We start from the raw sequence: 57159 nt of genomic DNA on the forward strand, positions 1-57159 counted from the left end.
TGCGAAACTCCGCTTTGCGGTAGTAATCTCGACGATCGGCGGTGAGGACGAAAGCGCTCGCCGCAAAGGTCCACTCGCCGTGGAATCGTCCCTGGCGGTCGAGTCAATTGCAACTCGCCAGCGGAGGTTTGACCGAGGCGACGCGGGCCTCGGCAAGGGCATAGGCTGCGCGCAGGCAGAGATCCTCGCGCCAGGGAGCGGCGATGAGCTGAACGCCGATCGGCAGGCCGCCTCCGAAGACGGGTACCGCCGCTACCGGCAGCCCGACGCAGGAGATCGGCTGGGTGAACAATCCGATATTGGGCCTCAGCGGCACGGTCTCGCCCTTCAGCATCATGGTCTTCTGGCCGAGTTCCGGCGCGACGCAGGGAGTCGCCGGCGCGACGATCAGGTCGACGGTCTCGAAAAGCCGTATCATCTCGTCGTGGAACCAACGCCGCGCCCGCTGCGCCTGGAGATACCAGGCGGTCGGCTGCAGGGCCCCGGCGAGAAAGCGGTCGCGGGTCTCGGGGTCGAAATCATCGGCGTGCTGCCGCAAGCGCTGAAGGTGAAAGGCGGAGCTCTCTCCATTGGTGATCAGGAAGGCGGCCGCGCGCGCTATGCCCGCCCCGGCGATATCGATCACTTGCGTCGCGCCGAGCGCCTCGGCGACCGCGGCAACGGCAGCTTGCGCCTCCGGCATCGAATCCGTCGCGAAATAGCCGCCCGCGATCGCGATACGCAGGCCGGACACGCCGTCCTTCAGCGTCGGCAAGGTCGGCTCTATCGCCCGGACCGCACAGGCTGGATCATGCGAGTCCCGGCCCTGCATCAGGTCATAGGCCATCGCGAGGTCTGTTACATCGCGGGCGAAGGGGCCGAGATGGTCGAGCGAATCGCAGAATGGAAAACTGCGCGTACGCGGCAGCCGGCCATAAGTCGGCTTCAGTCCAAAGACCCCGCAGAACGAACTCGGCACCCGGATCGAGCCGTTGGTGTCGGAGCCGAGCGAGATGGGCGCCAATCCCGCGGCGGTCGCGGCGCCCGAGCCCGACGACGAACCTCCAGCCATGCGGGCGAGATCATGCGGATTGCGGCAGGGTCCGTCATGGGCGTTCTCGCCGGTGAAGTCATAAGCGTATTCGCCCATGTTGAGACCGCCAAGCAGCACCGCGTCGGCCTGGCTCAGGCGCTCGATCAACAGGGCATCGCGTGCGGCCGGCGCGTGCGCGCGGTTGATCTTCGAGCCGGCGCGGGTCGGCAAGCCGCTGATGTCGAACAGGTTCTTAGCGGCGAAAGGCACGCCTGCAAGCGGCCCGAGGGCCATGCCCGCCGCGCGACGGGCGTCGATGGCCGCCGCTTGGGCCAGTGCGCGCTCGGCGGTGACATCGGTGAAGGCGTTGATAGTCGGGTTGAGCTCGTCGATGCGCTTGAGAAAGCCGCCCACGACGTCCTCGGCACTGATCGCGCCATCTCGGATATCGGCGGCGATCCGGTGGGCCGGTGCGAAGGCGTCGAAACTCACGCGAGCTCTCCGTTGCCGGATTTCCCGGCACGGAAAACGCCGGCCGGCTCGAAGGCGGCCTCGTCGAGCGGAGCCTCGAAGACGATCGTCGACATGGTCTCCGCGATCGCCAGGAACTGCAGGACCGCGGGGCGCTGATTCCCAGTGATCGTCAGACCGAGCGTGGACGCCATCGCATCGCAATGGCGCGCTGCGTCGAAGGCGGGCTTGGTGTCGCTCATTCGGCGGGCTCCAGCTTGCCAACCGGTACGGCGGCCATGATTCTGGGCGCCCTTGCACTCGCAGGTGCATGCGCGCGGCCAAGCCGGAAGCCGCCGATCCTCGCGATGAAACTCTGGACGAACATCCGGTTCACGCCGCCTTTTCCTTTGGGGCAAGCGCCTCCAGCACGCGTCCGTGGTCGATACCCAGCCGAAGATGCCGCCCTGGGCCGCGATCATACGCAAGCCAACCTCGTGGAATTCCGGGAAATACGAGGCGCAGGCATCACCAAGCACGAGGCAGCGATACCCTCTGTCGTTCGCTTCGCGCACGGTCGTATGGACGCAGACCTCGGTGGTGACGCCGCAGACCAGCAGCGTCTCGATACCGCGATTGCGGAGCATCAGGTCGAGATCGGTCTGGTAGAAGGCGCCCTTGCCGGGCTTGTCGAGCACGGGTTCGCCGGGCAGTGGCGCCAGCGCCGGCACGATCTCGTGACCCGCCTCACCACGGATCAGGATGCGGCCCATCGGCCCTTCCGCACCAATGCGCTTTTCCTTCGGCCCGCGCTGTAACTTGGCCGGCGGCGCGTCCGAGAGATCGGGCCTGTGCCCCTCGCGGGTGTGGATCACCAGCATGCCGGCGGTTCGCGCGCCCTCCAGCACGCGCCGGCAGGGCGCAACTGCCTTGACGAGCAGCGAGACATCGTTGCCAAGCGAGGCGCCGAATCCGCCCGGTTCGAGGAAGTCGCGCTGCATGTCAATGATGACCAGCGCCGTGCGGGCGAAGTCGACGGGCAGCGCGCCCGGCTTCGCGGCGATTTCGACGGCTGGCATCTGGCGCTCCTCCCGCAAAGAGAACGGAACGGGCTTTGCAAGGCCCGTGCCTATACCGGCAGGCAGCGTGCTGCCGTCGGGGTAGGAGTGGCACGTCTGCCGCGCAGCAGCTGACCTGGAAAGGAAAAACGCGGTCCCCAGCCATCCCCCTTCAGGACTCTGAAGATAGTCGCGCTACTCCTTTGCAGAACTCTCCCAGCAAAGCGCCTTGCATAATCTTTGCATGCAATCGCGCTGAGATTGCTCACTTAATAGCCAATTAGCCCATGCCACCGAAACGGAAGCCGGCCAGTGCAGACTCTGAGTGAAACCCTCTCTGCCCATCGCGACGGAAGCCGCACCCTCGCGCAGACCGTCGCCGGGAGCTATGCCCGGCTACGCGCGCTGGACGATCCGGCGATGTTCATTGCGCTCAAGCCCGAGTCCGAGGCGCTGGCCGAGGCGGAGCGGTTGCAGGCGGAGGGAGCGCGCGGCCGTGCGCTGTGGGGCGTTCCGGTCGCCATCAAGGACAATATCGATGTCGTCGGGCTGCCCACCACCGCGGCATGCCCGGCCTTCGCCTATGTGCCCGCGCAGGATGCCGCCGCCGTCGCCCGTTTGAGGGCCGCCGGCGCCATCGTGATCGGCAAGACGAATCTCGACCAGTTCGCCACCGGGCTTAACGGAACGCGCTCGCCCTATGGCACGCCACGCAACGCGCTGCGGGCGGATCTGGTGCCCGGCGGCTCCAGCTCCGGCTCGGCCAGTGCAGTCGCTTCCGGCGTCGTCCCCATTGCGCTGGGCACGGACACCGCCGGCTCCGGGCGTGTGCCGGCCGGCCTGCAGAACCTCGTCGGGCTCAAGCCGAGCCTCGGCCTGGTTCCGACAGCGGGCGTCGTGCCGGCGTGCCGCACGCTCGACTGCGTCTCGGTTTTTGCGTTGACGGTCGATGACGCGATGGCGGTGCTGGAAGAGATCTCGGGTGTCGATGCCGCCGACCCGTTCTCCCGGCCCGTAGCGCTCGGGCGGCTCGGCGCATTGCCGCCGCATCAGAGAATTGCCATCCCGCGACCCGCCGATCTCGACTTCGACGGCGATGCGGCGGCAGCCGCGAGCTTTGCGCTGGCGGTCGAGCGCGCGCGGGGGCTGGGCGCGACCATCGTCCCAATCGATATGACGCCATTCTACGAGACGGCCCGCCTGCTTTATGACGGCCCCTGGGTGGCCGAGCGCTTCCTTGCGGTCCGCGGACTGCTCGCACGCGACCCCGAAGCGATCCTGCCCGTCATCAGGCAGGTCATCGCCGGCAGGCCCTTGCCCGATGCGGCCGACACCTTCGCGGCGCAATACAGGCTGGCCGAGCTCGCTCTCGCCGCCAGTGCCTCGCTGAAAGGCATCGATGCGATGATGGTGCCGACTGCGCCGAGGCCGGTGACGCTGGCCGAGATGGCAGCCGACCCGGTCGGCAGGAACTCGCTGCTCGGCCGCTACACCAATTTCGTCAATCTGCTCGATATGTGCGCGCTCGCCGTGCCGGTGACCCTGGCCGGGGACGGCACGGCGGCGGGGGTCACCTTCATCGCGCCGTCCGGCCGCGATGCAGCGCTGGCCACGCTGGGCCGCGCCTTTCATCATGCCGCCGGCTTGAGGCTCGGCACTCTGGACGCGCCGATGCCGCCGCTCGCGGAGCTCCCGATCGTCGCCCCGCCCGGCGCGATCGAGATTGCGGTCGTCGGTGCCCATCTGTCGGGCATGCCGCTCAACGGCGAGCTGACCGCGCTGGGCGCTACGTTTCTGCGCGCGACAACCACGAGCGAGGACTACAGGCTCTTCGCTTTGCCCGGCGGCCCGCCCGCCCGGCCCGGCCTGATCCGCGTCCGCAACGGTGGAGCCGCCATCGCGCTCGAGGTCTGGGCGCTCCCTGCAGAAGGCTTCGGCCGCTTCGTCGCCGGAATCCCCACGCCACTCGGCATCGGCACGCTCGCGCTGGCCGACGGTACGCGGGTCAAGGGCTTCCTCTGCGAGCAGATCGCGACGGAGGACGCGCGCGACGTGACCGAATTCGGCGGCTGGCGGGCTTTCGCGGCAGCCCAGATCGAGCCTCAGGGCGCTCGCGCGTAACTCCTGAAGGCATCGCGCACGATGCCGATATGGGCGCGCATCGCCTCTGCCGCACCGGGCTGGTCGCCTCGCAGGATCGCCTGCACGATCAAGTCGTGCTCCTGGTAGGAGCCTCCCAGCCGACCGGTCGTCCGGAACTGCGCCCTGCGAAACGGCGCGACTCGCGCACGCGTCATCAAAGTCAGTTCGGCGAGGTAGCCATTATGCGTGCCCGCATATATGGCGGCGTGAAAAGCCTCGTTGGTCTCGTGATAGCGCAGGGGATCGCCCTCATGCACCAGCGCGCGCAGCGCCTGATGCAAACCCTCCAGGCCGCGCCGTTCGGGCACGGTCATGTTGCGGGCGGCGAGCCCCGCACAGAGAGCTTCGAGTTCGGCCATCGCCTCGAACATGTCGTCGAGCTGCGTCGGTGTCGGCAAGGCCACCACCGCGCCGCGATGCGGCCGCACGCTGACCAGGCCTGATGCTGCGAGCTGGCGGATCGCCTCGCGCACAGGTGTGCGCGAGACGCCGAATCGCGCCGCCAGCTCCTGCTCGTCGAGAGGCGTTCCCGGTTCGAGCACGCCCGATATGATCTCGTCGGCGATCTGCAGGCGAAGGGCTTCGGTCCGCGTCCGCGGTGGCGCTGCAGGCTTGGATATCGCTAAGGCGGCGGCGGGGTGGGGCGGCATGATCAGGTTCGGAGGGAAGGCGGAATTGCCGATGCCTGCATAGCAGCCAGAGCGATGGTGGTCATGCCGTCACGCAGCATGTGCTGCCGCCAGCTGCTCATTCGGGGATGACGCTGACATGAGCGCTGACGACGCGCCAGCCTTCCGCGAACTTGATCCAGGTCTGGCTCTGCCGACCGACCTTCCCGACCATGCTGTCGCGCCGGAACATGGTGTTCGCCGTCGCCGTGGTGTCGCCATACGTTGTGATGACGGTGCGCTCGATCGCGCGCATCACCCCAACCGGCGAGCGGGCCGAGCGGAAAGCGGCGATCTCGCTGTAGCCGTACAGGTTTTCGGCGACCCCGTAGCGCAGCGTATGCGGGCTGTCCTTGAACAGCTTGTCCAACGTCGCGACGTCGTTTGTGGTCAGCGCCTTCTCGTACTCAGCGAAGGCGGCCTCGACTTCGGCCAGCACCGTGGGGTCGTTGATCTTCATCGGCAGGCGTCTCCAGAGGCGTCGGGCAGGAACCGCTCATAACGGCGGGTGCGGAATCGCGGTCAGCAATTCCCTCGTATACTCCGCCTTGGGATCGCCGAGCACCTCCTCGGCTGTGCCTTCCTCGACGATCGAGCCCGTCTTCATCACGATCACCCGGTCGCAGAGCAGCCGCACCACGTTGAGATCGTGCGAGACGAAGAGGTAGCTCATGCCGAGCCGCCCCTTCAGCTCTTCCAGCAGGTTCAGCACCACCGCCTGGACGGAGACGTCCAGCGCAGCGGTGGGCTCGTCGAGAATGACCAGATCGGGGTCGAGCGCGATCGCACGCGCAATGCCCACACGTGCCTTCTGCCCGCCCGAGAGCTGATGGGGAAACCGGTCGATCAGCTCGACCGGCAGGCCGACGAGCCGCGCCAGCTCCTCGCAGCGTGCGCGCAAGGCATCGCGTCCCTTGATCGTACCCATCCGCATGATCGGGTCGGCAATGGCCCGCTCTGCGGTGAAGCGCGGATTGAGGCTGTCGGTCGGGTCCTGGAACACCATCTGGATGCGCCGGCGATGCGGCGACGCGGCGAATTGCTTGGCGGGAATCGCGCCGATATCGGTGCCGTCGAAGACGATCCTGCCGCCGCTGGGGTCGATCAGCCGCGTGAGCATCATCGAGGTCGTCGATTTGCCGCAGCCGGATTCGCCAACGAGCCCCAGCGTCTCGCCCCTGGCGACGCTGAAGCTGATGCCGTCGACGGCGCGGAAGGGCGCTGGCGGCTCAGCCGGACCCTTGCCGAGCAGCTTGGCGAAGAGGCTGCCGCTCGCCGGCCGCGGATATTCCTTGATCAGGTTCTCGACCTGCATCAGCGGGCCGGTCTTGGCCACCGGTTTCAGGGCAGCGGCGGCCGTTCTGGCCTCGCCGGGCACTGTTTTCGGCGCTTCGGGCAAGAGATCCGCGAGGCTGGTGTCCAGCCGCGGCGTCGCCTTCATCAGCTTGCGGGTATAGGGGTGCTGCGGGTTGCGGAAGATCTCGCCGGCCAGGGCGGTCTCGACGACCTTGCCCTTCTCCATCACGACGACCTTGTCGCAATAGGCGGCGGCGAGGCCGAGATCGTGCGTGATCAGGATCGTCGACATGCCACGCTCTCGGGTCAGTTCTACGATCAGGTCCATCACCGCCTTCTGGGTGGTGACGTCGAGGCCCGTCGTCGGCTCGTCGGCGATCAACAGCTGCGGCTGGCAGGCCAGCGCGAGCGCGATCACGACGCGCTGGCACATGCCGCCCGACAGCTCGAACGGATAGGCGTCGTAGCGCTCCTCGGGGCGGGCGATCTTGACCTTGGTCAGCGCCTCGACAGCCTTCTCCTTGGCCGTCGCACGCGTCGCCTGGACATGCTGCAACAGCACGTCCTCGATCTGCTTTCCGACCTTGCGGATCGGGTTGAGCGCCGCGCGCGGGTTCTGGAAGATCATCGAGATCTCCCGCCCGCGCAGATCGCGCATCTGGGTCTCGTCGGCTGCGACGAGATCGACGCCCGAGAACGAGATCTTGCCTTCGGCGACGCGGCCCGCGCGATCGAGAATCCGCACCACGGCATAGGACGTGACCGACTTGCCCGAGCCGGACTCGCCGACGATCGCCACCGTTTCGCCCTTGGCGACGCTGATATCGATCGATTTGACCGCCTGCACCGCGCCGCGCCGGGTGGCGAACTCGACGGTGAGGTTCTTTATCTCGAGCAGCGGCACCGCGGTCATGTCAGTTCCTCCGCTGCGGGTCGACGAGATCGCGCACGCCATCGCCGAGCAGGTTGAAGCAAAACACGGCGATCATCAGGGCGAGGCCCGGGAAGAAGGCAATCCACCACTCGCCGGAGACGATGAAGCTCGCACCCTCGGCCACCATGATCCCCCATTCCGGCGTCGGCGGGCGCACGCCCAGCCCGATGAAGGAGAGACCTGCCGCATTCAGGATCGCGTAGCCCATGGTCAGGGACATCTGCACCGCCATGATGGGCATGATGTTCGGCACGATCTGGGTCAGGAGCAGCCGCCAGTCGGAATTGCCCGAAAGCCGCGCCGCCTGCACGAAGCCGGAATCGCGGCGCACATTCGCCTCGGCGCGCGCGACGCGGGCATAAAGCGGGAAGTTGATGATCGCGGTCGCCAGCACGATGTTTCCGACCGAGTTGCCGAGCGCGGCCACGATCCCCATCGCCAGCACGAACAGCGGAAAGGCCATGATCGTATCGGCGATGCGGCCGACGACCTTGTCGACCCAGCCGCCATAGAATCCGGCCATGACGCCGGCCAGTCCGCCCATCAGGAAGACCAACGCCACCGAGAAGATCGCGATCGAGAAGTCCAGGCGCGTCGCCGCCACCACGCGGCTGAAGATGTCGCGGCCGAGCTGGTCCGTGCCGAACCAGTGCGCCCGGCTCGGCGCCTGCAGGGCGGCGTTGGTGTTGCTCGCCAGCGGGTCGTAGGGAACGATCGAAGGGCCGAAGATCGCCGCCAGCAGGATCAGCGCGAACAGTCCGAAGGCGAGCCCGGTGACCGGGTTCTCGGCCACGATGTGGCGCGCATGCGTCCACAAGCTGGTGGAAGGCGGCGCTTCGAAGCGCAGCGCCGGGGCGGGTTCGACTGTCGGGGCGGGCGCCGGCTCGACGTTGGCGATGTCGTTCACGGGCTTCACCCCTCCAGCCTTACGCGGGGATCGATGACCCCGTAGAGCACGTCGATCATCAGGTTCAGGGCGACGTAGAGGATCGCCATTGTCAGCACGAAGCCCTGGATCGGCGCGTAGTCCGACGCGATCAGCGCCTCGACCGCGTAGGAACCGACGCCGGGCCAGGCAAAGACCTTTTCGACCAGCACGTTGGCACCGAGCAGGAAGGAGAACACCATGCCCAGCGTTGTCACCACCGGCAGCATGGCGTTCCGGAAAGCATAAGTGCCGATGACCTTGCGGTTCGTCAGGCCGCTGGCGCGCGCCGTGCGCACGAAATCGGCGCCGAGCACGGCCAGCATCGATGCCCGCGTCATGCGGGTAATCGGGGCCAGCGAGAAGATGGCGAGCGTTACCGCCGGCAGGATCAACTGAGCGAAAGCCCCCCGGAAGGTCTCGAAATCCCGCGCTACCAGGGTGTCGATCAGGAGCAGGCCGGTAACGCGAGGCGGCTCGGAGGCGAAGACGTCGAGCCGCCCGAGCGGCGCCGGTGACCAGCCGAGCAGAAAATAGAAGACGTAGACGAGGAGAAGCCCGGTGAAGAACACCGGCAGCGAGACGCCCGCGGTCGCCACGACGCGGCAGAGATGGTCGATCCAGGAACCCTGCTTCACAGCCGCCAGCACGCCGAGCGGCAAGGCGACCGCCATGGCGAGCAGCAGCCCGGCCAGCGTCAGTTCGGCGGAGGCTGGCAGGCGCGCGGCGAGGTCGGCCGTCACAGGCTGGCCGGTGGTCAGCGAGGTCCCGAGATTACCCTTCACCAGCGCGGTGACGTAGGACACGAACTGCACGGGCAGCGGCTGGTCGAGCCCGAGCTTGGAGCGGATCTCGATGATCGCCTGCGGCGAGGCGGCAGGGCCAGCGAAATAGGCAGCCGTATCGCCCGGCAGCACCCGCGTCAGCAGGAAGGTGACGATGATCACGCCGATGACCGACGGGATCGTGGTCATCAGGCGCTGGCCGATCATGCGCAGCATAGCGTCTTTCCTTCATCCAAACGCGCGGTCATTCGGGCGGAGCGAAGCGGAGGCCGGAATCCATCGTAGAAAGTCGCGCCTTACGATGGATTCCGGATCGGCGCCGCTACGCGGCTTGCCCGGAATGCCGGTGAGGTTCCTCGGCCAGAACCGCTCACCCCTTGGTGAGGTAGCGGAAATCTGGCTCGCGGCAGGGCTGGAACTGGTAGCCGCCGATCGACTTCTGCAGCGCCACGTCATGGGTTGGCTGGTTGATCGGCACCATCGGCACCTCGTTTTCCACCAGCTTGATGAAGTCGATCACATTGGCGTCGTAGGCGGCCTTGTCGGGCGCGAAGCGGGCGGCATCGACGAGCTTGTCCAGCGCCGGGTTCTGGTACGCGGCGATGTTGAAGATCGAGTTGTTGCCGTGCATCGTCCAGAACAGATAGTAATCGGGATAGTCGAGCCAGCCAGCGAAACGGTTTAGCACCATCGGGTTGGTCTTCTTGGCGATTTCGGTGCGGAAGTTCGCGCCTGGAACCTTGTTGATCTCGACGGTTATGCCAATGCCGGCCAGCGCTTCCTTGATCAGCACAGCCATCGGCTCGGCGACAGTCGCATTGCCCGCGTCGAAATACAGCGTCGTCGAGAAGGGGCCGCCTGCGGCATCGACGAGGGCCTTGGCCTTGGCGACGTCGCTCTTATAGGGGAAGGGCTGCGGCCAGGCGACTTTCGGCTCGGTGCCGCCCGACATATCGACGCCGCGGCCGAAAAGCGAGGCCTGCAGAATCTTCTCATAAGGCATCACCCAGGCCACGGCCTGGCGCAGGCGGACATCCTTGAACGGGCCGACCTGCGTGTTGAGATAGCAGCCCCAGACGCCGTTGGGGATCGGCACGCCGACGACATTGACCTTGCCCGCGTCGAGCAGGTCCTTGAAGTCCTTCGGCGGCAGACCGTATGAGACGTCCGCATCGCCGCGCTCCATCAAAGCCCTGCGGGTCGAGGGCGAGGCGATGTCGCGCGCGATGATGCGGCGCAGCTGCGGCAGCTTTCCGCATTTCCAGTCGTCATTGCGGACATAGATCGTCTCGACGCCCGGCTTCCAGCTCTCGACCTTGTAGGCGCCGGAGCCGGCGACGTTGTTCTTCAGCCATTCCTTGGCATGGGGGTCGCCACCGCCATTCTTGATCGCGAGCTCGGAGTCGAAGACGAACGGGATCGTGACCGCGAGGTTCGGCAGCGTCATCTTGTCCTTGCGGACGAAGTCGACGCGAAAGGTCTTCTCGTCGACGACGACGAATTGCTCGGGCTTCTCCAGCGAGCCGGCATTCATCTGCGTCGTGGAGAAGCCGCCGATCGTGCAGGCGCGATCGAGCGACCATTTGACGTCGGTCGCAGTGACCTTGCGGCCCGAATGGAAGGTGGCGTCGCGGAGCTTGAAGGTGCAGCTCATGCCGTCCGACGCGACCTGCCAGCTCTCGGCCAGCTCCCCCTCGAGCTCGCCCATCGAGATGGTGTTGCCGCCGCCGCCGGAGATCGGCACCGGCTTGAAGCGCAGCAGGCGGTCATAGCAGTTTAGCGCGACGCCATTGACCGGCTGCGACGAGCCGATGCCCTGCATGTCGAGGCTGTTGGGCCCGTACTCCTGAACCAGCAGCAGGGTTTCAGCCCGGCCAACGGCCTGGGCTTGCGCCTGGCTACGCGCGACGAACGGCGCGGCAAGACCTGCGGCGATGGCGGTGCGGCGTGTGATCATCGGTTGGAGACCCCTCGTTTTGCCAGTCGGATGTCGCGGCGCGCCGGATGATGGGAAGCGCCCCCGCAGACCGCGCGTTCGGCCGCAGCGCGAGCGCTGTCTCGGCGCGCGGCGGCTCGGGCTGGACTCGGACGAAGATGCGGTTTGGCGTCGGCGCACATGGCGCTTTCAAAGCACGTAGCGTGCCAGCGGGTAGGGAACTGAAATGCTTTCAAAAAGGCGCGCGTCGCCGAATGCGTACGCCGCATTGTATGCAATGCGCAGAAAGATGCCTAAAAAATTGGCCGATATACTAGATGCCCTAGCCTGCGCCGCTTAGCGCGGCGCGGATCCCGATCTCAGCCGAATCGAGAATGCCGAAGTCGGCGGCGGGTTCGCTTAGCCGAGCAGCATAGCCCGACAGATTGGTGCTCCAGAACATGACGGTGTCGAGCGACGACCGGGCGGCCAGATCCCGGGCCTTCGCCAGCAACGTGTCGCTACCGACATAGGCTGCATCGAGATTGTCGACGATGCCGAGCCAGCTGTGGTCGATGATGTCCACGCCCTGTGAGCGGAACCTCTCGAGGATATCGAGGGATTCGATCTCGTCGCCCTGAGTGACGAACCCGATCCTTTTCTCAGCCGCCGCCGTCAGGAGCGCGACGGCCGCGAGCGACGTTGTGACCGCCGGGATTCCCGTCCGGTCCTCGATCCGCCGGCACAGCTCGCGATCGGCGTCGAAGCCCAGCGCTGCCCCGCGCGTCGCGTTCCAACAAATCACATCGACGCCAGCATCGGCCAGCAGCATGGCAGCGCCGTCGAACGGTTCGAGCCTGTAGCCGGGCGCTGTACCGGTCTCGACGATCCCGCCATAAGGCACGCGCGCGATGCAGCAGTCGATGTTCGGGTGGCCCGCAAGCATCTGGCCCGCCACGCGCTCGACGACCCTGTTGGACGACGGGACGATCAGGCCGATGGCGCGGCGCGAACAAGCTGTCTCGGACATGGCAGGCCGCGTGCTCCGGCTGATAGGGGCGCCGGATATGAATCCAGCTGGCATATCGCTTTGCGATCAATAGCCTTCATCTGTCGAGTGAATGCGCCCACGCATGCAGTGGACGACAGCATGTCCATCTGTCCGCCTATCGACCAGGCACCACGCCGCTCCGACCGAAATGTCAGATCCCGCGGTTTCTCGATGTACGGGATCGGCGCATTTGCCCATTGCCGCTTTGGCCCATGCCCAAGAGCGTTTTCAACCGGCCGTATGTTGCTCGTTGGCTTTGGCGCTTCTCAAGGAAGCGACAATGGTCCAGCCAACGATTGCGATGGTGATCGCGGCGAGGACGGCAGCGATCGGGCGGTCGACGAGGCCGATCAGCCTGCCGTCGGATTTGATCATCGAGTTGATGAAATACTCCTCCAGCAAGGGCCCGAGCACGACGCCGAGGATGACCGGCGCGACGGGGAAATCGTTTTCCTCCAGCACGAAGGCCAGCACGCCGAAGGCGAGCATCAATCCGACGTCGAACAGCGAGTTGTTGATCGCGTAAGAGCCGACAATGGCGAACAGGAGAATGATCGGCATCAGCATCCTGCGCGGCACGCTGGGTGACGTCTCAACGTCAGCTCCAAGCGAGACGCTGCCTATCAGCGCAAAACTCTCGCCATACGAGCTCACGACCAGATGCATTTGATGCCGGCTCGATTCTTAATCCCTCACGGGGTTCGGCTGCATCGTCTCGACGTTGTCGAGCACGCGGCGGAGCAGCCGAACCAGGGTCGTGACCTCGGCATCGGACAGCCCTTCGGTCATTTCGGTATTGGCTTGTCGCAGCGCTTGACGCCCTGCCGGCAATTTTTCAATGGCGGCGTCCGTGAGTGAAACGAGGCTGCTGCGGCGGTCTCGCGGATCGGGATCTCGGCGGACGAGCCCATCCCGCTCCATACGCCCGAGAAGCTGCGCCATCGTCGGCTGCTCGACCTTGGCGAGACGGGCGAGCTCGGACTGAGCCAATCGTTCTCCGTTCCGCAACATCGAGAGCACCGGCAACTGCGCGGTGGCGAGACCGAGCGGGCGCAGCCGCGCATCGCCGACGCGCGTCAAACCCCGCGCGATGCGGCTCAGATAATGTCCGGGGTGTTCGAGCGGTTGCCAGCCATCGTCGTCGAGCGCCATTGCATAGCATCCTATGTTTAGTTATATAGTATCCTATCTAACTAAAGGAACGGCTTATGACAATGATGGGAACGATCGGCATCGTTGGCGGTGGACCGGGCGGACTAATGCTCGCCAGACTGCTGCAACGGCGCGGGCGCAAGGTGGTCATTTTCGAACGCGACGCCAACATCGACGCGCGGCCACAGGGCGGCTCGCTCGACATGCATGCGGAAACCGGCCAGCGCGCGATGCGGCAGGCTGATCTCGAACACGCATTCGCAGCGGAGGCTCGCCCGGAAGACCAAGGCGACAGGTTGTATGACCAGCATGGCACGCTGCTGTTCGACCGCGATGGCTCGGGAGACGACCGACCCGAGATCGACCGCACGGCATTGCGTCGCATCCTCGTCGACTCGCTCGAACCCGGCACGATCCAGTGGAACGCGAAAGTGGCAACGGTCGAGTCTGTCGATGGCGGCGTGCAAGTCGTCCTCGACCGCGTCTCCCACCGCTTCGCTGCCGTGGTCGGTGCCGATGGGGCGTGGTCGCGGGTTCGCCCGTTGCTCACCGATGCACGACCCGCTTACGAAGGCGTGACACTCGTCGAGCTCGGGTTCGACGTCGCCCGCCACCCGCATGTCGACCGGCTCGTCGGGAGCGGCAAGATGTTCGCGGTGGGTGCCAATCGCGTGCTGATCGCGCAGCGAAACGGGGACGGTCATATCCGCGGTTACGCCGGGCTACGGATGAAGGAAGACGAAGCACGTCGCTGGGCGCAACTCCCTGGCGATGAGGTCCGGGCTCACGTGCTGGATGCCTTCGCGGAATTCGCCCCCGCCTTGACCAAGCTGATCATCGACGGCGATCTTCTCGCGGTACGGCCTCTATATGCGCTCCCCATCGGGCTGAGCTGGGCTCCGGTACGGGGGATCACAGTGATCGGCGACGCGGCGCATCTGATGTCGCCGTTCAGTGGCGAAGGCGTGAATCTCGCGCTCGCCGACGCAGTCGATCTGGCGGAGGCGCTGACTTCGGGTAAAGGCTGGGATGCGATTGCGGCGTTCGAGGCGATGATGGCCGGTCGCGCCGGGGAGGCTGCGAAAGGCGCGGCTGCCGGACTCGACAGCGCCGTCTCTTTGCAAGGGGTGGCGCCGGTGCTTGAACATTACAAGGAGCGTGTCATCGCTTCGAGCGACCGACTCTCGGTTTGACCTGCCTGTGGAAGACCCTTCCGGCAGGAGCGGCATCGGTCGATCCAGGCGCTCGGATCATCCTGGATCGCACCCCGGCGAAAGCGTCGCAAGGACGTCCGCTGTTCGGCGAGCGGTCAACGTCCGCGACCGACCCAGGACCAAGGCATCGCCCTTATGAGGGCCCCGCTCTTCAAGAAGATGCCTTATGCACGATCAGGCATAGCGTTGGACATTCGCCAATGAGGCCGAATGGATCAACGCTGGTCCAGCTCACATTCGAAGGGCGGACAACGACCAGGTCACCTTCCAGGACCAGTTCCACTGCCGCCATTCACGCCCCCGATTTGAAACTGGGTAAGCTTGACGCCTCCGCGCTCGGCCGTCGCGGCGATATGATCCATCATGGCCTGCGCACTCTTGACGAAGCAGCCGGTTTCCAGCGCCTCAACGATGAGCCGGTGCTCGGCGGCCGTAAATTCCAACGTTTCCATGCGACTCATGGGAATGCGCTGGGCCTCGAGGATGACCCTATGCGCGCTCATGAAGCTCCCGATAAGCACCGTATTTCCGGAGGCCTCGACGATAATGACATGAAATTTCCGGTCGTTTGATGCCAGAGAGACGAGGTCTTGCCGCGTCGCCGCCTCGACCATCGCGGCAAGGCACGCCTTGAGCTCCTCCATGATGGCTGACGTCATGCGTGTGGCCGCCAAGCCCGCAGCATACCCTTCCAGACTATAGCGAAATTCGTAGACTTCCTTTGGCGCAGCAAGCCCGAGGTGACGCCAGTGCGGCACCCTGGCTTCCGGGGCCACCACGAATACACCTTTCCCGACCTCGACTCGCAAAAGGCCGATCGTCTCGAGAATCGAGATCGCCTCGCGCAGGGACGATCGGCTGATTCCAAGCTGCTCCGACAAGATGCGCTGTGACGGCAGCTTTTGACCGGGTTCCACCTGCCCCCGCTCGATCATCTCCTGCAGTTTTCTAACCGTCTCGTGAGGCACCATGTGGCGCTCGGGAAGGTGTGACGATTGCATTTCGGCTCCGACGGCAAACGAAGAGCGCACTCCCTGAGAAGCCCGCGATTGACACAGCATTGCTCGGATGCTTGGTTCTCAGCAAGTGGTCAGACCGGTCGGATGTCTTGGAGGTTTAATGTCGTCGACGCAGCCTGCAAGGATCGTTCCGGCAACCTATTGGGGTCAGCGCTTTGCCGTGCTGCTGCTTTGCACCGTTGTCGGCTGGCTGCTCGTGCAGGTGGCGCGCACAGACAACGTGAATTGGTCGGTCATTCCGGAATATCTGTTCAACGCTTCGATCCTCTCCGGCATTCGCCTGACGCTTTTGATGACGTTCCTCGCCGTGGCGATCGGGGTCGCCGGCGGCATCGTCTTGGCCGCGATGAAGGAGTCGCGGAACGCCATGCTCTCGACCGCGGCGGGCATTTACATCTGGTTTTTCCGCGGCACGCCGCTGCTCGTTCAGCTGATCTTCTGGTTCAATATCCAGCTGTTCATTCCGTCGGTCGGCGTCGCGGGCTATTCGATCAATACCAACGCGCTTGTGTCGCCGTTTACGGCAGCCCTGCTCGCGCTCAGCCTGAATGAAGCAGCCTATATGGCCGAGATCGTGCGAGGCGGGCTTCTGGCGGTCGACAAAGGGCAGTCGGAAGCTGCAATGGCCTTAGGATATACGCCTGGGCAGACCTTTCGCAAGATCATCCTGCCTCAGGCAATGCGTGTCATCATTCCACCGATCGGAAATCAAACGATCTCGATGCTGAAGACGACGTCGCTGGTTTCTTTCGTGGCAGCCCAGGATTTGCTGACACGGGTTCAAAATATATATGCAAAGAACTTTCTGGTCATCGAGCTGCTGTTCGTTGCGGCTATCTGGTACTTGGTGATGACGAGCGTTGCCACGGTTATACAAGGTTGGATCGAGCGCAGGTTGAGCCGCGCTTCGACCAAACGGCCCGCGCGGTTGTCTCCGAGGCAGCTCGCAGCAAGCGCAGGGCAAGCATGATGACCGGGCAAGAATTCGTGGTTCAGGCCGAAGGGGTCCGCAAATCCTACGGCTCGATCGAGGTGCTAAGCGGGATCGACCTCAATCTCAAAGCCGGCGAAGTGGCCTGCATCATCGGGCCTTCCGGAAGCGGCAAGTCGACCTTTCTGCGTTGCATCAATCATCTCGAAAAAATCGATGCCGGACGGATTCTCGTGAACGGCAAGCTGGTGGGCTACCACCAGCGTGGCGACACGCTCTACGAGATGAAACATGCTGAACTGGCTCGGCAACGCCGGGACATCGGGATGGTTTTTCAGCGGTTCAATCTGTTCGCGCATCTCGATGTGATGACCAACATCACGCAAGGTCCCATGCTCTTGAAGGGCGAAGCGAGGGACGTGGCGGTCGAGAACGCGCGACGGCTTCTCGCTATGGTCGACCTTCGCGAGAAGGAGCATGCCATGCCGGCAGAGCTTTCCGGCGGGCAGCAGCAACGTGTTGCGATCGCACGCGCACTCGCCATGAAACCCAGCTTGATGCTGTTCGACGAGCCTACCTCCGCGCTTGATCCAGAACTGGTGGGCGAGGTGCTGGCGGTGATGAAGCGATTGGCACGGGAAGGCATGACCATGCTGATCGTCACACATGAGATCGGCTTCGCGAGGGAAGTCGCGGATCGCGTGGTCTTTATAGACGGGGGGGTGATCGTCGAGGAAGGCCCGGCTCGGGAAGTTCTGCAGAATCCGCAAAAAGATCGGACGAAGAGTTTCCTCAGCCGGATCAACAATCACAATTGACAGGGGAATTGTTCAAATGACGAGCAGGCTCAAAGCGGTCGTCCTGGCCGCCGCTATCGTATGGACGGGTTCGGCGGCTGCGGGAGAGCGCATTGCCGGCCTTTATGACATGTTGCCCGAGCGTATCCGCAACGCAGGTGCGATCATGGCCGCCAGCGATCCGCAGCAACCGCCCTACGATTTCTACGATGAGGACAACAAGACCCTCATCGGTGTCGAGCAGGAGCTTCTGGCCGAAGTAGCGTCGCGCATCGGAATTCCAATCAAGGTGTCAGCTGCTCCGTTTCCCAGTATCATTCCCGGCATCCAGTCTGGGCGCTTTGATCTCGGAGCGTCTGCGTTCGGGGACTTCGTCGAGCGCGAAAAGATCGTCGATATCATCGATGTGAACTATGAGGCCGCCGGTCTCGTGGTCGTTGCGGGCAATCCGCTTGGCATCAAGAAGCTCAGCGACATGTGCGGGCACCGCGGCGCCGCCCACCAAGGCTCGACCCCGCTCAAGCTCTTCGAACTGCAGGCTCAGAAATGTCCGAGTTCGAAGCCGCTTGAGATCATGGAGTTCCCAACCAGCGATCAGGCCCAGCTCGCGGTGAAGAGCGGGCGCGCAGATGCCTATATCGCCAATGTAGGCGTTTCAGCCTATTCGACTGCGAAGCAGCCCAAGGGCGGCATCCAGCTCGAACTCATCACCAGCGGCCGCTACGCGGTTGGTTATCAGGGGTGGATCGTCAACAAGAACAGTCCGGGCCTTCGCGATGCGGTGATCAAGGCTTTGCAGAGCATGGTCGACGATGGTTCTTACGCAGCGGTCTTCAAAAAATGGAACCTGTCGCAGAACGTTCTGCAAAAGGTGACGTATAACGATGCTGCTCGTTTTGGGGCAGATTACTTCAAGATCGAAGACTGAGAGTGCTTCATTCGTTCGGGCGGGGCGACGTTCCGAGCGGAGCGGCGCCTCGCCCTCTGCGCGACCATCAAAGAGCAGCCCTCGACGTGTATCCGAAACCGTCCGGCGCTTTCCTCCGCAATCCCATCTCTTGACAGGCAGGGCCGGCTTCACCAACGCCTGTGCCGTCATCCGGCCGGTTCAAACGGCACCGTATCCACCTGCGGTGGACCGGCATCTACAATGCGTGGAGGCCTCGATCCCGGCGGCCCCTTGAGGAACACCTATGCAAGACGATGAGCTCACGCTCGGGATTCCTTCCCCCCGGACTCTCCAAGTTCAACCGGTGACGAAGGCCTCGTTCGAGCCCTATGGATGGATCGTGGAAGCTGGCGAATCCGATCATGTTGTCAACAACGGTACGGCTCTGCGACACGACATCCACGCGCACGCAGCCTCCGATGTCCTGCCAGGAACCAGGCTGGTTACATCGATCTTCGAGGCGAAGGCGCAGCATCCGGACCAGCCGATCGAAATGCTGGAACGGCATCCAAACTCGATCCAGCTCATCGTTCCGCTTGGCGGTGCGGGCCATATCGTGGTCGTCAGTCAAAACAAGGCTGACGGCACCCCTGATTTTTCGACCTTCGCTGCCTTTTGGTTGTCCGCTGCGCAAGGATTGATCTACCGTCGGGGACTCTGGCACCACCCGATAATGGCCATTGGAGCGGATGCGCGTTTCCTCGTCCAATCCTGGCAGAACGGCACCGAGGCCGACTGCGAGACAATCGCTATAGAAGCCAGAGCGGTATCTCAGGGCGGCCCGGATTAGAGTTCCGCTGAGCAGCTCGGCTTCGGTCAGGAGGCTGCCAGCCCTCGACGCCCCGGCGATCCCGGTTGTGCGGCAGCTGATATACCTTTTTCCGGGAACGTCCGGTTCTCGGCAGTGGGTGAACGTCTGCAAATGGCGCGTCAGGACATGTCTGGTTGCAACTGCTACATCGCCCCTTCCACCACCTCGTCGGTCCAGACCTTGAACCCTGTCAGCGTGTTCGGCCCGAATGTGGTGGCGATGGCGACATCGGCCGCATCACGCCCGCGCGCGATCAGCACGCGGCCGATGCGCGGCACGTTGTTGCGCGGATCGAACATCTGCCAGCCGCCGTCGAGATAGGCTTCGAAAGACGCCGCGAAATCGCCTGGCGGATAAGGCGGCGGCGTGCCGACATCGCCGAGATAGCAGGTGCAATAGCGTGCCGGGATGTTCATCGCCCGGCAGAAGGCGATCGCGAGATGAGCGTAGTCGCGGCAGACGCCGCGGCCTTCACGATAGGCGTCGGACGCTGTGCGGGTCACGCTGGCATCGTTGTAGTTGAAGGCGATGCGCTGGTTGACGAAATCGCAGATTGCCTGAACACGTAGCGCGCCCGGCTGGGTATGGCCGAAGAGCTGCCAGGCGAGGTCGAGCAGGCGGTCACTGTCGCAGAAGCGGCTCGCCAGCAGGAAGACGAGACTCTCCTCCGGCAGCCGTTCGACCGGCACTTGGCCGGCACTGCGGTCATGGCTTTCGGGCAGGCCGCTATCGGAGATGATCGCGTCGGCGGTGATCCGCATCAACCCCTGTGGCGCCAGCAGCCGAGTGCACCAGTTTCCGAAGCCGTCCCGATAGGCACTGACGGGAACCGAAGGCTGGATGCGGATATGGTCGGGTTCGGCCAAGTCCGATACCCGGCTGAAATGCACGTTCAGCATCAGGATGACCGGTGTCGGTTGCGGAAAATCGTAGTCGAGCGCGTAGCCGATCCTGAGTTTCACGCGATGCCTTCTGCGCGATGATTGCGCGCGAACACTGGCTGGCCGGCGGCCAGTCAGACCATCATGCATGTTCCCGGCCAAGGCGATATAGGTTCCGGCCAGGGATCACTTGCTGCCGAATGGGAAGATCGTCTTCCAATCGTTCTTCATGTCGACGACTGTCCAGCCGTTCACGGCGGCGACGTCCAGCGCCTTGTCGAGCATCCCGATGGACGACGTGCGATCGTAGGCCCATTCCCGCACCGGGTCGGTGTGGTGCACGATCAGGCCGAAGCCCGGGCCCTGTCCCGAGGTGGTCCATTGCAGCATCTGGAGATCGCCGTCCGAGTTGCCGAAGGCAGCGATCGGGCGCCGCCCGATATGCTGCTGGATTCCCGACGGGTTTGCCCGCCTTGTCGTCGATGAAGCTGATTTCCGGTAACCGCATCAGCACGGCCTTGCCCTCCCGCATTTCGAACTGGGTCTTGCCGCTGCTGCCAACCACCTGTTCGGGCGGAATGCCATAGACCTTCTCGGCCCATGGCCGCATGAAATCGATCCCTCCGCCGGAGACGATGAAAGTCTTGAAGCCGTTCGCGCGCAGATAGATCATCAGCTCCAGCATCGGCTGATAAACCATCTCGGTGTAGGGGCGCTTGGTCACGGGATGCCTCGCCGTGGCGAGCCAGTCTGTCACCAGCTTGCTGAACTCGGTCGTCGTCATGCCGGAGTGCGTGGCCACGACGATCTCGCCTGCGGCCCGTTCTCCACCCGCCAGCGCAGCCTTGACGTCACCCTTGAGCAACGAGGCGAAGGGCTCCTGGCTCTGCCATTCGGGATGTTGAGGAGCGAGTTCCTTCACCCGGTCGAACGCGAACAGTAGCTGGAAATAGAGGGGCTGCTCCGCCCACAGGGTGCCGTCGTTGTCGAATGTTGCGATGCGCTCCGGGACCGGCACGAAATCCGGGGTTCCCTCCCTGGTCACCTTTCCGACAAATGCGACGATGGCTTGCTTCGCGGCAGTGTCGTTCCATGAAGGCAATGGATCGCTCTGGGCATAAACCGGCGTGATGCTCACGATCGCAACCCAGCAGCCAAATGCGAGACGCTGAAGCAGCCGATAGAAGGAACTGGCTAGCATAGAAGCCTCCATCGCGCTGGCGCGCAGGCTGCCGGGGATATCGTCAGCTTGGCGGAACCGATCAAAATCGCGCGGTCACACCGAGTAACGGGCCATGCTGAACCATGTCGTAGCTGAAGCGGGCGCTCTTATAGTCGACGCCGATCGCGCGATAGCCCAGCGACACCGACCAGGTCGGGCTGAACTGGTATCCGACCGCTCCGAGCAGATCCCAGTGATAATTCGATCCACCGGCGCCGGCCATGGCCCATCCTGTCAGGAACCAGTCCGGGCTGAGGTTGTAGCGAGCCTTCACACCGAATGTGGCGTCGACCCAGGACTGGGTTTCGCTACCAATCAGAACGGGCAGCGGCGCAGCGGCGCTCAGCACGACCCTGTTGGAGAAGCTGAAGAACTTCGCGCCGCCGATCAACTCGATGTTGCCCCAGTCGCCCTCGGCCACACGATAGGTGCCTGCAGCCAGGCCGAAGAACGAGGTCGAGCGAAGCTTCAGCCCGACAAATCCCGCCGGCCCCCTGTCCTTGTCCGAGATCTTGACGAAATTCGCCTCGCCGACGAACCCGTACGTGCCGTTACTGGCTTCCACGATACCCGACGCGGCGAAATCCAATGCCGGAAGGATATCCCGGAATTTCAGGTTCACATCGATGTCGGGCAAGCCGAACAAGCCCTGCTTGCCGTTCAGGCCCGACATCCAAGTATAGGCTGTCACGGAAACTGCCCAATCGCTGGCCGTAACCATCGTCATGCGGGGAGCGGGGGCAAGATCGGCAGCTTGCAGTACAGACGGCAGCAGAGCAGTCGAAGCAATGACGACGATGTGCTTGATCGACATGGTAGGGTCCAATCAGTAACGGCAGACTCGTCGACCATTGACGATGGCGCACCCGTCGCAGCCTGAGACAATCTTTCAGTTCAATTGCCCGTCGGTGCTCCAAGCCTGTAGTTTCGCTGTAGTCGTCGATCGGTCGATGGATAGAGCGACTGGCACTCTCCGTAGTAGAAGGAGCCAGTTGCTCGATTGACCGGGTTCGCGCAGATTTGCGCGAGTTCGGCCTGTCTGGACTGCGGGGTCTGGCAGGCCGACAGGATCAGTCCCAGCGAGAAGGTAAGTCCAACTGCGACATATGTGGTTTTCATGATGCCCTCCCAGATTGTCGTCTCGACTGCGGGAAAGGTCACGGCGGGCAGGTGTCGATGAGCCCGCCGTGATGTGGGCTCTTCATTAGCCCATAGCGGCTCGCGCGGCCTCGATCTTCGCCTTCACGGCGTCGAGGTTGAAGCTCGCGCCCTTCTGCATCGGCGGGAACTCGACGGCCGTCATCGCCAGCTTGGCAACTTGCTGCTGGACGAAGACGAAACGCCAGAACTCGTACTGGAACCATGAAAAGTAGTTTTGCGAGCCGGACTTCGTGCCGTTTTCGGGCCAACCGGTGCGCTCGAACGGGTCGAGACGCAGGTTGGTCAGGTAGGGCACGTCTGCCTTGGTCTTGTCGCCGAGCCAACCGCCGGGCTGGTCGATGAAGCGATACTTGTAGTCGCCGATGCGTACGGCGCCGAGCTCGCTTTCGCCGAAGTAGAAGATCTCCTCGCGGTTCGACGGGCCCTTGCCGGTGATCAGGTCCATCTGGTTGTAGCCGTCCAGGTAGACCTTGTAGCTGGTGCCGCCGATCTGCTTACCCTTCTTGAGCTCTTCGGCAATGTTGGGATTGCCCGCTGCGGCGAGGAAGGTGGGGAACCAGTCGAGCCCGGAGATCAGGCCGCTCTCGACCTTGCCTGCCGGCACCCGGCCCGGCCAGCGGATCATCGCCGGGGCCCGGAAGCCGCCTTCCATGATCGTGCCTTTGCTCTGCGCGAAGGGCGTCTGCCCGCCATCGGGCCAGGTGAAGACCTCGGTGCCATTATCGGTGGTGAAGACGACGATGGTGTTGTCGTCGACCCCCATCTCCTTGAGCTTGTTCATGACCAGGCCGACATCGTCGTCGAGCTGCGCCATGCCGGCTTCGTGGATGGTCCAGCCGTTCTTCGAATTGCGCATCGCCTCGTATTTCGGCGAGAGATGCGTGACGATGTGCATGCGGGTCGGATTGAGCCAGAGGAAGAACGGCTTGTTGTCGGCCTTGGCCTTGTCGAGGAACTTGAAGGACAGGTCGCGGATTTCGTCGTCGACGGTCTCCATCCGCTTCGGGCAGAGCTCACCCGCGTCACGGATCGTCTGCTTGCCGACCTTGCCCCAGCGCGGGTCGACGGTGGCGTCGTCGGCATCGGCTGCCAGCGAATGAACCATATTGCGCGGACCGACCTGCGACCTGAGGTCTTGCGGATAATTCGGATGGCAGGGGTCCTCCATCGCATCGAGGTGATAGAGATAGCCAAAGAACTCGTCGAACCCATGCACGGTTGGCAGGAACTCGTTCTTATCGCCAAGGTGGTTCTTGCCGAACTGGCCTGTGGCGTAGCCCATTCCTTTCAGTGCGGTGGCAATCGTCACGGCCTCCGCAGGCAGGCCGGTCGGTGCTCCCGCCTGGCCGACCGTCGTCATGCCGGTGCGGATCGGCAGTTCTCCCGTGATGAAGTTGGCGCGCCCGGCCGTGCAGCTCGCCTCGGCGTAATAGTCGGTGAACAGCATGCCCTCGGCAGCGATCTTATCGAGATTCGGCGTGCGGCCCGCCATCATGCCGCGGTGATAGGCACCGATGTTCCAGATGCCGATATCGTCACCCATGATGACGACGATGTTGGGCCGTTGCGGCTGCTGCGGTGTCGGTGCCTGCGCATGCGCCGGCGCGCACAGGGTCAGCGACATCAGCGCGGTCGCTCCGGCGAGGGCGGCGCGCGAGCGCCCCTGCCAGTCCGCGACCATCTCGCACAGGGCTGCGCCGCGAGGCCGCATTCGTCCCATTGGCATGACGTCAGACATCTCGTTTCCTCCCTTGGGATGCGTCGGAACCTCCGCGCGTGATGCTTCGGAGCCAGGCATGGCGGATCGGCACGGCAGATCGGTTGTCGGCCGGCATCGCATCGAGGCGCCGGACGGTAGCGGGCGCGGCTTGTGAGTTTGCCGCCGCTCATGGGGCTGGGGCCGGATACCGGCCCGGGAAGATTTCCCCGCCTACCGTCCCCTTTCCTGCTTGATGACGAAATCGATCGCCTTGATGACGGTCTTCCCCGGGTTCGCCTTGCAGTGGACGATCACCTCGTGGACCCCCTTCTTGGCGCGGGGCATGTTGATGGCGTGCTTCTTCGCCAAGCCGTTGTACCAGCCGCTGTACCAGACCCCCAGGAAGTCGGCGTCCTCCTGGAACGTCCCGGCGAGCTGGGCGCATGTCAGTTTCTGGACGTCGATATAGCCCTTGGAGTCGGCGTATGTATTCAGCTCGACCTGTGCCTGGGCGGCCGAGACCGTTCCGACGAGCGCTGTGATGAAGATGAGCAGACGGCGCATGCGGTATTCCCTTCGTTGCTGAAGTCGCGATCCGCTGATCTGCACGGCATCGCACGCGGGTTTCGGTCTCGTTATTTGGCGGCTTAATTGTCTCTCGCAGGCCGCTGTCGCAGCATGTCGAGGATGGCATTCTCCAGTTCTTTCAGGGTCGCCTTGTATTCACGCTGTCGGTCTGCATTTCCGTTAGCAGTCCAAATGACGAGGGCAGCGTTGGCGTCGTTGAAGTCGCGAACGAGATCGCGAAAGCTCTCGCTGGCCATGTAGAGGCGCCGAAGGTCGCTTCCCCGGTCGGGAAATTTCAGAAGCAGGCCGGCCGTTTCGTCGATGACGTGGCCCATGGGTGTTCCTAACCAGCCAGCAATGGCCGGGCTTTAGCCAAATAGCCAGCCCGTAAGGGTGTGTTACGGTATTAATGCCAATTAATTCAATAGCTTACGACGCTACCTCGTAATGGCCCGGAAATAGTTCGCCGGGGGCGAATTGTTCGACTAGGGTCGCGTTCCGAGTTGTGGCGGAAAGGCATGGGAAATGCCGAATGCCGTAGCGTCCACCTCTGCAAGAACTGTCGGATCTGCCGATATTAGAGAGCAGATCGAGCGGATTCTGGCCTCGCCGGAGTTCCGCGCCACGCCGCGGCGGCGTGAATTCCTGAAGTATATTGCCGAGGAACTAGCGGCCGGGCGCGTGGGCGGCCTGAAGGGCTATTCGATCGCGGTCGCCGTCTATGGCCGCGACCCGAGTTTCGATACGCGCATCGATCCCCTTGTCCGCATCGAGGCTGGTCGCCTGCGAGCCGATCTCGAGCATTATTACCTGACCGCGGGGATGAATGATCCGCTGTTGGTCGAGATCCCAAAAGGCGCGAATGCGCCCAAATACACCTGGCGCGATGACCAGGTACTCGCCGGGAAAGGCCGCCCGGAAAACTCGACGGTTGCCGACATCCCCCGGTCGGGGCCCATAATCGAAAGGTCGCGGTTTCCACGCACGAGTCTCTGGCTGATATGCGTGGCTGGCCTCTGTGTGATCGCGGTCGTGATCGCCCATGTGATGCAGAGCGGGCGGGGGCTGCCCGTCAATACCAAGATCGCGTCGATTGCCGTGCTTCCATTCACCGTGCAGGACGGAGACAGCCAGCAAGATTATTTCGCGCGCGGGATCAGTCAGGAGCTGGCCAAAAACCTGTTCCAATTTGCCGATCTGTCGGTGACCCCCCCCAAGCTCGATCAACCTCTCCCAGCAATCGGATCCCTACCTGTTCCGCCGATCCCTCGGGACAACGGCGTTCGTTGAAGGCTCGGTACAAAAGAGCGCGGCCAACATCAGGGTGTCGGTCCGCCTCATCGATACCCGGACCGGCGCCCTTCTCTGGAGTGAATCTTATCGGCGAACGCTTCAGGCGGATCAGATTCTGGAGATCGGAGACGAGATCGCGGAGAAAATTGCAGCCACGATCGCTGGCAATGCCGGCGTGCTCGCCCGGGCGGCCCTGAAAACCAGCCTCGCGAAAGAGCCGAATAGCTTGAGCGCCATCGACTGCGTCCTGCGGTTTTACCAGCACCAGATGAGCGGGACGCCCGAGAGCCATCGACTGGCGCGCGACTGTCTGGAGGCGACAGTCAGATCAGAACCAGGGTATGCGGAGGCTTGGGCCAGCCTGTCGCAGATCTATGCTCAAGAGTATCGTGTGGGCCTGAATCCGCGCGCCGACGGCGTGGCAGCGGTCATCAGGGCGCGTGAGGCAGCCGAACGGGCTCTCGAACTGGCGCCCGGCGACGCCAATACCATGATGGTTCGAGCCGCCACCATGTTCGATGTTGGCGACTTCAGCGGATTCCGGCAGCTCGCCGAAGCTGCAATCAAGACGCGCCCCGGCGATCCCGATCTGTTGGCTCATTATGGCCTTCGCATAGCCGCATCCGGAGATTGGCGGGCGGGTGCCGCCTTGGCACGACGCGCGATCGATATGAACAGCCTGCATCATCCGAGCTGGTACAGCATCCCCGTGATCCTGGAGCGCTACCTGGCGGGGGACGATCAAGGAGCTCTTGCCGCGACCAAGGGAATGACGCGCGTATTGTTCATGAGCGAAGATTTCTTCGCGGCGATGATCCTTGGGCAATCGGGACAGCTGGATCTCGCGCGCTTCGCTGGGGATAGGGTCAACCGGGAATCGCCTCACGTCGCGGAGCAATTCTGGCCGGTTTTCCGAGCATGGAAGATATCCGAAGACACCCTGGATCGGTTCGCCGACGGGCTACGGAAGGCCGGGATACATATCGATCCAGCGGCAGCGCCCCCTCGCTAGACACTGCGCGCCACGGCCCTTTTTGACAGTGCCACATTCGAAGTAGCCATGGCTCGGGCAGCGAGGCTCACCCACCCATCTGCGGTACATGCAGCGGCTTGGGCACCAGTTTGATGCCGTTCTCCGCCAGCGTGATCCGCACCTTGGAAAGGATCGCCTTGCGTATTTGGAATTGACGTCCAGCCCGGGCTTTGTATTTGCCGCGGATCACCAGAGTGCCCTCCTCGAGGGCGGCAATGCCCTGGCTCTTGAACGGCTCGAGGAGATCGGCGTTCAGTTCCGGATCCGCCTCGACCTCCTGCCCGATCTTCTTGAACAGTTTTCGCACGGCTTCGACATCGGTGTCCAAAGCAACCCGGAACAGCATCTTCTCTATGACCCATTCGCGGCTGAAGTTCTGGATCTTCCCGATCTGCCCGAAGGGGATTGTCGCAACCGGTCCACGCGGATGCCGCAGGGAGACCGATCGCAATGAGATTCGCTCGACGGTGCCCTTGGCTCCCGAGGTCTCGATGTATTCGCCGTGACGGAAGGCATCATCGACGAGGAAGAACAGGCCGGCCACCACATCCTTGACCAGTGTCTGGGAGCCGAGGCCGATCGCCAGGCCGAAGATCGAGAGGCCGGTGATCAGAGGCCAGACATTGATGCCCAGCATGACCAGGACGGTCAAAGCGCCCAGCGTCAGAAGCGCGGCCTTGGTGAGACCCACGAGCAGTGGGCCGACGGTGGTCAGCCGCGTACCGACCACAGCGGTGGCGACCTGCGGATCGCCCGGGGCACGAGGTCTGATGCGCGCGGCCATGATGGCCACCCAGTTCCAGCAGAAGGCAATGATCAGCACGAGCATCAGAATCTCGGCCGCTTTCAGCAAGACAGTGCCCCGCGAAATGCCGACGACATCCAGAATGGGCAGGAGCCAGAGGATCGCCAATACCGCGAGAATCGATGAGGCGATCACGATGCGGAAAGTGCGCCACAGTGCGCCTGTCAGTTCGCCTCCCTGCGATCGAACCGCCTGCCAGCTGCGTCTTTCGATGGCGACGTCGAGATGAGGCCCGGCGAGAACGAGAAGAAGCGACAGCAGCAACAGCCCGCCCCGCGTCGGCCGTCCGATCGTCAAGTCCAGTTGGATGAAGACGAAGGCGAAGGTGACAACCGCCACCACGAGCCACGGCCAGACTGCGGCCAGCTTCCGGCGGAGCGATCCTGCCTTGCTGCCGAAGGACAGAGCCCTCGTCACCAGCCGGCGATGACGAAGATATGCCGCTGCGACCAGAACGGTGAACGGCAAGGATACCGCGAATGTTGCGAAGAGATCGCGTAGCGGATCAGCCGCATTCCATACGCGCAGACAGGCAAGCACCACCAAGCCGCCGGCCGCGATGCCGATGGCGAGCGCGAGATCGCGTCGCCAACGCCGGAAGATGGACCTGCGACCTGCGGTCAATGGGAAACATATCATCGTCGCCACGGCCGAGATGACGACGCAGTTCAGCAAGGCGCGGCGGAGCACTGAATCGCCGATGAGACTCAGAAATAGAATCCAGGACGCCAGTATCACGAGCAAGGCAGCCGCGAACCAGGCGGCCGCAGACAGAAAGGGCTTAGCCTTCAATCTGCTAATGATTGAGCTGGCAACCGCTGCCGTTGCAACAATGGCAATCAGGCAAATCGCTGCAATGCCGAGAGCCAGTAGCGCGGGATTATAACCGGCGGTTTCGAGCCCTTTGATGAAATCGTGCCACGCGCCACCGGAAGAGAGCCAACCGGACAGCCTTGTCGTCAGCCCATCCTCGATCAACACTGAGAAACGATGGAGCATCGCGGAAGCAGCATCGAGCTCGTCGGTCCTTGAATCGGCAGCCATGGTCTCGGTCTCTTGTCGAAGTCAGCGACACTAATCTGTCCGCGCGAACCGGTTGTCCAGCATGGAGTAAAAGTGTTGGACCTCTGGCACAGGAGGCGCGGCCCGTTACTGCCCGGGGCAGAACGGCGCAAGCGGGCGGCCTTCTACGATGCGGGCTGCGCCTCCGGCAGCTTCCAACGGCCGTTCAGGAGCTCGGGACGGGGACGGTAAAGCCGGAATGTGTAGTTCCATCCCTGCGTGATCGGCAGGCAATTCGCGATCTTGCCGTCGCAGCCGCCGAACTGGATGTCGATCGCGCCGTCAGTGCTCTTCTTGCCGGTGATGCTGTTGACCGAATAGGCGTCGTATTCGTTCTTCTCGAAGAAGCCCTTGTCGTTATAGACGCTGATCGACCAGAACGCGTCGACGGGAACGTCCTTGACCCTGAGCTTGTAGACCGTGTTGCCGTCGTTCTTGGCCGGGGTCACCGAGCGGTAGGATGCGTCCTTGTCGGGGTTGCCGCCCCAGCCGGCGGCCGTGCCGATCAGGTGCATGACCGGATCGACCTTTCCCTTGGGGCCGAAAGCGTTTGTGAAGCTGCCGGACGCTGCAGACAGCGCTTCGAGCGCGTCACGGATCTTCTTCTGTTGAGCCAGGTCCCAATTCGGCGCCTCGAACCTGCCGACCGCCTTCTGCTCCACCTTCAGCGCATCTTGCAAAGCGTGAACCTGCGCGAGGTCCTTGGCGTCGTTGGGATCGACAAGGATACGGACCGCGACGAACACATAGCGGGTGCCGACCTTGTCCTTGGTGAGCGTCGTGCGACCGGGCTTGTAGACCACCATCGGGGTGTAATGATCTTCGCTGATGACCTGCATCGATACGAAGCGCTTGCCGGCATCGGGAAGGGTGATGGTCACCGGGCCGGCGTCTAGGTCGAAGAGCGCTTGGGAATAGAGCGTATCCCGGTTCATCCGGACCACGGGCTGCTTGTCGATCGGCGTCGGCGCCCTGTTGTGGACGAACTTGCCGAGGGCACCGTCGCTGGCCGTCTTGGCCATATAGAAATCGGACTCGGCTCGCTTGAAATTGCCGACATTGACCGGAACCGGCTGCGCGGATGCCACGCACGGCGCGAGAACCAGAAAGCTCAGGCTGCAGACCAACGTCATGCGCATCGAACGGTACCTCATTGGCGTGTTGGATCGATTTGTTCATCGGGCAGGACCGAATGGGTCCGCGCATCCGCCCAGCTAGGAATGTCCGGGTCCGGGGCCCGTTACTGCACCGACAGAGCCGCGGCCTCCGCGGCGCAATCGGGTGCCGGGTTTGCCCGCTTCGCCTTCGCGGCCTTTACCTCCGCCTTCGCGGCTCTGAGGTCGGCAAGAAAGGTCGCGTTGGTCTGCAGCCGCGCAACTGTCGCCGCGCCCATGATCCGCCCCGCATCGACATCGCTCTGCCAATGCGCGTCGCAGATCACGCGGCTTTGCCCGAATTCGATGCCGCGCTTGAGCAGCTCGTTCGAGCGCTCGGGATTGATCTGCGCGAAGACGAGCGCCCAACCCCAGCCTGCGGCCGTGTGGCCGGACGGATAGGAGCCGTCGCCCCGCAGAATGGCCTCCTGATCCGCCCGGCAGGTCGCCTCGTTGTGGACCACGAAGGGGCGAACCCGATTGTACTTGTTCTTCACGCCATAGGTGGAGAGTCCGAAATCGGACAGCATCTTCTGCATCATCGCATAGAGGCGCGGGGTCTGCTTGCTGTCGATCCTGACACCCATCGCGCAGGAGAAATTGTCGGCTGCCTGCGGAAAGGCGAGATCGGCGTCGGTATAGGCGAGCTTCCAGCGGCTGGTGTTTCGCAGGGGGAGCGTCGCCTTGCGCGCTTCCTCGTCCCGGGCGAGCGCAGCCGAGTCCGTCTCGGGCGGCGGGCCGAGCAGCATCAGGCTGTTCGGCAGGTCGGACTGCTTGAGATAGCCCGGTGCGATCTTGAAATGCGGGTCTGTGACCTTCGGCTGGGCTTCACCCGCCTGCGCCAGGGCCTGCCCGCAGAGCGCGAGCAGCGCAATCAGCGAAACATGCGCGGCCCGAACCGCATTCTCGGTCATCGACATTTCCTATTCCTTCGACATTGCTGCCGTCGCGAGCATTTCGTGCATGGGCTGCCTGCCCGTCTTGCCATTTCGCGCCAATCGGGAGCGGCTATTCTGCATCCTCGCCGATCGCGAATTCCCCGGGATTCGGCCTTGTAAAAGCGTCAACGCGGTGATCGCGGCGAGGTCTGATGGCTGATATCCCTTTGACGCGCGGCCAGTTCCTGCTGCCCTTCGTCAGCATTCTCGACGATATCGGCGCCCCGACGGAGATGCTCCTGGAGAGGTCACGGCTGCCATCGTCCCTGGCCGAAAAGACCGAGCTCTACCTTCCGCTTCTGCCGGCTCTGCGCTTTGTCGAGACCGCCCAGAGAACGCAGGGCATCGAGGATTTCGGCTTTCTCGCGGCCCAGCGCCTGCACTTCTCCCATATGAGGGAAAAGACCCGCGCCCTGATCGCTCATTCCCCGACCCTGCTCGTCGCGCTCCGGCATGCCTGCCACTGGGCGTCGCGGGAGGACACCATTCTGAGCATGTGGATCGAGCACGGCGCGGATCATGTGCGGGTTTGCAGCAGGCTCGCCGGGACAGGGCTCCTGCATCTGAAATACGCGCAATGGATCCAGAACATTTTCCCGGTATACATCATCAGGCAATTCGCCGGCCCGGACTGGATGCCGACGGTGATCGCTTTCGAATCGTCTTATGCGCCGTGCCCGGCGACGCGATCCTGCTGGCCGAATGTGCGGTTTCTGTCGGGCCAGCATGCTGCATGGATCAGCCTGCCGGTCACGCTGCTCGGCCTGCCCAACCGTTCGGCCGCCTCGTTTCCGCCGCCGCGCGACAACGAGGATGGGCCTTCCGCCTACGACATCGTCGAACTCCTCAAACTGATGCTGCCGGCCTATCTCGACGAGGGAACAACTGCGCTTGCCGACGTCGCCGAGATCGCGGGCGTCAGCACACGGACGCTTCAACGCAAGCTCGCCCACGTCGGCCTGTCCTATTCGGACCTACTCGACACGGTCAGGTACGAGAATGCGAGCCGGCTTCTCCGCGACACCGATTGCAGGATCATCGACGTCGCCTTTTCCTCCGGCTACACGGATCCGGCGCATTTCAGCCGCGCCTTCCGACGGATGACGGGCGTCACGCCGCGCCAGTTTCGTGAGCAGTCGCAGCTCGGCTGAATGCGTGTCGCCGCGCGCCACAAACCGCCCAACCAACTGCTTGAGCCAGGATGCAGCAACCTTTTGGCTGGAGTGGAAGCCGAGCTCGCGGCCGAAGCGGATGCTTCGCGAGCGCCTTGCGTTGCTGACCTCGCATGCGCCTGTCACGATGCCCGACGGAGGATATACCATGAGCCTTGACGTCGCCCAGATTGATCGGCGCATTCGGGAGAGCTTTGCCAGGCAGGGGTTGATGCAAAGCCTCGGCGCAATGCTCGGCGAGGTCTCGCCCGGACAGGTGGAGGTATCGCTGATCCCCAGGCCCGAGGTTTCGCAACAGCACGGCTTCGTGCATGCGGGAGCGGTGAGCGCCATAGCCGACAGTGCTGCCGGCTATGCTGCCCTGAGCATGATGCCGATGGATCGGGGCGTGCTTACCGCCGAATTCAAGATCAACCTGCTGGCCCCGGCGGCGGGGGAACGCATTGTCGCCCGAGGCAAAGTGGTCAAGTCCGGCCGGACGCTCACGCTTGCCCAAGCCGAAGTGTTCGCTGAGAGCGATGGCAAGGCGCGATTGATCGCACTCCTGACGGCGACACTGATGGCGATCGAAGGCCGGGACGGAATCGCTGACTGAGTTCGGCCTAATGACCTTTCCAGATGCAACGCTGCAGGCCCAAGGTCGCGAGCGGCCTTCGAATGAGGCGGGCCGCAGCCGGCCTCTTCACATTCACGGTCCGCTAGCATTGTCCCCGGAAGAGACGGCATAAATGCCAGGGCCCGGCTTGAGTCTGGTCGCGTTGCATATGGCCTTGTGAAGATCGGCCTGCCAGAATGGCTTGGCGAGGCGTTCCACTCCGGCCAATACCGTTTCAGGTATTTCAGCGTATCCGCTTGCGAGGATAATCGGAATATCCGGCCACCGGCTGGTTACCTCGGCGATCAGCTGGCCGCCGGTCATTTTAGGCATTGCATGGTCGGTAATAAGCAAATCGAAGCTTTCCTCGGACTCCAGTTTTTCCAGCGCTTCGGAACCGGAGTTGGCTTCAACCACCGTATGGCCGAGGTCTTCCAGGAGCGCGACGGTATTCATCAAGATGAGCGCGTCATCGTCGACGGCCAGTATTCTGAGAGAACTGCCCGGCTCTTCGACAGTTATCGTCTCCTCAGCCGTGACCGTCGAAGGGATTGCGGGTTCCGCCGCCGGGAGCCAAAGGATCGCGGTCGTCCCCTTTCCCAATTCGCTCTTGAGCTCCAGCCGCCCCCCCAGCTGCTGTGCAGTTCCAAGAATCATCGGCAATCCCAATCCAGTGCCTTTCCCAATTCCCTTGGTCGTGAAAAAGGGCTCCACCGCCTTCGCCAGAACGTCGGGGGCCATCCCGACGCCCTCGTCCACCACGATAATCTGGACGTAGCGTCCAGGTTTCAGCTCCGCGGGGCCGCTCATCTCCGCGTCGATATTCTTTGCGGAGATGGTGATTCTGCCGCCCTCAGGCATGGCGTCGCGCGCATTGACGGTAAGATTGAGAATGGCAAGCTCAAGCTGATTTCGATCTACGAGGATGTTGTCGAGGTCAGCCGGCAACGAAAAATCGAGATTTACGGAGGGGCCGAGCGACCGGCGGAGCAAGTCCGACATCGCACCCATCAGATCGAATACGCTTATCGGAGTAGCCTGGAGTTCCTGCTTGCGCGCAAACGCCAGCATTCGCTGTGTCAGGGAGATTCCACGTGAGGCGCCTTCCATCGCGTTATTGATCAAGCTCATCTGCCGGTCATCTGTGAGTCGTTTCCGAAGCAGCTCGAGGCTGCCAACAACTGCATTCAGGAGGTTGTTGAAATCATGGGCGATGCCTCCGGTTAGTTGGCCGACGGCTTCCATTTTCTGGGACTGATACAAGGCCTCGCGTGCCGTATCCAAAGCGATTTCTGCACGCTTGCGTTCGGTCATGTCGCGGGTGATTTTGGCGAAGCCCATGATCGAGCCGGAGTCGTTATAGATCGGATCGATCGCAACGCTTGCCCAGAAGCGTTCGCCGTTCTTGCGGACGCGCCATCCTTCGGTCTGAAATCCGTCGTTGGCGCGGGCCTTGGCAAGAGCTCGCTCCCACTCTCGTCTGTCGTGATCCTCCGGCGTGTAGAACACCGAGAAATGCCGACCAATGATTTCGTCGGGCCGGTAGCCTTTGATCCTCTCCGCCCCCGCGTTCCAGTTCGTGACGAAGCCTTTTTCGTCGAGCATGAAGATGGCGTAGTCGGTCACGCCCTGGACTAGGAGGCGAAATGACTGCTCACTTTCGCGCAGCGCTCTCTCTTGCTCTCTGCGTTCGGTCAGATCACGGGTGATCTTCGCATAACCCAGCACTTGCCGCGTCTGGGGATCGATGACCGGATCGATGACGACATGCGCCCAGAACTGGGATCCGTCCTTCCGCACGCGCCAGCCTTCGCTCTCAAATCGTCCCTCCGCCCTCGCCGTTGCCAAGGCCCGGCTCGGAAGGTCCGCCTCGATATCGGAGGCCGTGTAAAAGCGTGAGAAATGCTCGCCGAGGATTTCGTGGTCCTGGTAGCCCTTGAAGCGCTGGGCGCCGGGGTTCCAGCTTGCGACCAGCCCTGCAGCGTCCAGCATGTAGATGGCGTAGTCGGTAATCGCATCCACAAGGATTCGATAGCGGCTGTCCGAAAGTTCGTTTTGTGGAGCCATGCCCAGGGACAGTCCGTTCAGCCAACACCGAAGAACCCCGCGAAAGGCATTCGGTTCCACGACTTCGACATGAATTTTCCTGCGGATACACGATCGTGCGCGGTGATCGGCTTTGCCTTCATGCTCAGCGCATTGTTCGAAGGTGCAATCGAGCTACTTGCCGGCGCTGCATGAAGGCCTTGTCGAGGACAAGCCGATCGGCGACGGCACAGGTCGAGACGGCCAGCTGCCCTGCCAGAAAAGCTGATCCGGGACGCCTTGGATTTGCCCTCCATCAGGCAGGCGCACCGAGTGGCGGGCTGACTGTCCCGCCGGTAAGGAGGCGAGGGGCGCCTTGACCGCCCGGCAGGAACGCTGCCTAGTCCTGACGGGCTGTCGGCATCATTCCCGCAGATCAAGACGATCTCGGGGTGTACTGCGTCAAGATCGGGGGCGAGGTGAGAATGCGTGTTGCGTTTCTCCACAAGGCCAGGCTTCGGCTTTTCTGTGCCGGAGCGGCGGCCTTGGTGCTGACGGGCTGCGCGGGGGACGTGAAGGGCGTGCTCCTGCCGGTAAGCTCATCTGCTTCCGACACCAGCAAGGTCACCATGCTGGTCGCGACGACGCGCGCGCCTGACGAGGATGCGGGCATCCTGTTCTCCGGCGAGCGCGGCAAGCCGGCCTTCGCCGAAATCACGGTGTCGCTGCCGCCGGCGGCGCGTCGCAAGGTCGGCGAGGTGCAGTGGCCGAGCCAGCTGCCCGGCAATCCGGAGACTGACTTCGTCACGCTCAGGGTCGATAAGCTCGACCGCGCACAGGCGGTGTCGCGCTTCCACAAGGCTGTGATGAAGGTGCCCAAGCGCAGGGTGATGGTCTTCATCCACGGCTTCAACAACCGCTTCGAGGACGCGGTCTACCGCTTCGCCCAGATCGTTCATGACTCGACCGCCGACGTCGTGCCGATCCTCTTCACCTGGCCCTCGCGCGGCTCTATCTTCGCCTATGGCTATGACCGCGAGAGCGGCAACTATTCGCGCACGGCGCTGGAGAGTCTTTTGCAGGACCTCGCGCGCGATCCGTCGGTCGGAGAGGTCTCGATCCTCGCCCATTCGATGGGGAACTGGGTAACGATGGAAGCGCTGCGCCAGATGGCGATTCGGAACGGGCGCATACCACCGAAGATCGCCAACGTCATGCTCGCGGCGCCGGATGTCGATGTCGATGTTTTCCAAAGCCAGATCGGCGATATCCAGGGCAAGTTGCCGCGCTTCACGATGTTCGTCTCGCAGGATGATCGGGCGCTGGCCGTTTCGCGGCGCGTCTGGGGCAGCACGGTGAGGCTCGGCGCGATCGACCCGGACGTCGAGCCTTACCGGACCGAGCTATCCAAGGCCGGTATCACGGTCGTAAACCTGACGAAGCTGCGCTCCGGCGACAGCCTGAACCACGGCAAGTTCGCCGAGAGCCCGGAAGTAGTGCAGCTGATCGGCACCCGGCTGGTCGAGGGGCAGCCGATCACGGATTCGCGCGTCGGGCTGGGCGAGCGCCTGATGCAGGTGACTGCCGGCACCGCGGCGGCTGTCGGCACGGCCGCAGGCCTCGCGATTTCGGCGCCGCTCGCCGTCGTCGACCCTCATACGCGCCGCAACTTCAACGATACGATCGAGGAGGTCGGGCGCACGGTCAGCGATGTCGGAGACGCGACGAGCAATGCCGTCGCCGCGCCGCTGGCAGGAGCGGGGCTGCCGCGCCGCTGAGAGGGGAGGACGCGTCCGAGGCCTATGTCTATTGCTACGGTCCCGGACAATCTCAAGGCCGCCATGGACCATGCCCCCGACCATTCCGACATCCGCGACGCCGTTGCGAAGCTCTGCGCGGATTTTCCCGGGGAGTACTGGCGCAAGCTCGACCGCGAGATGGCCTATCCGACCGCGTTCGTGGCCGCACTGACCGAAAGCGGCTTCCTCTCCGCCCTGATCCCGGAGGAATTTGGTGGCGCCGGCCTGCCGCTCTCGGCCGCCGCGGTGATCATGGAGGAGATCCAGCGACAGGGCTGCAACGGCGCTGCCTGCCATGCCCAGATGTATGTGATGGGCACCGTGCTGCGACATGGCACGGCCGACCAGAAGCAGCGCTACCTGCCCAGGATCGCCTCGGGCGAGCTCAGGCTGCAGGCCTTCGGCGTCACCGAGCCAACCAGCGGCACCGACACCACTGCGCTCAGGACCACGGCACGGCGCGAAGGTGATCATTACATCGTCAACGGCCAGAAGATCTGGACGAGCCGTGCGGCGCAGTCCGACCTGATGCTGCTGCTCGCCCGCACCACGCCGCGCGACCAGGTCGCCAAGCGCACCGACGGGTTGTCGGTCTTCATCCTCGACATGCGCGAGGCGTTGAAGGCCGGCCTCACCATCCGGCCGATCCGCACGATGATGAATCACGCCACCACCGAGGTCTTCTTCGACAATGTGAAGGTGCCGGCCGAGAACCTCGTCGGGGAGGAGGGCAAGGGCTTTCGCTACATCCTCTCCGGCATGAACGCGGAACGCATCCTGATCGCGGCCGAATGCGTAGGCGATGCGAAATGGTTCGTCGAAAAGGCCTCGAATTACGCGAGGGAACGCCATGTCTTCGGCAGGCTGATCGGCCAGAACCAGGGCATCCAGTTCCCGATCGCCAAGGCCTACGCCAACATGCGCGCCGCCGAACTGATGGTGCGCGAGGCGATCCGGCTCTACGAGGCCGGCGTCAATCCGGGCGCGGAGGCCAATATGGCCAAGATGCTGGCGGCCGATGCCTCCTTCGAGGCCGCCAATGCCTGCATCCAGACGCATGGCGGCTTCGGCTTCGCGGAGGAATACGACGTCGAGCGCAAATTCCGCGAGACGCGCCTCTATCAGGTCGCGCCGATCTCCACGAACCTGATCCTGTCCTATCTCGCCGAGCATGTGCTGGGCATGCCGAGGTCGTACTGATGATTGCTCCCGACGCACCCAATCTCGACATCGATCATCTGCGCGGCTGGATCGGCCGCGAGGATGTCGGCGTCGAGATCGTCAGCAAGGACCTTGCGCGAAAATACCACGCGACCTTCGATTATCCAGGTGAGGCCCCGAAAACCGGCGAGGTGGTTCCCAGGCTCATCCATTTCTGCCTGGCGCAACCGGCAGCCCCGACCAGCGGGCTCGGCCGATGGTCACCCCGCGCGCGGCGGCTTCCTGCCTCCCGTGCCCTTGCCGCGCCGGATGTGGGCCGGCGGTGCATTCTCCTTCCATGGCGATCTCAAGGTTGGCGATACCGCAAGGCGTGTCTCCCGCATCGCCGATATCGTGTTGAAGGAAGGGCGCACCGGGGGGCTCTGCTTCGTCACGGTCGAGCATCGTATCGAGGCGAACGGTACGCTCGTGCTCGAGGAGCGACAGGACATCGTCTATCGCGGCCTTGAGACCGGTACGGGTGCGGCGAAGACGCCTCCGCTGGCCGAGCAAGGCATGCACCAGCGCCCGATGAGGGCGGAGGCGCCGCTGCTGTTCCGCTATTCGGCGCTGACCTTCAACGGACACCGCATCCATTACGACCGCCGCTATGTGACGGAGGTCGAGGGCTACCCCGGTCTCATCGTCCATGGTCCCATGCAGGCGGCCCTGCTTTGCAACTACGCCACGGAACTGCGCGGTGCCCCGCCGAAGCGCTTCAGTTTCCGCGGGCTGTCGCCGCTTTTCGACGACGACGCTTTCGCGCTGCATGCCATCGAAGATGGTGACGGTTTGAGGCTCTGGACGGCCAAGCAGAGCGGCACGTTGTGCATGACGGCCGACGCTGCCTGGTCCTGACGAGTCGTTCGGCGCTCTCGTTTGCGAGCGGCCGCGGCAGGCTGCCAGATCAGGGACCGGCGAAACCGTCTACAGACGGCGATCACCGAGAGGATCGCGATCGAGCGATAGTCCTGCGCGATCTCGAGCCGGATGCGCGTGAAAAATTCGACGCGGCGATGAGAAGCTCACGCCTTATGGTCAAGCCGCGCCAATGTCGAACGACGAGATTCCAAAGACAGTTGGCGCCTTAGTTTCGTTCCGCCGCCAGCCGGACGATCATGCGCGCCGTCTCATAGGACTTCACGAAGGCCGGGACAGGCAGGAACTCGAAGCGCGAGTGGAAATTGCACCCGCCGGTGAAGAAATTCGGCGTCGGCAGGCCGCGTGCCGAGAGGGCAGCGCCATCCGTGCCGCCGCGCATCGGGATCAGCTTCGGCTCGATCTTCAGCGTATCGAGCGCCGCGAAGAGCAGGTCGACCGAGCGGCGGTCATCGCCCAGGCTGTCATGGATGTTGCCGTAGGTGTCGGTGACATCGGACGAGACCCGTCCCCTCGGATAGCGCTGCGCGATCAGTTTGGTGACCTCGCCGATGCGGCGCTTGCGCTGTTCGAACCGGGCCTTGTCGAATTCGCGGATCATTACCTTGAGCCTGGCTTCGCTCTGGCCGGCGGCGATCTCGGTGAACCAGAAATAGCCCTCGCGCCCTTCGGTATTCTCCGGCGTTTCCGCGCGGTCGAACTCGGCGATGAAATCCATCGCCATGAGCAACGGGTTGACCAGCACGCCTTTGGCCGACATCGGATGGGCGCTGATGCCGGTGAAGCTGATCTCGCCCTGTGCCGCGTTGAAATTCTCGATGACGACCTCGCCGAGTTCGCAGGCATCGATGGTGTAGGCGAAGTCGCAGGCGAAGCGGGCGAGATCGAGCGCCTTGGCCCCGCGCAGGCCGATCTCCTCGTCGGGCACGAAGGCGACGACGATGTCGCCATGGGCGTCCTCGGGCCTGAGCTCGGCGAGCAGCGTCATGATAGCGGCGATGGCGGCCTTGTTGTCGGCGCCGAGCACGCTGGTGCCGTCGCCGACGATGACGTCTTCGCCGACCCAGGGCTTGATCTGCGGGTTCTCCGCGACGCGCAGCCAGACGTCCTGCTCGCGATTAAGGCAGAGATCCCGCCCTTCGAAGCGCAGGATCTGTGGGCGGATCACCGGGGAGAGCCCGACATCGACCGTGTCGAGATGGGCGATGAAGCCGATGCGCGGCGCGCCCGAATGGGTGCCGGGCTTGCGGGCGGTGACGGTGGCGTGGTCGTCGATGACGATGTCGGCGAGGCCGAGGGCGCGCAACTCCTCGGCGAGAAGGGCGGCGAGGTTTTGCTGGCCGGGCGTCGAGGGCAGGCTGGTCGCCCGCGCGTCGCTTTGGCTCTCGACCGCGACGTAGCGCAGGAAGCGCTCCGTCAATTCAGACGCAATGGACATCTCGACCTCGCTTCGCATCTCCTGCCCTGCCAGCTTGCGGGGGCAGGGCACAGCGAGAGCTATCGCGCCGGCGAGCGCTTCGGCAAGGCCCGCCGAAGCAACGCGGTCACGCCGCCTTGGCTAGGAAGTCCTCGGCGTAGTGACAGGCGACCTGCCGGCCGTCGATCTCGCGCTTCTCTGGGCGCTCCGCCCGGCAGCGATCGGTCACATAGGGGCAGCGGGTCGAGAACACGCAGCCCGTCGGCGGATTGAGCGGGGAGGGCAGTTCGCCGCGCAACACGATGCGCTCTCGCTTGGCCCCGCCGACACGCGGCGTCGAGGCCAGCAACGCCTGCGTATAGGGGTGCAGCGGCCGGGCGTAGATGCGCTCCTTCGGGCCGTGCTCGATGGCATTGCCGAGATACATCACCATGACGTCATGGGCGATGTGGCGGACGACGCTGAGGTCGTGCGAGATGAAGAGATAGGCGAGCTTCAGCTCGTCCTGCAGATCGGCCAGCAGGTTCAGAACCTGCGCCTGGATCGAGATGTCGAGCGCCGAGACCGGCTCATCCGCCACCAGCAATTTGGGCGAGAGGATGAGAGCACGAGCGATCGCGATGCGCTGGCGCTGGCCGCCCGAGAACATGTGCGGATAGCGGGCATAGTGCTCCGGACGCAGGCCGACCTTGGCCATCATCGCGCGGGCCTTCTCGGTCCGCTCGGCCTTGGATAGGTCGGTGTTGATCTTGAGCGGCTCCTCAAGGATCGTGCCGATCTTCTTGCGCGGATTGAGCGAGCCGTAGGGGTTCTGGAAGACGAGCTGCACCGTGCGGCGCAGGCGCCTGCGCTCGCTCGCAGGCGGCGAGATGGCGTCGAGACCGTCGAGGGTCAGATGGCCCGAGGTCGGCGTCTCGATCAGCGTCGCCATCCGCGCCAGCGTCGATTTTCCGCAGCCGGACTCGCCGACGACGGCGAGGGTGCGCCCGGCCTCGACCGAGAAGGACACCTTGTTCACCGCCTGAAGCTGCGCCGGCGGGCGGAAGAACCCCTGCTTGACCGGATAGGTCTGTGTCAGCTCGCGGGCTTCGATGACGGTGCTCATCGCGTCGCCTCCGTCGTCAGGCCGGCTTCGTCGCGGGCGCGCTCGGCGTCGCGATTGGGATCGCCGAGCGGATAATGGCAGCGCACACGCCCGTCCGCCCAGTTCCTGAGCTGCGGCTGGACATTGCGCGAATGCTCGGTCGCATAGGCGCAGCGCGGGCTGAACAGGCAGCCTCTCGGCCGGTCGTTCAGGCCGGGCACCATGCCGGGGATGGTGGCGAGGCGGCTCGCATGCTCGCTGCGCTCCGGCAGGGCGGCGAGCAGCGCGGCGGAATAGGGGTGCTGCGGATCGGCGAACAGCGCGTCGACCTTGCGCTCCTCCATGATCTGCCCGGCATACATCACCATGATGCGCTGTGCCGTCTCGGCGACGACGCCCATATTGTGGGTGATGAGGACGAGCGCCATGCCGCGCTCGCGCTGCAGCGACATCAGCAGGTCGAGGATCTGAGCCTGGATGGTGACGTCGAGTGCGGTCGTCGGCTCGTCGGCGATCAGCAGGCGCGGATTGCAGGCGATCGCCATCGCGATCATCACGCGCTGGTTCATGCCGCCGGACATCTGATGCGGGAAGGCCGTGAGGCGGCTTTCCGGCGCGGGGATGCCGACCTGTTCGAGCAGCTCGATCGAACGGCGCTTAGCGGCCTTGCCGTCCATGCCTTCATGCTTCTTCAGCGTCTCTGCGAGCTGGAAGCCGATGGTGAAGCAGGGGTTCAGGCTGGTGCTCGGCTCCTGGAAGATCATCGCCACGTCCTTGCCGGTGAGCTGCCGGCGCTCGCGGGCGGACATGGTCAGGAGGTCGCGGCCGTCGAAGCGCAGCTTGTCGGCGCGGACGCGGCCGGGATAGCCGACGAGGCCCATCAGCGCGAGCATGGTGACTGATTTGCCGGAGCCGGATTCGCCGACGACGCCGAGCACCTCGCCCTCTTCGAGGGTGAGGTCGATGCGGTCGACGGCGCGCAGCGTTCCTTGGGAAGTCGGGAATTCGACGCTGAGGTTTTCGATTTCGAGAAGGGGCATGGGATCAGCGCTTCAGCTTGGGGTCGAGCGCATCGCGCAGGCCGTCACCCAGCAGGTTGAAGGCGAGCACGGTGATGAGGATGGCGAGGCCCGGGAACGTGACGACCCACCAGGCACGCAGCACGAACTCGCGCGCATCCGCGAGCATCGTGCCCCATTCTGGGGTGGGCGGCTGGGCGCCTAAGCCCAGGAAGCCCAGCGCGGCAGCGTCGAGGATCGCGGTGGAGACGCCAAGCGTCGCCTGCACGATCAGCGGTGCCGCGCAGTTCGGCAGGATCTCGGAGAACATCAGCCGGACCGTCTGCGCGCCGCTGACCTGGGCGGCGATGACATAATCCTTGCTGGCCTCGGTGATGACGGCGGCGCGGGTGATGCGGACGTAATGCGGCAGCACGACGATGGCGACCGCGAGCATCGCGTTCATCAGGCCGGGGCCGAGGATCGCGACGATGACGATCGCGAGCAGCAGGCTCGGCATCGTCATCAGGATGTCCATCAGCCGCATGATCGCGATATCGGCAAGGCCCTTGAAATAGCCCGCGATGAGGCCGAGGACGATGCCGACGATGATCGCGATCGCGACCACGAAGATGCCGATGACCAGCGAAAGCCGCGCGCCGTAGAGCAGGCGCGAGAGGATGTCGCGGCCAATCGCGTCCGTGCCGAGCGGGTAGGAGAGCGAGCCGCCTTCCTGCCAGAACGGCGGCTTCAGGAAGACGGCGTTGTTGGTCAGGTTCGGCTCATGCGGCGCGATCAGCGGCGCGAACAGCGCGCAGAACAGCACCACAACGATGACGACGAGCCCGGCCACCGCGCCGCGATTGGCGCTGAAATAGGTCCAGAATTCGCGCGCCGGATGGGGCGGGACACCGCTCGGTGCGGCGACGGCGGGGGCTTCGAGGGTCTCGGCGCTCATGGGCGAGGGCTCCGCTGGGAGCTGAAATGCGAAAGGCGGTTCATCGGGCGTGCCTGATGCGCGGGTTGATCAGGCCGTAGAGCAAGTCGACGAAGAGGTTGACGCTCATGACGACGATGCCGAGCAGCAGCGTGCCGCCCTGCAGGACGGGATAGTCGCGCCGGCTGATCGCCTCGATCAGCCATTTGCCGACGCCGGGCCAGGAGAAGATCGTCTCGGTCAGGATCGCGCCGGTGAAGAGCGTGCCGACCTGCAGGCCGATGACGGTGACGACCGGGATCAGCGCATTGCGCAGCGCGTGCAGCGCGACGACCCGGATCGGCGCCATGCCCTTGGCCCGCGCCGTGCGGATATAGTCCTCGCCGAGCACCTCCAGCATCGCCGAGCGCGTCATGCGGGCGATGACGGCGAGCGGCACCGTGCCGAGCACGATCGCCGGCAAGACGAGATGTGACAGCGCCGACCAGAAGGCGTCGATGTCACCGGCCAGCAGGCTGTCGATGGTGAGGAAGCCGGTGACCGGCTCGATGAAGTACTGCACCGCGATGCGGCCCGAGACCGGTGTGATGCCGAGCTGCACCGAGAACAGCAGGATCAGCAGCAGCCCCCACCAGAAGATCGGCATCGAATAGCCGGTCAGCGAAATGCCCATCACGCCATGGTCGAAGATCGAGTTCCGCTTCACCGCCGCGATGATGCCCGCCGGCAGGCCGATGAGGAGCGCGAGAATGATGGCGCAGAGCGCGAGCTCGATGGTGGCGGGGAAGAGCTGGCCGAACTCGGTCAGCACGTTCTCCCGCGTGACGATCGACTTGCCGAGATCGCCCTGGACGACGCGCTCGATATAGCGGCCGTACTGAACGAATAGCGGCCGGTCGAGACCGTACTCGGTGAGGAGCTGCGCATGGCGGGCAGCATCGATGCCGCGCTCGCCGGCCATAGTCTCGATCGGGTCGCCCGGCACGAGCCGCACCAGGAAGAAGGCCAGCAGCGTGATCCCGATGAAGGTCGGGATGACCAGGCTCAGCCGTGTGAAGATGAAGCGCAGCATGGTTCTGCCATTCTTGTCGGCCGGAGCGTGTCGTTCCACGCGGTGGCCTGTTTTGTCGTTTTATTGAATTTTGAATTCCGGCGCAGCGCAAACACCAGAATCCCGGAAAGATCAAGAACGCCGTGACGAAAACCGTGGATCGCGATGGTGCTGCGCGGGTGGAACTCGGATGCCCGACGAAAGACTTGCAAAACCTCGGGGGCACCAACGAAACAATGCGAATAAAGCCGGCGCCGACGAAGCAATGAATGCTCCATCGGCGCCGATGACTATCGGGGGCGAGCCGTCACTTGGTGATCGACACGCCGTAGAAGGGCTGGCCGCCGAAGAAGTGGATCTTGTAGTCCTTCACTTCCTTGCGCACCGGCGTGAAGGCCTGCGCATTGGCGAAGAGCAGGCCCGCAACATCTTCGTGGAAGAGTTCCTGAAAGCGCTTGTAGAGCTTCGTGCGCTCGCCCTGGTCGGTGATCGTGTTGGCCTTCGCCAGGGCATCCGAGGCTTCCTGGTTGCACCAGCGCGCCCGGTTGGCGCCGGTCTTCACGCCTTCGCAGGTCCAGCCCGAGAGCAGGATCTGGCTCGGATCGGGATAGTCCCAGGTGTAGCCGAACATGCCGACCTCGTGCTCGCCGGCGCGGCCGCGCTTGAGGTATTCGCCCCATTCGAAGGTCTGGATCGTAGCCTTGACGCCGATCTTGGCCCAGTCGGCCTGGATCAGCTCGGCGGCGCGCCGGCCGTTCGGCATATAGGCGCGCACGACGGGGATCGCCCAGAGCGTCGTCTCGAAGCCGTCCGCGAGGCCGGCCTCCTTGAGCAGCGCCTTGGCCTTCTCGGGATCATAGGCGCGCGGTTTCAGCTCGTCGTTGTGCGACCACAGCGAAGGTGGCACGGCTGCCGCCGTGGGCTTGCCGGTGCCCTGATAGACCGCGTCGATGATCGCCGGGATGTTGGTGGCATAGGCCAGCGCCTCGCGCACGCGCTTGTCGCCGAAGGGCTTCTTCTGCTGGTTGAAGGCGAGGAAGCTCTGATCGGCGATGCTGCCCTGCAGCAGGTTGATGCTGGCTTCCGTCTTCATCGCCGGCAGGTCGCCGGGATTGGGGTAGCGCGCGATCTGGCACTCGCCGGAGCGGACCTTGGCGAAGCGCACGGCGGCATCGGGCGTGATCACGAAGATCAGGTCGTTGACCAGCGCCATGCGGTCGCGGTTGCCGACAGCCGTGGTCCAGTGGTCCGGCACCGCCTTGAAGCGTATGACGGCGTCCTTCTGATAGGCGAGCAGCGAGAACGGGCCGGTGCCGATCGGGGCGAAATCGACCTGCTCGGGCGTGCCGGCCTTCAGCATCGCGGCCGCATATTCGGCTGAGAGGATCGACATCGGCTCGACCGAGAGCGCCGAAAGCAGCGGCGAGTTCGGCTTGTTCAGGGTGAGCTTCACCGTGTAGTCGTCGACCTTCTCGACCGACTTCAGGCTCGGCTTCACGATCTCGCTGAAGAACTGGTAATTGCCGCTGCCGACCTTGTTGTAGGGGTTGTTGGCGTCGAACATCCGCTCGAACGAGAAGACCACGTCGTCGGCGTTGAATTCGCGCGTCGGCGTGAAGGTCTTGCTGGCGTGCCACTTCACGCCCTTGCGCAGCTTGAAGGTGTAGGTCAGCGCATCGTCCGAGATCGTCCAGGACTCGGCGAGGCTCGGGATGATCTGCGAGCCGCCGCGCTCGGTCGCCGTCAGCCGCTCGTAGATCTGCGCCGCCACGTCATAGGCGGTATTCTGGCTGCTGAATTGCGGATTCAGGAAATCGGGGCTGGCTTCGGAGCAGACGACGAGCGCCTGGGCGCCCGCGACGGCGGGCAGAAAAAGGGCACTCAGCCCCAGCGTCAGAGCGAAGGAGCGGGCACGAACCGACATGGCGTTTCTCTCGGATAGGCGGGGAGACGGATCGGGCGCGGGGCGTCGTGCCCCATCGTCTCCACCTCCCGAAACGCGGCCCCGAGGGGCCGCGTCGTTTGGCATGCATCGGCCGCGCCAGGACGGGCGCGGCCGGCGCTTCGGCTCAGTTGCCGATGTCGACGCCGTAGAAGACGTGGCGGCTGAACGGCGAGAGCTTGAAGTCCTTCACTTCCTTGCGGACGGGCTTCAACTGCACCGCATGCGCGATGGTGAACCAGGGCGACTGCTCCTTGAAGATCACCTGAGCCTGCTGGTAGAGCTTCTCGCGCTCGGCCTGGTCGGTGACCGTCTTCGCCTTCGTCACCAGATCCTCGAAGGGCTTGTAGCAGAACTTGGCGACGTTCGAGCCGTTGGTCTTGGCCGAGTCGCAGCCGAGCAGCGTGTGCAGGAAGTTGTCCGGATCGCCGTTGTCGCCGGTCCAGCCGAGCATGCCCGTCTGGTGCTCGCCCGCCTGCATGCGCTTGCGGTACTCGCCCCACTCGAACGATTTGATCTCGGCCTTGACGCCGACCTTGGCGAGGTCCGCCTGCATCAGCTCGGCGATGCGCTTGGCGTTCGGGTTGTACGGGCGCTGCACCGGCATCGCCCACAGGTCGATCTCAAGCCCGTTCGGGTAGCCGGCCTCGGCCAGCTCCTTCCTGGCCGCCTCCGGATCGAAGGGGTCGTCCTTGATCGTCTCGTTATAGGACCACATCGAGGGCGGGATCGGGTTGGTCGCCGCGATGCCGCTGGAGAGGTAGACCGCGTCGATGATCGCCTTCTTGTTGATCGCCTTGTTGATGGCGCGGCGCACCTTGACGTCGTCGAAGGGCTTCTTGGTGGTGTTGTAGGCGAGATAGCCGATGTTCAGGCCCGGCTGCTCCAGGATCTGGACATTGGCGTCCTTCTTGATCGCGTCGAGGTCGGCCGGGTTCGGATAGGGCATGACATGGCATTCGCCCTTCTGGAGCTTGGCCCAGCGCACCGAGGCATCCGGCGTGATCGCGAAGATGAGGTCGTCGATCTTCGCCTTGCCGGCCCAGTATTCCGGGAAGGCCTTGTAGCGGATGATCGCGTCCTTCTGGTACTGCACCAGATAGAACGGGCCGGTGCCGACCGGGTCCTGGTCGAGCTTCTCGGGCGTGCCCGCCTTCAGCATCGCATCGGCGTATTCCTTCGACTGCACGCTGGCGTATTGCATGGCGAGGTCGGAGAGGAATGGCGCCTCCGGCTGGTTCAGCGTGATCTTCACGGTGTAGTCATCAACCTTCTCCACCGACTTCAGCAACTTGGGCATGCCCATGTCGTTGAAATAGGAGTGGTTCGAGCTAGTCACCTTGAAGAACGGGTGATCCTCCTTCCACTGCCGCTCGATCATGAACATCACGTCGTCGGCATTGAAGTCGCGTGTCGGCTTGAAGGCGCGGTTGGAGTGCCACTTCACGCCTTTGCGCAGGTGGAAGGTGTAGGTCAGGCCATCGGCCGAGATGTCCCACTTCTCCGCGAGGCCGGGCTGCACCTTGGTGCCGCCGCGCTCGAACTGGACGACGGTGTCGTAGATCTGGGTGTTCGCGTCGAAGGAGGTGCCGGTCGTGTTGACGCTCGGCGCGAAGTTCTCGGGGCTGCCCTCGGAGCAATAGACCAGCGTTTTCGCCATCAGGGGCTGCGCCGCCATCAGCGCGGAGGCCGACAGCGTCGCCAACAAAATCTTTTTCATGGATGTCTCCTTGAACGCCTCTCCGCCGCCTGCGGCGGAAGATGGCCCCGTTGCATCGGAAGCTTCATCGGCGGAATTCCCCGAGCCGCCTTGTCAACAGCTTATTGAAAGTCGAAGGAGGCGAATAGTCGTTTCCGCAGGCGTTCTGCGACCCGAGAATGGGAGGGTAAACGATTGCGCTGCGCGGTTTCCGTCGCCTCGCAAGGTCGCCTGCTCGGGCCGGAATGAGCGTCCGGCTTGGCTATCAAAGCACCTCGCGGACGCGCAGAAGCGTGGTGTCCATGTGCCGGCCGATCGCTTCCGACAGGGCGTCGGCGTCGCGCTTGAGCAGCGCCGCGATCATCTCCTCGTGCTCGGCTACTGCGCCCGCCCATTTCTCCGGCCCCTCATTGCCGACGAAGCGCAGCCGCTTGATGCGCGACTGCAGGGTAGTGTGCATCTCGGCGAGAACCGGATTGCCGGAAGCGGCGACGATGGCGCTGTGGATCGCCTGGTTCAGCTTGAAATAGTCGAGCCGGTCGCGCGTCGCGTAAAGCGCCAGCATGTCCCGGTGCAGCTTGTGGATCGCCTCGATGGTCGCGTCGCTGGCCTGCGCGCAGGCGATCCGTCCGCCGAGCTGTTCCAGGCTCTTGATGACGTCGAGGATGTCGGCGAGATCCCGCGCTGAGAACTTGCGCACGACCGCGCCCTTGGCGGGCAGGATCTCGACCAGACCCTCGCTGGCGAGCGTCTTGATCGCCTCGCGCAGTGGCGTCCGCGACACGCCGAGCTGCGCACCCACCAGCCCCTCGTTGATGCGCTGGCCGGGGATGAGCTGGCCCTCGATGATCATGTCGCGCACCCGCTCCAGAACCTCGTCATGGAGGGTCCGTCGCGTGATCCGGGGATAATCGGTGGCCGTCTCGCTCATCGCTGTTCCATCGTTTCCGGCGCCTCCGTTACGGCATGCGGCGTCTGTGCTGTCAAACGACGGCGGCCGCCTCGGTGGCAAACAGCGCGTCCTGCCGGTGGCGCATCGCCAGCAGCCCGGAATCGCCGGGTATCTCGACATCGCCGAGGCGGATCGCGTCGCCGGCCCTGACGTTTCGGACGAGGGTCCGGTTGGCGACGAGGTAGAATGGGGCAGGGCGTTCGGCAGCGAGCGGCACGGCCGGCCTGATCTCGGCCCCGACGCCGTCGATGCTGTGATGGTGCCCGCCCATTACGAGCGCGGTGCCGGCGGCGAGGTCGCGTTGCGCCACCGCGACGAGGTCCTGTCGTGGCCGATAATCCTCGCCATAGCCGGAGCGGCCGAGGCCGGCGGCATCGAGGATGGAAGTGGCGACTTCCACACCCAGAAGGTGGCGCGGCAGGTAGAGCGCGGCCGTTTTGCCGCTGCGGCTGACGACATGGCCCTTGCCGGCCAGCATCTCCCAGGTCTCGGCGTTGTCGCAGCGCACGACGATGAAGACGCCGCCGGCGAAGCTCGCTTCCTCGGGCAGGCGCAGATGGTGGAAGACGTCGATGCAGCGCGTGCCGCTCATCAGCCCGCCCTCGCTACGCTCGGCGAAGAGGTCGGCGATCTCCGGGATGCGGGCCGGCGGTGCGTGGAAGCCTGCCGCATCGGCCGAGAAGCCGAGCGCATTGGCGACGAGCGTCATCTCGCAGAGATCGGGCACGGCCCGAAGCGGAAAGGCCTCGCCCAGGATGCGCGCGCGCTCGGCCGCGTTGGCGACGATCGAGCGAGAACCGGGCAGCCAATGCTCGCGCAGCGCCGGCAGGGCGTGTGTCGCGCCGTTGCAGGTGACGTTGCCCGTGGCGGCGTCGAGCACGAAATCATATTCGCTCGACTTGCCGGCCGCGATAATCTCCAGGCCGAGCACCTCGGCCCAGCTCGCCAGCGCGATCAGCAGGCTCGGCTGGTCGCCGTCGACCGGCGTCACTACGACGCCCTTCTGTTGGGCGAGGCGCGCCAGCCCCGGTCCGACGACGCTGTCGGCCTCCTTCGAGACCAGCGCGACATGGCGGCCGGCCTCGAGGGCGGCGAGGCTGTATTGGGTCGCTCCTTCCGGGCTTCCGGTCGCCTCGACCAGCAGCTGGAACGGCAGGTCGATGACGATGTCGAGGCTGGCGGCGGCGACGCATTTGCCGCCGTCCCAGGCCGCGCGCGCCTGGGCTGCGGTCTCGCACAGGGCGATCTCCGATGGCGCAAAGCCGGCGGCGGCAAAGGCGCGCCCGGCGGCTTCAGCCGTCATGTCCACCGCGATGCGCGCATTGACCAGCCGCGTCCGCCGCGATTGCGCGAGATAACTGCGGCCGAAGCTGCCGCTGCCGACGAGGCAGGTTTCGACCGGCTCGGTGACCCCCGCGTAATGCGCGTGAAAATTCATCAGGCTTCTCCCCGCGCGGCCGATGACGGCGTGGCTCGTTCGGGCCCGCGCTTTCGGAAATGACTACAGCAATCTCGTTATGCTGCATACAGCATACTTGAGGCGATGGGGTGCTTGTGGTAGCGAAGAGGCAACAGGGATGAAAAGGCAGCGGAGTGCGGCCATGAATGAGCGGACGAATGACGCCTTGCCGGTGATCGCCGCGGCGATGGGTGATCCCTCCGGCATCAGCCCGGAATTGATGGCGCGCATCCTGGCGGAGCCCGATCTCCGGTCCGCGGCGCGCTATGTCGTGTTCGGCGACAAGCGTTTGCTCGATCTCGGCATCGAGGACAGCGGCGTCGATCCGCAGGTGCAGGTCGTGAAGGACGGCGAGGCGCTGCCGCTCGGCGACAGGCTCGTCTTCATCGACCTCGGCAACCATGATCCGGCCGATCTCCAGCGTGGCAAGGCGACGCTCGCGGGCGGCAAGGCCGCGACAGAGAATTTCCGCCGCGCGCTCCAGTTCGCCGCCTCCGGCAAGGCCGATGCGGTCTTCTTCACGCCCTTCAACAAGGCGGCGATGCGCTTCGCCTATCCCGGCTACGACGACGAGATCCGCTTCGTGCGCGATGCCATCGGCTTCGAGGGCCCCGCGAGCGAATTCAACGTCCTCGACAAGCTCTGGAACGCTCGCGTCACCTCCCACATCCCGCTGTCCGAGGTTGCCAGCAACATCACGCAGGAGCGCATCCTGCGCGCGCTGACGCTGGCTGACGCCAATCTGCGCGCTGCCGGCTTTAACCCGCCGCGCATCGCTGTCGCGGGCATCAACCCGCATGCCGGCGACGGCGGCAATTTCGGGCGTGACGAGATCGAGACGATCGAGCCGGCGGTGAAGGCCGCCAAGGCCAAGGGCTTCACTGTGGAGGGGCCGTTCCCCTCCGACACCGTCTTCCTGAGGGCGAAGAACGGCGATTTCGACGCCGTCCTGACGATGTATCACGACCAGGGCCAGATCGCGATGAAGCTGATCGGCTTCGACCGTGGCGTCACGCTGATCGGCGGCTTCCCCTTCCCGATCTGCACGCCCGCCCATGGCACGGCCTATGAGATCGCCGGCAAGGGCATCGCCAATCTCGGCGCCACTCGCGCCGCGCTGTCGCTGGCCATCAAGATGGCGCAGGACGGGAAGACGAAGGCCCGCGCCGCCGCCTGATCCGGTTTCGTTTTCAACAAGGCCGCCGGCAAGAGTGGCCCTTCAAATTCAAAACCCTAGGGAGAGACCTCATGAAGACCATTGCCATGACTGTCGCGCTCGCCGGCGCGTTCGCGCTGGGCGGCGTCGGTGCGGCGCAGGCCTGGGAACCGACCAAGCCGATCGAGTTCGTCGTGACCTCGGGTGCCGGCGGCGGCACCGATAATTTCGCCCGCGTCATCCAGTCGATCATCACCAAGCACAAATTCACCGAGCAGCCGATCGTGGTGGTGAACAAGGGCGGCGGCTCCGGCGCGGAAGGCTATGTCTACGGCAAGGGCGCCAAGGGCGATCCGAACCGCGTCATCTTCGGCACCAACAACGCCTATCTGCTGCCTTACGTTGCCAAGCTCGGCTACAAATACACGGACCTGACGCCGGTCGCCGCGCTGGCGCTCGACGAGTTCCTGCTCTGGGTGAAGGGTGATGCTCCCTACGCCGACGCGAAGGCCTATATCGAGGCGGTCAAGGCCAAGCCCATGGGCTTCAAGATGGGCGGCAGCCAGTCCAAGGACACCGACCAGACGCTGACCTCGATGATCCAGGACGCTTCCGGCGTGAAATGGATCTACGTCCCGTTCCAGGGCGGCAGCGCCGCTGCCGTGCAGCTCGCCGGCGGCCATATCGACTCCAACGTCAACAATCCCAACGAGAATATCGGCCAGTGGAAGGCCGGCCAGGTGAAGCCGCTCTGCGTCTTTTCGCCAGCCCGCCTCGCCAAGAGCGATCCGGTCTTCGAGGGCAAGGGCTGGGGCGACATCCCGACCTGCAAGGAAGCGGGCCTGCCGCTCGAGACCTTCCAGATGCCGCGCACCGTCTGGCTGCCCGCCGAGGTTCCGGCCGACGCCGTGACCTACTATGCCGGCCTCATGGAGAAGGTCTCCAAGACGCCGGAATGGCAGGAGTTCGTGCAGCGCACCGCCCAGACCGGCAAGTTCATGAAGGGCAAGGAACTGACCGACTTCGTCGCCAAGGACGAGGCCGCGAACAAGAAGGTCTTCGAGAACGAAGGCTGGGTCGCGAAGTAAGGGCCTACTCGACAAGACGCAGCGACCTGGACGTCATCCCGGGCGGCGCTTGGCCGACCCGGGATCCATCGAAGGCCGCTACGCCCCATGATGGATTCCGGATCTCCGCTTCGCTGCGTTCGGAATGACGAGGCGCTTTTCGGCGGCCCCCGCAAGGAGGAACCCACCCCATGATCACCCGCTTCTGGGCCGAAATCGGGACCGCGATCCTGACGCTCGTCTTCGGGCTCGTCATCGTGAAGGGCTCGCTGGAGTTCGGCATCGGCTGGGATACGTCGGGCCCGCAGCCCGGTGCATTTCCTTTCTATGCCGGGGCGCTGATCGCGCTGGCGAGCCTGGGCACGCTGGCGATGACGGTGGGTCAGCGCGTGGCCGGCAAGGCTGCGCTGGCCGAGGCGTTCCTCGATGCCGAGCGCGGCAAGCGGGTGCTGTCCTTCCTGCTGCCGCTCGTCGGCTTCGTGGTGCTGAGCGCCACGCTCGGCATGTATGTCGCGACGATCCTCTATCTCGTCTTCGCGATGCGTTTCCAGGGTGGCTATGGCTGGCTGCCGAGCCTTGCGACCGCCTTCGTGACGGCGGCGTTCTTCTATTTCGCCCTAGAGAAATTCTTTCAGATCGGCCTGCTCAAGGGCCCGATCGAGCCGCTCATCGGCCTCTAGAGGCGGCAGGGAAACGCGCATGGACAACGTCGCCAACCTGATGCACGGCTTCTCGGTCGCGCTCACCACGCACCATATCCTGCTGATGATCGCTGGCGTGCTGCTCGGCGTGCTCGTCGGCGTGCTGCCGGGGCTCGGCGCCCCCAACGGCGTTTCGCTGCTCCTGCCGCTGACCTTCTCGATGGACCCGGTCTCGGCGATCATCCTGCTGACCTCGCTCTACTGGGGCGCGCTCTTCGGCGGCTCCACCACCTCGATCCTGTTCAACATCCCTGGCGAGCCTTCATCCGTCGCGACGACCTTCGACGGCCACCCGATGGCCAAGCAGGGCAAGGCGACGGAAGCGCTTTCCTTCGCTTTCCTCTCCGCCGGCTTCGGCGCCATGGCCGGCGTGATCCTGATCACGCTGTTGTCCGGCTGGGTCGCGAAATTCGCGCTGCGCTTCTCCTCGCCCGAGTACTTCGCCGTCTATTTCATGACCTTCGCGAGCTTCATCGGGCTCGGCGGCGCCTCGCCCTTCAAGACGGTCGTCTCGATGGCGATCGGCTTCGCGCTTGCGACGATCGGCATGGACTCGGTCTCGGGCAATGTCCGGCTGACGTTCGAGTTCGATGTGCTGCTGGCCGGCGTCAGCTTCCTGATCGCGGTCATCGGCCTGTTCGGCATCGGCGAATTGCTGCTGACGATGGAGGAGGGGCTGCGCTTCGAGGGCGTCGCCGCCAAGGTCCGTATCAGTGACGTGCTGCGCACGGCGGCCAAGCTGCCGCGCTATTGGCTCGCTCTGCTGCGCTCCTCGTTGATCGGCATCTGGATGGGCATCACGCCGGGCGGGCCGACCGCGGCGTCCTTCATGAGCTACGCCATGGCTAAGCGCTCGTCGCGCAACCCCGCCAAGTTCGGCAAGGGCGAGCCCGAGGGCGTGATCGCGCCCGAGACCGCCGACCATGCCGCGGGCTCCGCCGCCATGCTCCCGATGCTGGCGCTCGGCATCCCCGGCTCGGCGACGGCGGCGGTGATGATGGGCGGCCTGATGATCTGGGGCCTCAACCCCGGCCCGACGCTCTTCACCGACCGCCCCGATTTCGTCTGGGGCCTGATCGCCTCGATGTATCTCGGCAATGTCGTCGCGGTGGTGATCGTGCTGGCGACGGTGCCGCTCTTCGCCTCGATCCTGCGCATCCCCTTCTCGATCATCGGGCCGATCATCGTGGTGATCTGCTTCATCGGCGCCTTCACCGCCGCGAGCAAGGAGTTCGATATCTGGCTCGCGCTGGTCTTCGGCCTCGTCGGCTATCTCTTCAAGAAGCTCGATTACCCGATCGCGCCGCTCGTGCTCGCCATGGTCATCGGCGACAAGGCCGAGGACGCCTTCCGCCAGTCGATGATCTTCAGCCAGGGCTCGCTCTCGATCTTCTGGTCGAACGCCCTGGTGGCGACCTTGATGACGATCGGCCTCGCTTTGCTGGTGCTGCCGGTCATCGGCAGCATCGCCCGTCGCTTGCGTGGCACCAAGGCCGCCAGCACGGTCTGACAACCGTATCGCCGTTCGCTTTCCGCCCCGTCCGCCATACGAGATGACGCCATGACCGAACCCTACAAGGGCATCCTGCCGATCGCGCCGACCATCTTCCACGACAATGGCGACCTCGACATCGAGGGCAACAGGCGCGTCATGGACCTGATGGTCGACCAGGGCGTCGACGGCATCTGCATCCTCGCGAACTTCTCGGAGCAGTTCCTGCTGACCGACGAGGAGCGCGATCAGGTGATGCGGCTCTCGCTGGAGCAGATCGATGGCCGCGTGCCGGTGATCGTGACCACCTCGCATTTCTCGACGCGCATCGCCGCCGCCCGCGCCAAGGCCGCCGCGGATGCCGGCGCCAAGATGCTGATGATGATGCCGCCTTATCACGGCGCGCTGCTCAAGGCCGACGAGCAGGGCATGATCGAGCATTTCAAGGCGGTGGCGGATGCCTGCGGTATCCCGATCATCCTGCAGGACGCGCCGCTCTCGGGCGTGACCATGACCGTGCCCTTCATGATCCGGCTGGCCAAGGAAGTGCCGCTCGTCCGCTACTTCAAGATCGAGGTGCCCGGCACGGCGAACAAGCTGCGCGCGCTGATCGAGGCGGGCGGCGACGCCGTCGTCGGCCCCTTCGACGGCGAGGAGGCGATCACGCTGATGGCCGATCTCGATGCCGGCGCCACCGGCACCATGACGTCGGCGATGATCCCCGACCTGATCAAGCCGATCCTCGCCGCGCATGCTGCCGGTGACCGCAAGCAGGCGGCGGCGCTCTATGCCCGCGTCCTGCCGATCATCAACTACGAGAACCGCCAATGCGGCCTGCGCTCGGCCAAGGCGGTGATGAAGGAGGGCGGGGTCATCAAGTCCGAGGCCGTGCGCCACCCGCTGACGCCCCTGCATCCGAAGACGCGCGAGGGGCTGATCGAGCTCGCCCGCGAGCTCGATCCGCTGGCGCTGCGCTGGGGCAAGTAGGTCCGACGCCGCGAGCCCGTGCCACGTCGTCTTTACAAAGCCGGGAGGGGCAGCGAGAACCTCACCTGACGAGCCGGGCCTCAAGGGCGGCTACAGAGGGAAGATCCCGACGATGAGCGAAGCTTTCATCTGCGGCTATGTCCGCACGCCGATCGGCCGCTTCGGTGGCTCCCTGTCCTCGGTCCGCGCTGACGATCTCGGGGCAGTGCCGCTGAAGGCTCTGCTCGAGCGTCATGCGGGCGTCGATTTCGCTGCCGTGGACGATGTGATCTTCGGCTGCGCCAATCAGGCGGGAGAGGACAACCGCAACGTCGCGCGCATGTCGCTCCTGCTCGCCGGCCTGCCCAAGGAGGTGCCGGGCACCACGATCAATAGGCTCTGCGGTTCCGGCATGGATGCCGTCATCGCCGCCGCCCGGGCGATCAAGGCCGGCGAGGCCGAGTTGATGATCGCCGGCGGCGTCGAGAGCATGTCGCGCGCGCCCTTCGTGCTGCCGAAGGCCGAAAGCGCCTTCTCGCGCCACGCCGAAATCCACGACACCACCATCGGCTGGCGCTTCGTCAACCCGCTGATGAAGCAGCAATACGGCGTCGATTCCATGCCGGAGACCGGCGAGAACGTAGCCGCCGATTGCAAGGTCAGCCGCGCCGATCAGGATGCCTTCGCTGTGCGCTCGCAGCAGAAGGCAGTCGCTGCCCAGCAGAATGGCCGATTGGCCAGGGAGATCGTGCCGGTCCTGATCCCGCAGCGGAAGGGCGATGCGATCCGTGTCGAGATCGACGAGCACCCGCGCGGCGACACCACGCTGGAGAAGCTCGCCAAGCTGGGGACCCCGTTCCGCAAGGAGGGCGGCACCGTCACGGCCGGCAATGCCTCGGGCGTCAACGACGGCGCCGCCGCGCTGATCGTCGCCTCGGAGAAGGCTGTGGCGAAATATGGCCTGACCCCGCTGGCGCGCGTGCTCGGTGGTGCTGCAGGCGGCGTCGCGCCGCGCGTGATGGGCCTCGGGCCGATCCCGGCCACTCGCAAGCTCTGCGAGCGCCTTGGCCTCAAGCCGACCGATTTCGACGTAGTCGAGCTGAACGAGGCTTTCGCGAGCCAGGGCATCGCGGTGCTTCGCGAGCTCGGCATCGCCGAGGACGGCGCGTATGTGAACCCGAACGGTGGGGCGATCGCACTCGGCCACCCGCTCGGCATGTCCGGTGCCCGCATTGCCGGCACGGCGGCGCTCGAACTGTCGCTGACCGGCAAGCGTCTTGCCCTCGCGACCATGTGCATCGGCGTCGGCCAGGGCATCGCCATCGCACTGGAACGAGTCTGACAGCTCGGCTGGCGGCGCTAAGCCCGGCTCCACGCCTGATTGAGACAGGTCAATTCCAGGGGGCGGGCTCCATGCGGGCCCGCCCGAGGACCATCACGCGATCGACCTGGAACCCCGAGCGCTGCAGGGCATCGTGATCCTGCGGCCAGGCGGCGGAGCGTTCCAGCGAGATCGCGATCCGGGGCAGGTCGAGCTCGACCGCGAGCTGGTTGGCGAAGCGCAGCAAGGCGTCGACCAGATGCGTTCCCGGCAGGCGCAGCATCGCCAGTTCGAAAATCTCGAGCGTGGTTCCTCCGCTGATC

At 64.3% G+C, this 57159-nt stretch carries 50 protein-coding genes and 3 pseudogenes (1 of these 53 only partly in view); 19 read left to right on the top strand and 34 right to left on the bottom strand.

Features of this window, described 5'->3' with window-relative positions; all coding sequences use genetic code 11:
• Nucleotides 1–103: 103 nt before the first annotated feature.
• The 3 genes and pseudogenes from NWE53_RS23950 to NWE53_RS23960 all read right to left on the bottom strand — a co-directional run.
• A complete protein-coding gene (locus NWE53_RS23950; RefSeq protein WP_442864893.1) occupies nt 104–1504 on the bottom strand; it encodes an AtzE family amidohydrolase in 1401 nt (466 codons plus the stop codon).
• Entirely contained in the window at nt 1501–1725 is a 225-nt protein-coding gene (locus NWE53_RS23955) for a DUF4089 domain-containing protein (RefSeq protein WP_320109586.1), read from the bottom strand. Before NWE53_RS23955 ends, NWE53_RS23950 begins: the two co-directional genes overlap by 4 nt.
• A gap of 153 nt (nt 1726–1878) precedes the next feature.
• Nucleotides 1879–2541: pseudogene (locus NWE53_RS23960) on the bottom strand (cysteine hydrolase family protein); the annotation flags it as partial.
• 291 nt (nt 2542–2832) lie between these two features.
• Here NWE53_RS23960 and atzF point away from each other — a divergent pair.
• Nucleotides 2833–4641 carry an allophanate hydrolase gene (atzF, locus tag NWE53_RS23965; protein ID WP_265051817.1) on the top strand — a complete coding sequence of 603 codons (1809 nt, stop codon included), beginning with the start codon at nt 2833–2835 and terminating at the stop codon, nt 4639–4641.
• Here atzF and NWE53_RS23970 read toward each other — a convergent pair.
• The 9 genes from NWE53_RS23970 to NWE53_RS24010 all read right to left on the bottom strand — a co-directional run bounded on the left by NWE53_RS23970 (nt 4623) and on the right by NWE53_RS24010 (nt 13388).
• Nucleotides 4623–5312 carry a GntR family transcriptional regulator gene (locus NWE53_RS23970; protein ID WP_265051818.1) on the bottom strand — a complete coding sequence of 230 codons (690 nt, stop codon included), beginning with the start codon at nt 5310–5312 and terminating at the stop codon, nt 4623–4625. The two genes, atzF and NWE53_RS23970, sit on opposite strands and share 19 nt — an antisense overlap.
• A 97-nt stretch (nt 5313–5409) precedes the next feature.
• Nucleotides 5410–5790 carry an oxalurate catabolism protein HpxZ gene (gene hpxZ / locus NWE53_RS23975; RefSeq protein WP_265051819.1) on the bottom strand — a complete coding sequence of 127 codons (381 nt, stop codon included), beginning with the start codon at nt 5788–5790 and terminating at the stop codon, nt 5410–5412.
• Nucleotides 5791–5826: 36 nt separating this feature from the next.
• Nucleotides 5827–7539, bottom strand: a complete 1713-nt coding sequence (locus NWE53_RS23980) for a dipeptide ABC transporter ATP-binding protein (RefSeq protein WP_265051820.1) — start codon at nt 7537–7539, stop codon at nt 5827–5829.
• A gap of 1 nt (nt 7540) precedes the next feature.
• Nucleotides 7541–8458 (bottom strand): ABC transporter permease, encoded by a 918-nt coding sequence (locus NWE53_RS23985; RefSeq protein ID WP_442865056.1) that lies wholly within the window; start codon nt 8456–8458, stop codon nt 7541–7543.
• Nucleotides 8459–8472: 14 nt separating this feature from the next.
• Nucleotides 8473–9486 (bottom strand): ABC transporter permease, encoded by a 1014-nt coding sequence (locus NWE53_RS23990; RefSeq protein WP_265051821.1) that lies wholly within the window; start codon nt 9484–9486, stop codon nt 8473–8475.
• 154 nt (nt 9487–9640) lie between these two features.
• Nucleotides 9641–11227, bottom strand: coding sequence for an ABC transporter substrate-binding protein (locus tag NWE53_RS23995; RefSeq protein WP_265051822.1), 1587 nt, complete (start codon nt 11225–11227; stop codon nt 9641–9643).
• 301 nt (nt 11228–11528) lie between these two features.
• Entirely contained in the window at nt 11529–12143 is a 615-nt protein-coding gene (locus tag NWE53_RS24000; RefSeq protein ID WP_265051823.1) for a hypothetical protein, read from the bottom strand.
• Nucleotides 12144–12464: 321 nt separating this feature from the next.
• Nucleotides 12465–12902, bottom strand: a complete 438-nt coding sequence (locus NWE53_RS24005) for a tripartite tricarboxylate transporter permease (protein ID WP_265051824.1) — start codon at nt 12900–12902, stop codon at nt 12465–12467.
• Between the two features lie 18 nt (nt 12903–12920).
• Entirely contained in the window at nt 12921–13388 is a 468-nt protein-coding gene (locus tag NWE53_RS24010) for a MarR family winged helix-turn-helix transcriptional regulator (protein WP_265051825.1), read from the bottom strand.
• 62 nt (nt 13389–13450) lie between these two features.
• On the opposite strand from NWE53_RS24010, the gene NWE53_RS24015 reads away from it, so the two are divergent.
• A complete protein-coding gene (locus tag NWE53_RS24015) occupies nt 13451–14581 on the top strand; it encodes an FAD-dependent oxidoreductase (protein WP_265051826.1) in 1131 nt (376 codons plus the stop codon).
• Between the two features lie 281 nt (nt 14582–14862).
• Here NWE53_RS24015 and NWE53_RS24020 read toward each other — a convergent pair whose 3' ends face one another.
• On the bottom strand, nt 14863–15573 hold the full coding sequence (locus tag NWE53_RS24020; RefSeq protein ID WP_265051827.1) for a FadR/GntR family transcriptional regulator: 711 nt from the start codon (nt 15571–15573) through the stop codon (nt 14863–14865).
• Nucleotides 15574–15721: 148 nt separating this feature from the next.
• Between NWE53_RS24020 and NWE53_RS24025 the strand changes: the two genes are divergently transcribed.
• From NWE53_RS24025 to NWE53_RS24040, 4 genes are all read left to right on the top strand, one after another.
• Nucleotides 15722–16591: an amino acid ABC transporter permease gene (locus tag NWE53_RS24025; protein WP_265051828.1), complete on the top strand. Its 870-nt coding sequence runs from the start codon at nt 15722–15724 to the stop codon at nt 16589–16591.
• Nucleotides 16588–17370, top strand: a complete 783-nt coding sequence (locus NWE53_RS24030; protein WP_320109532.1) for an amino acid ABC transporter ATP-binding protein — start codon at nt 16588–16590, stop codon at nt 17368–17370. Before NWE53_RS24025 ends, NWE53_RS24030 begins: the two co-directional genes overlap by 4 nt.
• A 16-nt stretch (nt 17371–17386) precedes the next feature.
• Nucleotides 17387–18277: an ABC transporter substrate-binding protein gene (locus NWE53_RS24035; protein ID WP_265051829.1), complete on the top strand. Its 891-nt coding sequence runs from the start codon at nt 17387–17389 to the stop codon at nt 18275–18277.
• Between the two features lie 265 nt (nt 18278–18542).
• The gene (locus NWE53_RS24040; RefSeq protein ID WP_265051830.1) at nt 18543–19088 is read left to right on the top strand and encodes an ureidoglycolate lyase; all 546 of its coding nucleotides are present in this window, start codon (nt 18543–18545) and stop codon (nt 19086–19088) included.
• 164 nt (nt 19089–19252) lie between these two features.
• On the opposite strand, the gene NWE53_RS24045 is transcribed toward NWE53_RS24040, so the two are convergent.
• From NWE53_RS24045 to NWE53_RS24075, 7 genes and pseudogenes are all read right to left on the bottom strand, one after another.
• Nucleotides 19253–20071, bottom strand: a complete 819-nt coding sequence (locus NWE53_RS24045) for a transglutaminase-like domain-containing protein (RefSeq protein ID WP_265051831.1) — start codon at nt 20069–20071, stop codon at nt 19253–19255.
• 105 nt (nt 20072–20176) lie between these two features.
• Nucleotides 20177–21191 (bottom strand): annotated as a pseudogene (locus NWE53_RS24050) (HAD family hydrolase).
• Between the two features lie 61 nt (nt 21192–21252).
• On the bottom strand, nt 21253–22026 hold the full coding sequence (locus tag NWE53_RS24055) for a hypothetical protein (RefSeq protein ID WP_265051832.1): 774 nt from the start codon (nt 22024–22026) through the stop codon (nt 21253–21255).
• 80 nt (nt 22027–22106) lie between these two features.
• A complete protein-coding gene (locus NWE53_RS24060; protein ID WP_265051833.1) occupies nt 22107–22331 on the bottom strand; it encodes a hypothetical protein in 225 nt (74 codons plus the stop codon).
• Between the two features lie 85 nt (nt 22332–22416).
• The gene (locus tag NWE53_RS24065) at nt 22417–23997 is read right to left on the bottom strand and encodes an arylsulfatase (RefSeq protein WP_265055005.1); all 1581 of its coding nucleotides are present in this window, start codon (nt 23995–23997) and stop codon (nt 22417–22419) included.
• Nucleotides 23998–24303: 306 nt separating this feature from the next.
• Nucleotides 24304–24636 carry an HdeA/HdeB family chaperone gene (locus NWE53_RS24070; RefSeq protein ID WP_265051834.1) on the bottom strand — a complete coding sequence of 111 codons (333 nt, stop codon included), beginning with the start codon at nt 24634–24636 and terminating at the stop codon, nt 24304–24306.
• Between the two features lie 83 nt (nt 24637–24719).
• Nucleotides 24720–24974: a hypothetical protein gene (locus tag NWE53_RS24075; protein ID WP_265051835.1), complete on the bottom strand. Its 255-nt coding sequence runs from the start codon at nt 24972–24974 to the stop codon at nt 24720–24722.
• 190 nt (nt 24975–25164) lie between these two features.
• Here NWE53_RS24075 and NWE53_RS24080 point away from each other — a divergent pair, with 190 nt between their 5' ends.
• The gene (locus NWE53_RS24080) at nt 25165–25929 is read left to right on the top strand and encodes a hypothetical protein (protein WP_265051836.1); all 765 of its coding nucleotides are present in this window, start codon (nt 25165–25167) and stop codon (nt 25927–25929) included.
• Nucleotides 25930–25963: 34 nt separating this feature from the next.
• Nucleotides 25964–26944, top strand: a complete 981-nt coding sequence (locus NWE53_RS24085; RefSeq protein WP_265051837.1) for a hypothetical protein — start codon at nt 25964–25966, stop codon at nt 26942–26944.
• Nucleotides 26945–27011: 67 nt separating this feature from the next.
• Here NWE53_RS24085 and NWE53_RS24090 read toward each other — a convergent pair whose 3' ends face one another.
• From NWE53_RS24090 to NWE53_RS24100, 3 genes are all read right to left on the bottom strand, one after another.
• The gene (locus NWE53_RS24090; RefSeq protein WP_265051838.1) at nt 27012–28814 is read right to left on the bottom strand and encodes a mechanosensitive ion channel family protein; all 1803 of its coding nucleotides are present in this window, start codon (nt 28812–28814) and stop codon (nt 27012–27014) included.
• 143 nt (nt 28815–28957) lie between these two features.
• On the bottom strand, nt 28958–29971 hold the full coding sequence (locus tag NWE53_RS24095; protein ID WP_265051839.1) for a DUF1254 domain-containing protein: 1014 nt from the start codon (nt 29969–29971) through the stop codon (nt 28958–28960).
• A 101-nt stretch (nt 29972–30072) separates the two neighbouring features.
• Complete coding sequence (locus NWE53_RS24100) at nt 30073–30900, bottom strand: acid phosphatase (RefSeq protein ID WP_265051840.1); 828 nt, start codon at nt 30898–30900, stop codon at nt 30073–30075.
• Between the two features lie 176 nt (nt 30901–31076).
• Here NWE53_RS24100 and NWE53_RS24105 point away from each other — a divergent pair, with 176 nt between their 5' ends.
• Together NWE53_RS24105 and NWE53_RS24110 are read left to right on the top strand one after the other, a co-directional pair.
• Nucleotides 31077–32075 (top strand): helix-turn-helix transcriptional regulator, encoded by a 999-nt coding sequence (locus NWE53_RS24105; protein ID WP_265051841.1) that lies wholly within the window; start codon nt 31077–31079, stop codon nt 32073–32075.
• A gap of 169 nt (nt 32076–32244) precedes the next feature.
• Nucleotides 32245–32691: a PaaI family thioesterase gene (locus NWE53_RS24110; RefSeq protein ID WP_265051842.1), complete on the top strand. Its 447-nt coding sequence runs from the start codon at nt 32245–32247 to the stop codon at nt 32689–32691.
• Nucleotides 32692–32784: 93 nt separating this feature from the next.
• Here the strand turns inward: NWE53_RS24110 and NWE53_RS24115 are convergent, their stop codons facing one another.
• Nucleotides 32785–34758 (bottom strand): hybrid sensor histidine kinase/response regulator, encoded by a 1974-nt coding sequence (locus NWE53_RS24115; RefSeq protein WP_320109533.1) that lies wholly within the window; start codon nt 34756–34758, stop codon nt 32785–32787.
• A 443-nt stretch (nt 34759–35201) separates the two neighbouring features.
• Between NWE53_RS24115 and NWE53_RS24120 the strand changes: the two genes are divergently transcribed.
• From NWE53_RS24120 to NWE53_RS24130, 3 genes and pseudogenes are all read left to right on the top strand, one after another.
• A complete protein-coding gene (locus NWE53_RS24120; protein ID WP_265051843.1) occupies nt 35202–36494 on the top strand; it encodes an alpha/beta hydrolase in 1293 nt (430 codons plus the stop codon).
• A gap of 63 nt (nt 36495–36557) precedes the next feature.
• Nucleotides 36558–37715 (top strand): acyl-CoA dehydrogenase family protein, encoded by a 1158-nt coding sequence (locus tag NWE53_RS24125; RefSeq protein WP_265055007.1) that lies wholly within the window; start codon nt 36558–36560, stop codon nt 37713–37715.
• Nucleotides 37715–38573: pseudogene (locus NWE53_RS24130) on the top strand (HTD2 family dehydratase). The gene NWE53_RS24125 and the pseudogene NWE53_RS24130 overlap by 1 nt, the downstream one beginning before the upstream one ends.
• Before the next feature lie 229 nt (nt 38574–38802).
• On the opposite strand, the gene pepT reads toward NWE53_RS24130, so the two are convergent.
• From pepT to NWE53_RS24175, 9 genes are all read right to left on the bottom strand, one after another.
• Entirely contained in the window at nt 38803–40032 is a 1230-nt protein-coding gene (gene pepT, locus NWE53_RS24135; protein ID WP_265051844.1) for a peptidase T, read from the bottom strand.
• A gap of 106 nt (nt 40033–40138) precedes the next feature.
• Nucleotides 40139–41116, bottom strand: coding sequence for a peptide ABC transporter ATP-binding protein (locus NWE53_RS24140; protein ID WP_265051845.1), 978 nt, complete (start codon nt 41114–41116; stop codon nt 40139–40141).
• On the bottom strand, nt 41113–42135 hold the full coding sequence (locus NWE53_RS24145; RefSeq protein WP_265051846.1) for an ABC transporter ATP-binding protein: 1023 nt from the start codon (nt 42133–42135) through the stop codon (nt 41113–41115). The genes NWE53_RS24140 and NWE53_RS24145 overlap by 4 nt, the downstream gene beginning before the upstream one ends.
• A 4-nt stretch (nt 42136–42139) precedes the next feature.
• Entirely contained in the window at nt 42140–43051 is a 912-nt protein-coding gene (locus NWE53_RS24150; RefSeq protein ID WP_265051847.1) for an ABC transporter permease subunit, read from the bottom strand.
• 40 nt (nt 43052–43091) lie between these two features.
• Nucleotides 43092–44102, bottom strand: coding sequence for an ABC transporter permease subunit (locus tag NWE53_RS24155; protein ID WP_265051848.1), 1011 nt, complete (start codon nt 44100–44102; stop codon nt 43092–43094).
• 286 nt (nt 44103–44388) lie between these two features.
• Entirely contained in the window at nt 44389–46005 is a 1617-nt protein-coding gene (locus tag NWE53_RS24160; RefSeq protein ID WP_265051849.1) for an ABC transporter substrate-binding protein, read from the bottom strand.
• 145 nt (nt 46006–46150) lie between these two features.
• Entirely contained in the window at nt 46151–47743 is a 1593-nt protein-coding gene (locus tag NWE53_RS24165) for an ABC transporter substrate-binding protein (RefSeq protein ID WP_265051850.1), read from the bottom strand.
• Nucleotides 47744–47987: 244 nt separating this feature from the next.
• The gene (locus NWE53_RS24170) at nt 47988–48653 is read right to left on the bottom strand and encodes a GntR family transcriptional regulator (RefSeq protein ID WP_265051851.1); all 666 of its coding nucleotides are present in this window, start codon (nt 48651–48653) and stop codon (nt 47988–47990) included.
• Nucleotides 48654–48705: 52 nt separating this feature from the next.
• Complete coding sequence (locus tag NWE53_RS24175) at nt 48706–50112, bottom strand: flagellar biosynthesis protein FlgA (RefSeq protein WP_265051852.1); 1407 nt, start codon at nt 50110–50112, stop codon at nt 48706–48708.
• 163 nt (nt 50113–50275) lie between these two features.
• Between NWE53_RS24175 and NWE53_RS24180 the strand changes: the two genes are divergently transcribed.
• From NWE53_RS24180 to pcaF, 6 genes are all read left to right on the top strand, one after another.
• Nucleotides 50276–51310 (top strand): 4-hydroxythreonine-4-phosphate dehydrogenase PdxA, encoded by a 1035-nt coding sequence (locus tag NWE53_RS24180; protein ID WP_265051853.1) that lies wholly within the window; start codon nt 50276–50278, stop codon nt 51308–51310.
• A 71-nt stretch (nt 51311–51381) separates the two neighbouring features.
• Nucleotides 51382–52377, top strand: a complete 996-nt coding sequence (locus NWE53_RS24185; RefSeq protein WP_265051854.1) for a Bug family tripartite tricarboxylate transporter substrate binding protein — start codon at nt 51382–51384, stop codon at nt 52375–52377.
• 170 nt (nt 52378–52547) lie between these two features.
• On the top strand, nt 52548–53036 hold the full coding sequence (locus tag NWE53_RS24190; protein WP_265051855.1) for a tripartite tricarboxylate transporter TctB family protein: 489 nt from the start codon (nt 52548–52550) through the stop codon (nt 53034–53036).
• A 19-nt stretch (nt 53037–53055) separates the two neighbouring features.
• On the top strand, nt 53056–54567 hold the full coding sequence (locus NWE53_RS24195) for a tripartite tricarboxylate transporter permease (RefSeq protein ID WP_265051856.1): 1512 nt from the start codon (nt 53056–53058) through the stop codon (nt 54565–54567).
• A 51-nt stretch (nt 54568–54618) separates the two neighbouring features.
• On the top strand, nt 54619–55536 hold the full coding sequence (locus NWE53_RS24200) for a dihydrodipicolinate synthase family protein (RefSeq protein ID WP_265051857.1): 918 nt from the start codon (nt 54619–54621) through the stop codon (nt 55534–55536).
• A gap of 112 nt (nt 55537–55648) precedes the next feature.
• Nucleotides 55649–56857 carry a 3-oxoadipyl-CoA thiolase gene (gene pcaF, locus NWE53_RS24205; RefSeq protein ID WP_265051858.1) on the top strand — a complete coding sequence of 403 codons (1209 nt, stop codon included), beginning with the start codon at nt 55649–55651 and terminating at the stop codon, nt 56855–56857.
• 49 nt (nt 56858–56906) lie between these two features.
• Here the strand turns inward: pcaF and NWE53_RS24210 are convergent, their stop codons facing one another.
• Nucleotides 56907–57159: the 3' portion of a hypothetical protein gene (locus tag NWE53_RS24210; protein WP_265051859.1), read on the bottom strand. It continues 221 nt past the right edge of the window; 253 of the gene's 474 nt are visible here — the last part of the coding sequence; the start codon falls outside the window, past its right edge; it ends in the stop codon at nt 56907–56909.

Origin of the sequence: Bosea sp. NBC_00550, from assembly GCF_026020075.1 — a bacterium.
Lineage (GTDB): Bacteria > Pseudomonadota > Alphaproteobacteria > Rhizobiales > Beijerinckiaceae > Allobosea.

Bases quoted from the DNA above. Each gene is read 5' to 3' on its own strand.
- NWE53_RS23955 (WP_320109586.1), bottom strand. From the start codon at position 1,725: ATGAGCGACACCAAGCCCGCCTTCGACGCAGCGCGCCATTGCGATGCG.
- NWE53_RS23970 (WP_265051818.1), bottom strand. From the start codon at position 5,312: ATGCCGCCCCACCCCGCCGCCGCCTTAGCGATATCCAAGCCTGCAGCG.
- hpxZ (WP_265051819.1), bottom strand. From the start codon at position 5,790: ATGAAGATCAACGACCCCACGGTGCTGGCCGAAGTCGAGGCCGCCTTC.
- NWE53_RS23980 (WP_265051820.1), bottom strand. From the start codon at position 7,539: ATGACCGCGGTGCCGCTGCTCGAGATAAAGAACCTCACCGTCGAGTTC.
- NWE53_RS23990 (WP_265051821.1), bottom strand. From the start codon at position 9,486: ATGCTGCGCATGATCGGCCAGCGCCTGATGACCACGATCCCGTCGGTC.
- NWE53_RS23995 (WP_265051822.1), bottom strand. From the start codon at position 11,227: ATGATCACACGCCGCACCGCCATCGCCGCAGGTCTTGCCGCGCCGTTC.
- NWE53_RS24005 (WP_265051824.1), bottom strand. From the start codon at position 12,902: ATGCATCTGGTCGTGAGCTCGTATGGCGAGAGTTTTGCGCTGATAGGC.
- NWE53_RS24010 (WP_265051825.1), bottom strand. From the start codon at position 13,388: ATGGCGCTCGACGACGATGGCTGGCAACCGCTCGAACACCCCGGACAT.
- NWE53_RS24015 (WP_265051826.1), top strand. From the start codon at position 13,451: ATGATGGGAACGATCGGCATCGTTGGCGGTGGACCGGGCGGACTAATG.
- NWE53_RS24020 (WP_265051827.1), bottom strand. From the start codon at position 15,573: ATGGTGCCTCACGAGACGGTTAGAAAACTGCAGGAGATGATCGAGCGG.
- NWE53_RS24025 (WP_265051828.1), top strand. From the start codon at position 15,722: ATGTCGTCGACGCAGCCTGCAAGGATCGTTCCGGCAACCTATTGGGGT.
- NWE53_RS24030 (WP_320109532.1), top strand. From the start codon at position 16,588: ATGATGACCGGGCAAGAATTCGTGGTTCAGGCCGAAGGGGTCCGCAAA.
- NWE53_RS24035 (WP_265051829.1), top strand. From the start codon at position 17,387: ATGACGAGCAGGCTCAAAGCGGTCGTCCTGGCCGCCGCTATCGTATGG.
- NWE53_RS24040 (WP_265051830.1), top strand. From the start codon at position 18,543: ATGCAAGACGATGAGCTCACGCTCGGGATTCCTTCCCCCCGGACTCTC.
- NWE53_RS24055 (WP_265051832.1), bottom strand. From the start codon at position 22,026: ATGTCGATCAAGCACATCGTCGTCATTGCTTCGACTGCTCTGCTGCCG.
- NWE53_RS24060 (WP_265051833.1), bottom strand. From the start codon at position 22,331: ATGAAAACCACATATGTCGCAGTTGGACTTACCTTCTCGCTGGGACTG.
- NWE53_RS24065 (WP_265055005.1), bottom strand. From the start codon at position 23,997: ATGTCGCTGACCCTGTGCGCGCCGGCGCATGCGCAGGCACCGACACCG.
- NWE53_RS24070 (WP_265051834.1), bottom strand. From the start codon at position 24,636: ATGCGCCGTCTGCTCATCTTCATCACAGCGCTCGTCGGAACGGTCTCG.
- NWE53_RS24075 (WP_265051835.1), bottom strand. From the start codon at position 24,974: ATGGGCCACGTCATCGACGAAACGGCCGGCCTGCTTCTGAAATTTCCC.
- NWE53_RS24080 (WP_265051836.1), top strand. From the start codon at position 25,165: ATGCCGAATGCCGTAGCGTCCACCTCTGCAAGAACTGTCGGATCTGCC.
- NWE53_RS24090 (WP_265051838.1), bottom strand. From the start codon at position 28,814: ATGGCTGCCGATTCAAGGACCGACGAGCTCGATGCTGCTTCCGCGATG.
- NWE53_RS24095 (WP_265051839.1), bottom strand. From the start codon at position 29,971: ATGCGCATGACGTTGGTCTGCAGCCTGAGCTTTCTGGTTCTCGCGCCG.
- NWE53_RS24100 (WP_265051840.1), bottom strand. From the start codon at position 30,900: ATGACCGAGAATGCGGTTCGGGCCGCGCATGTTTCGCTGATTGCGCTG.
- NWE53_RS24105 (WP_265051841.1), top strand. From the start codon at position 31,077: ATGGCTGATATCCCTTTGACGCGCGGCCAGTTCCTGCTGCCCTTCGTC.
- NWE53_RS24110 (WP_265051842.1), top strand. From the start codon at position 32,245: ATGAGCCTTGACGTCGCCCAGATTGATCGGCGCATTCGGGAGAGCTTT.
- NWE53_RS24115 (WP_320109533.1), bottom strand. From the start codon at position 34,758: ATGGCTCCACAAAACGAACTTTCGGACAGCCGCTATCGAATCCTTGTG.
- NWE53_RS24120 (WP_265051843.1), top strand. From the start codon at position 35,202: ATGCGTGTTGCGTTTCTCCACAAGGCCAGGCTTCGGCTTTTCTGTGCC.
- NWE53_RS24125 (WP_265055007.1), top strand. From the start codon at position 36,558: ATGGACCATGCCCCCGACCATTCCGACATCCGCGACGCCGTTGCGAAG.
- pepT (WP_265051844.1), bottom strand. From the start codon at position 40,032: ATGTCCATTGCGTCTGAATTGACGGAGCGCTTCCTGCGCTACGTCGCG.
- NWE53_RS24140 (WP_265051845.1), bottom strand. From the start codon at position 41,116: ATGAGCACCGTCATCGAAGCCCGCGAGCTGACACAGACCTATCCGGTC.
- NWE53_RS24145 (WP_265051846.1), bottom strand. From the start codon at position 42,135: ATGCCCCTTCTCGAAATCGAAAACCTCAGCGTCGAATTCCCGACTTCC.
- NWE53_RS24150 (WP_265051847.1), bottom strand. From the start codon at position 43,051: ATGAGCGCCGAGACCCTCGAAGCCCCCGCCGTCGCCGCACCGAGCGGT.
- NWE53_RS24155 (WP_265051848.1), bottom strand. From the start codon at position 44,102: ATGCTGCGCTTCATCTTCACACGGCTGAGCCTGGTCATCCCGACCTTC.
- NWE53_RS24160 (WP_265051849.1), bottom strand. From the start codon at position 46,005: ATGTCGGTTCGTGCCCGCTCCTTCGCTCTGACGCTGGGGCTGAGTGCC.
- NWE53_RS24165 (WP_265051850.1), bottom strand. From the start codon at position 47,743: ATGAAAAAGATTTTGTTGGCGACGCTGTCGGCCTCCGCGCTGATGGCG.
- NWE53_RS24170 (WP_265051851.1), bottom strand. From the start codon at position 48,653: ATGAGCGAGACGGCCACCGATTATCCCCGGATCACGCGACGGACCCTC.
- NWE53_RS24175 (WP_265051852.1), bottom strand. From the start codon at position 50,112: ATGAATTTTCACGCGCATTACGCGGGGGTCACCGAGCCGGTCGAAACC.
- NWE53_RS24180 (WP_265051853.1), top strand. From the start codon at position 50,276: ATGAATGAGCGGACGAATGACGCCTTGCCGGTGATCGCCGCGGCGATG.
- NWE53_RS24185 (WP_265051854.1), top strand. From the start codon at position 51,382: ATGAAGACCATTGCCATGACTGTCGCGCTCGCCGGCGCGTTCGCGCTG.
- NWE53_RS24190 (WP_265051855.1), top strand. From the start codon at position 52,548: ATGATCACCCGCTTCTGGGCCGAAATCGGGACCGCGATCCTGACGCTC.
- NWE53_RS24195 (WP_265051856.1), top strand. From the start codon at position 53,056: ATGGACAACGTCGCCAACCTGATGCACGGCTTCTCGGTCGCGCTCACC.
- NWE53_RS24200 (WP_265051857.1), top strand. From the start codon at position 54,619: ATGACCGAACCCTACAAGGGCATCCTGCCGATCGCGCCGACCATCTTC.
- pcaF (WP_265051858.1), top strand. From the start codon at position 55,649: ATGAGCGAAGCTTTCATCTGCGGCTATGTCCGCACGCCGATCGGCCGC.